We start from the raw sequence: 52,847 nt of genomic DNA on the forward strand, positions 1-52,847 counted from the left end.
TGCTTACCGCTTATAATCTCGTCCGTTTAGAGATGGTGGCGATAGCAAAAGAGGCAGAGGTTGCACCCACTCGAATTAGTTTTACGGCAGCAATAAGTCTGATAGATACCCAATTGAGGTGGCAGGCTCTATCACCTGATGGAAAGTTGCCCGCTAAATTGAAGCAAATGCGTGCCGATATAAAACACTTTATCTTGCCTGATAAAAGAAAGCACCGAACGTATCCACGTTCAGTGCTTTATATACCTAGCCGCTATCCACTTAGGTTTAAACAGTAATGCTTATCCGAACGGCATTATGTCGTTGATGGGGCTTTTTTATCCCAATATTGTTTGTTGCAGACACTGCCATTGCCTGCTTAACAAGGGCAATAAACTCGCTGCGCTCACCTTGGCTATCAGCTCCTTTAGCATCATGGGCGATATTGATTAACTCAGGGTAATCAAAACCATGAACATAATTGTTTTGATTAATTAATTGCCCTAAACCCGCCACCGCTGCTGCAAAGCGAAACTCATCACTGGCTTGTTGAAAAAATTTATCTTGCTGAGCAATTTTAATATCAAGCTGACCAAGTAAAGCGTGTTGGCTTTTTAAGCGCATGTCATACAGTGACAATCTGGCGAGGTTCTCGATGCTAAAGCGCTGCTGAGCACTTGGCGCGTTAGCTTGTTGCGGCGCTATTGGCTTTAAAGGAGCTGCTCCTGAATTACTTGCTTCATAAGAATATGATTCATTAAGGCGCAGCTCATACATGGCGCTATATTGGCCACTTGAGTGAGTTTGCTTTGCTGAAATGCATGGCTTTGGCTTGGCCTGAGTTTGAGTTTGTAATCGAGTATCGCCATTGGACATTTGTTTATTAACGGGCTGCCCATAGTTTCGCTCAAAACCAATCAGTCGGTATTCCGCAATCAATCTTGGATTAAAGCGTAACTTGGCTTGTAAATAAGCTAAGCCTTGCTTTGCAGGCTCAGTGGCCATGTCACTCGGTTTGATATTAATCAACAGCAACAAGGTGTCATTATTATAAGGCGATGGCGCCAGTTCAGTATGTATCTGATAGCTTTCAGATAATGGCTGATATTGACTAAAGTCATATTGAAATGCGTTGAGTAAATTCTGGCTTTGAATGGTATTTTTTTCAGGCCAGATTTGCTGGTTGAGTAAGTGTTTTAACCTATCATAATCGTTGTTATCAGTATTAAAAGTCAGTTGGGATAACGGCGTTTCGCCGCTGACCATATTGCCACCATGACTTACAACAGCCTGTAGCCTTGGCGCACCGCTTATCTGCGGTGCTAAGCTTTGCGGAGCTATGGTTTGAGGAGCTATGGTATCTGACGCTAAAGTTTGCGGAGCTAAGCTTTGTGGTGCTGTTTGTGCAACCCCATTTACACTCACAAGTAGCAAAAGGCTTAGTTTACACGCCTGATAAATTGTACATTGACTCATTTATGACTCCGTAATAAACGCAATACTATTATTAACGTGCTCAGATTAAAAAAGGGTTATTTATTTTTCAGCTTTAATCACCCCTGGCAGGTAAACCGTATAAGCCATTGTTTTAAAACAATAAAAATGTACAATTTGGGTGGCACTAGCAGGCTAGTTTTTACCTTATCAATAACCCCAAACTTGCAGTAATTGATTGCTGCTCGATGTTTCCCTAAAGCCAGTATAAGCATTCGTAATCACAAACTGAGTTTCAGCCCCAAGAAACACTGAAATGCAGCGAAATCTTAACCAACATGATATTATCTAGCCCCTTTTTTATAGGCGCAAAAATGCAGCCTATAATGCCTGTACCCTATGCAGGTATAAGTAAAATTATTCTAATATAATAAGTGTGTTAAGGAGTTATCATGCAAGCCCTTGTTGCCGTAGTTATGGGATCTAAGAGTGATTGGCCGACCATGGAAGCCGCCGCAGAAATTATGGATAAGCTGCAGGTGCCATATCACGTTGAAGTTGTCTCAGCGCATCGTACTCCTGACAAACTCATGGACTTTGCTAGCACTGCTGCTGGTAAAGGCTTTAAAGTCATTATCGGCGGTGCCGGTGGTGCAGCACATTTACCCGGTATGATTGCCTCAAAAACCCGCCTTCCTGTGCTGGGTGTGCCAGTGCAAAGCAAAGCGTTATCTGGCATGGACAGCTTACTGTCTATCGTACAAATGCCTAAGGGCATTGCTGTGGGTACCCTTGCGATTGGCACTGCAGGCGCGTTCAATGCCGGCTTACTTGCTAGCCAAATTCTTGCGGTTGAAGACAGTGAACTTGCTGCGCGTTTGGATGCTTTTCGTGAAGAGCAAACAAATTCAATCCTTGAAAATCCAGATCCGAGGGAAGCTTAATGGCTAAGCAGGACGGTGAGCAAAAAAATCAAACCGCAGCGACTCAGCACAATGTATGGGTTTTAGGTGATGGTCAATTGGGCGCTATGTTGTCCCATGCAGGGCAGCCTTTAGCGATTAACGTTCGTCCGATTGATATTATGACCCCGTCAGATGAGCGTTTACCTCTTAATGATACTGACATCATCACCGCAGAACGAGAGCAGTGGCCTGAATCAAACTTAAGCTTGCAACTTAGCCAGCATAAGCATTTCATTAATGGCCCGGTTTTTGGCCTGCTGGCAGATCGTTTTACCCAAAAAAGCTTATTGGATGAGTTAGCTGTACCAACCTCACCTTGGGAGTTGGTTGACGATAATACTCAAACGGCGCAATTGCATCAGCAATATGGCGAGCGAGTATTATTAAAGCGCCGCACCGGCGGTTATGACGGCAAAGGTCAACACTGGTTAAAACAAGCTGAATCAACCACAATCCCTGCTGATTGGCGTAATGAAGCCATTGCTGAACAAGCAATTAACTTTGATGAAGAAGTGTCGTTAGTGGGCGTACGAACCCAAACTGGCGAATGCTTATTTTATCCATTGGCGTTAAATCTTCACCAAGACGGCATTTTAATGGCATCGATTGCGCCATTATCACGTTTAAGTCACCTACAAGCTCAAGCTGAAGCCATGCTAAGTAAAATTATGCATAAGCTTGAGTATGTTGGGGTGATGGCGATGGAATGTTTCCGCGTTGGTGATGACTTACTGATTAATGAATTAGCCCCAAGAGTGCATAACTCTGGTCACTGGACTCAATCGGGTTGTCATATCAATCAGTTTGAATTGCACCTGCGCGCCCTGTGCGGATTGCCTTTACATACTCCACAAGTAAACCATCAATGTGTGATGGTGAACTTAATTGGTGTTGATAAAGATGACCGCTGGTTAAGCTTACCCAATGCTGAATTATTCTGGTACAACAAAGAAGTTCGCGTTGGCCGTAAAGTGGGCCACTTAAACTTATCGGTTCATAATAGCGCGATGCTAACTGACAGTATTGGTCAGTTACAACAATGGATGCCTGAACAGTATCAAGCGCCATTAGCGTGGATTTTAGATGAGTTCAGCGCTGATTAAGCGCAATTTAACTAAATCAAACCCATAAAAAAGGAGCTAAGGCTCCTTTTTTATGGACTATTGAATTGCAAGTGTTGCTTTAGGGTTTAGATACACACTCGCGTGAGTACTTTTTCAAGATGCTCAGAGCTTGTTTGTTGCCCATAAGCGCGGTCTGAAATCGCTTTTAAGCTCTGCTGCACCTCATGGCTTAAACGGGTAATTTCCAGCGCTCGGCTACTGATACTATTGGTAGAAGATTGCTGCCCTTGAATGCTGTAGGTCATATTACTGGCAACGCTATCAAGCTGCTCAAATGCACCGCCAATATCAGTAAATGCTTGGGTGACCCGCAGGCATTGTTGCACGCTTTCATTGGTCACTCTTTGGCTGTCGCTAATAGCATTAACCGCATTACCCGCTTTGGCTTGCAGCTCTAAAACAATAGTTTGAATTTCTACCGTCGACTCTTGAGTGCGATGAGCTAATGCGCGCACCTCATCAGCCACAACCGCAAAACCGCGGCCTTGCTCACCGGCTCTGGCGGCCTCAATGGCAGCGTTGAGCGCCAATAGGTTAGTTTGCTCGGCAATACTTTTAATCACTTCTAAAACATTACCAATTTTCTGGCTGTCGCTGTTTAATAAATCTAAATCAGATACCAAACTTTCAATGCCATTAGCAAAGGTGGTCATGGCCGTTTGATTACTTAATGCATCATTATTACCGAGCTCAAGTAATTGTTTTACTTCAGTAGAGGTGGATTTAAATTCATCAGCATTGGTTGATAGTTCATCGGCGGTTTTCACTATGTCTGCTAATGAACTTGAAATTAGCTCGGTTTCAGCAGTGCTTTTGGCAACCGATGATTCAGCCGAATTCATTTGCTGCGCCAACTCCTGCGAGCCATGGTGAAAATTATTGGCATCTTGCCTGATGTCATCTAGAACCAATTTTAGTTCTTCAATAAAACTGCTTAGATCATTGGTTATTTTCGCCAGTAAATCATTGCCATTATCTGTTAACGGCTCTTTAGGGGCAGTTTTAGTACTGATGACTAAGCTTAAATACTCAGCAAGTTGACTCAAACGCATGTGTAGAAAACGCTTAAATAAATACATGCCCAATATTGTTTGCGCTACGCCTAGCACAGCGACTAAAAGTAATAGTGTGGATTTATCAATTTGAGAGGGTAAAAATGCAATGATGACCAATGCCACCAGCACCAACGAGATTAACGGATAAAGCAGTGTTGTCTGTAATTTATTATTATTTTGAGGATGCATATACAGTTCCGAAAGTTATTATTATTTTTATCTAGTAACTCGTAATGAGGTTTAAACATTAGTCATGGTCAACATTTAAACAGCAAGGTTCGTAAAGCCTTACTGAGATACAAAATGTCACAACCCATTTAATTACTATCGGATGCTGAAGCAAAAAGTTTAGGGCTTATTGTTAATTTTTATGAACAAAGTTGAATGTATAAACTGATGTAGGGAAGATAATATAAAAAAGCCCCGCGAATGCGAGACTGATGAGAATGACAATAACTAATGCGTATTAACCGAAAAATAACCGCCATAACCAGGAAGAGTCGAGATCTTCTTTACAGGTATGATACTGAGCAGCGTAATTTCTAGCGCGAGCATCAACACGATTCGCTACAGGTACAAGCCATGCTTTAGCTTTATAGCTGCCACGTTTATAGCCGCCCCAACCTTCGTGATAATTCAAATACTGGTTTTTCGCATCCCATTTTGACACCCCATTGATGGCATGGGTTTTATAGATAAACCAGCCCATAAAGTCCATCGCATCATCAAAGTTACTTCGGCTTGACCAGGAATTACCCGTTTCACGTACATAGTCATCCCATGTCATGGTTTTAGCTTGGGCGTAGCCATAAGCATCACTAGCACGACCAGTAGGGATAAACCCCCAGAAGTATTCCATTGGCGGCGCGGCATTATGTTTAAACGAACTTTCTTGGAACATCATCGCTAAAGGCACATGTACTGGTACACCCCATTTTTCACGTGTTTTAACTGCAGACTTATACCAAGAACGGTTCTCTTGAAATATTGAGCATAAATTATCAGGCTCTTTAGGTGGCGGTGTGGCACAACCTGTAAGCTGTAAAAGAAATACTGCGCCCAAAGCACGAAAAAACCACGTCATAAATGCCCTTAAAGTAATAAATATCAGGAGTTAACTAAAGCGATTCGATTTTCACATCAATATAATAAAGATGCAAACCACTGTGTGAAAAAATAGAACTTAATCTGCCGCTAAAATGCGACCATTGGTATTAGTCAAAAAATACTTGAACTCAAGCCTGACAATAGAGGCGGGCTAGAGGGAGGTTCTGCGGCTAAGGTTTTCTGAAAAGACTATCAAGGTAACATTTAATATCGGAATAAATGAGCAACTAAACCATTAAATTATCGCCTAATTGAGGACACTCATCGCGCCCAAGCGGCACATTAATTATCGCGGTTAGCAAACTCACATTCATGAGGCTCTTGCTGCCAAATAACCGGTTGCCAATAGTCACTATTGAGGCCGGTATAAATTTTATCTTGGTTAAATTCAGCAGCTAGATGCAGCCTTAAGTGGGCTTTAACATCGACACTGATGCTTTTGGGCTTACGGGCGGCAAGCTTAACTTTTAACTCGGGGGACTCAATCAGTTCAGCTACAGTAAACTCATGTTTTCCTGCAGTTAATTTATAATAAGGCCTTGAGAGAACGGGCTTGCCATCAAGGTGAGTCACTACCACTCGATAAAGGTTTTGCGATGTCGGTGGGGTTATATAACTCGCCACCGTGCCACAGATAGATTGCTCATCCACTGATGATGCACAGCCTTGTAACAGACCTAGCATCACCACAGATAAAGCTAGCCTTTTCATTAACGACACGCTGCTGCAGGTTTTGATAAATCAGCAAAATAATCTGCTAAAAACTCATCGAAACTTTCGCTTGGCTGCGCTTCAGCAGCATCTTGCTTAGCAATAGAAGCTTTTGCTTCCTCGACATAGCCCGCTTCAACAGCATCCGATAAAGGGTAGTCAGTTAAGTATGAATGGTAATTTTTAGCGAGATTTTTCACCCAACTACTATGATCTTGACCTTGATTAACCACATCTTCCAACACGCGGCCAGATAGGGTTAAACTTGGATCATCGATAGCGGCTTGCCATTGCGATAATGCCTGCTGGTATGCATTACCAGAATCACCATCTAACAACTTAGCAAGGCGAGACAGGGGCTCAAAAATGTCATTAAGCCATTGAGTGCGACTAATTGGCTGACCATTTTTAGTTAGCTCAAGCCCAGGTTTACGACCTTCAACTACCACAGCTTGCAGGTTAGCGGCGATTTCCTGCTCTGCGGCGTTATCACTTTTCTCTGATGAAGACAGCAAGCAGTACAGTAAGAACAAGTCTAAAAATCTTACCTGACTAGCATCGATACCAATTGGGCTATATGGGTTCACATCTAATGCGCGCACTTCAATATACTCAACACCAGCACGAGACAATGCCTCTGAAGGTTTTTCACCCGCTTTGGTGACTCGCTTGGCACGAATTGGCGAGTAAAACTCGTTCTCAATTTGCAGCACATTACTGTTAAGTTGACGGTATTCACCATCCACTTTAACGCCAATTTTCTCAAAACTGGCAGAAGGCATGCGAATGGCTTCACCTACCCCTTGTAAATATTCAGGCAGAGAGTTGTAACTGATGTTTAAGCGCTCTTGCTCTTTGTTGGTGTAACCTAAATCGCTCATACGCAATGAGGTTGCATATGGCAGGTATAAGGTACCCTTACCGGTTTTCTTAAAATCAAACCCAACGGCTTTATCTTTAATAAACGAGCCACACAGCGCAGGAGATGAACCAAAGAAATACGGTAATACCCACACTAAACGGCGATAATTACGGATCATGCCAAAGTAAGACTCTGAGATGAACTCACAGCGCGACACTGACTTATCAGTGCGTTCATATAAGCTATCCCACAATTGTTCAGAGACTGAAAAATTGAAATGCACCCCGGCAATAATTTGCATGAGTGCGCCATATCTATGGGTTAAACCTTTACGGTATAAGGTTTTCATTTGGCCGTTATTAGAACTTCCGTAACGGGCAATAGGGATATCTTTTTCATCGCCGACATAACACGGCATGCTAACAGGCCATAGGGTCTGGCCATTCATGTTTTTTACACTGTAGGCGTGAGTTTGAGTTAACCCTTCAAGTAAGGTGTCAATGTTGGTATTCACCGGGGTAATGAACTCAAGTAAAGACTCACTGTAATCAGTGGTGATACGAGAATGTGTTAAGGCTGAGCCAAGCTTTTGTGGATGACTATCCATCGCGAGGTGGCCAGAGCTTTCGATGCGCAGCGCTTCGCGCTCAATGCCTCGTACCATGCCGAGTAAAGATTCACGCCCTTGGGCATTTGATAGATAATCGACTGTTTCATTGAATGAATTCAATTTGCTGTTCTCTTGTAGTGACTCGCTTATGCGACATTCAAACTGCTAGACCTGATATTTAGCACTAAAATTTCTTTAAACCAATTAAAAGCACTTAATTAAACATATATGAGCTCAAAGTAAAAAGCATTTTCAGCCATTCAACACCCACTATGTTTTACAAATAAAAAACGGTAACAGTTAACCTGTCACCGTTAATCACTAAATTCTAGCATTTTTAAATGGCTATCAAACCCTATATCTGATCTATATGAGGATTTTTTATCCTAAAAACAACTGCGATGCTTATTTTATCTCAACGATTGGATAACCCAAGGCTTGCAATTTAGGCATAATAGCGGCTTTATCACCCACAATTAGCATCACCATTTGTGATAAGTCCAATTGCTTGGCAGCTAACTCATTTAGCTCTGCACGTGAAATCTGTTGAACAATGTTTGCCTGTTGTTCAGTAAAGTCATCCGCTAACTGATAACGTTGGATCATCCGCATAAAGCCGGCTTTTTGATAAGGCGTTTCATAATCTAATGCCTTACCTTGAGAAATAGAGCTACGTAAAAAAGTTAACTCCTCTTCGCTCATGCCTTGCTGCTGATATAGATTAATCTCGTTAATAAACTCAATAAGTGATTCTGCAGTCACGTCAGTGCGGACACTGGCTGAAGCCATAAATCGTCCCACTAAACTATCACCATTAAAACCACTGCGAGCGCCGTAAGTGTAGCCTTTATCTTCCCGTAGGTTGAGGTTTATACGGCTATTAAACGCGCCGCCTAATGGGTAATTCATTAAGTAAGATTTAAAGTAATCGCCCGTTGCATCATAGGTTAACGCCCGCTTACCAATATTAATAACCGACTGCGCCGCATCTGGTTTATCAATAATATAAATGGTGCCACCAGCAAGCTCTGGTAATTGAGGTAATACAAATGGCGAGCTGGCACTGCCTTGCCAAGCTGTAAACGGGCTTAATAGCGGCAGAACTTGCTGTTGACTCAAATCAGACACCAACACCATTTTGGCGTTACCGGCTTTATATTGCTGCTTATAGAACTGTTTAACATCTTCAAGGGTTAATGCGGCAACCGTTGCTAACGTTCCTGAAGCATTAACACTTAATGGACTATTTTCACCATATAATAATGTTGAAAAGCCTTGTCGTGCCAAAAAGTTAGGATCTGATTCTTGATGCTTAAGCCCCTGTAATTGCTGTTGCTTAAGGCGCTGAAAATCCGCCTCGACAAAACCAGGCGTAAACAATCGCTCTTGTAAAATCGCTAAAGTCGGCGCGAGATTTTCAGTCAAACTTGATAGCTGAATATAGCTTTGTGAGCCCGATGCACCAAATGACACACTACTGCCAAGCATTTCTAATGCGCCAGTTAGTTCTTCAGTTGAACGTTTAGCGCTTGATTCATTGAGCATAGATGCCGTTAATGACGCCACGCCCGCTTTACCTTGGGGCGCAACACGGTGACCGCCTTCAAGATAAATCAGTAATTCAACGGTTGGGGTTTCATGGCTTTCAGTACCCATGACTTCAATACCATTGGCCAGTGAAGCATTCCATAACTCAGGCACTTTTAATACTGGTGCATCTCCCACTTTAGGCATAATAGTACGATCAAAGTTTGAGGTGATTTGTCTGACGTTATCGACACCGCTAACCGCTTCTGGCGCTACCGGCATCATGGTTGGGGTAAAGTTATCTTCAGCGGCAATTAATTGTTTTGCCCCTTCAGGTACAACGCTCATGACCACCATAGGTTTGTCTTTGATATACGTATTAAACACCCGCATTACATCATCTTTAGTGACACTGGCATAACGGGCCAAGTCACTGGCTATCATGTCAGGATTATCAAAAAAGGTTTGATTGTAAGCTAGGGTTGAGACTTTACCTTTTACGCTTTGCATGCCGAAAATAGTATCGGCTTCAAACTGCACTTTGACCTTTTGTAAGTCATCATCAGTCACGCCGCGCTGTTCAAACTCCTTAATAGAGTCATTAATTTTCTGCTCAAGTGTCGCAAGCGTTGCCCCCGAAGCGGGATTAGCCAGTGCATACAAGGTTAAGCTACAAGCTAACTCTTGGCATGGATGACCTACTGAGGCTTGTACTGCATAACCATCTTTGACTAAGTTTTTGTATAGCAATGAGGTTTTACCGCCACCGAGAATATTGGCTAACAAATCCAGCGCGGCTTCGTCTTTATGACGGGCGTATACTGTGGGGAAACCCATATATATCAGCGGCAGATGCACTTTATCTTCCATTGAAATATAACGGGTTTTATCTATTGTCACAGGGGTTTTAGGATCTGCTGACACCTCTGGACCACGTTTTAACTCGCCAAAGTACTTATTCACCATGGCCAGTGTTTGCATTTCATCGAAATCACCACCAATGGTTAAGGTGGCGTTATTAGGACCATACCAGCGCTTAAAGAAATTACGCACATCATCAACACTGGCACGTTCTAAATCTTCTGGCCAACCAATAACCGGCCACGAATAAGGATGCCCTGCCGGATACATGGCTTGGTTAAAGCGTTCATTCAAGCGGCCATAGGGTTGATTATCAATTCGCTGAGCGCGTTCGTTTTTAACTGTCTCACGCTGGACTTCAAATTTTTCACTGGTCAAGGCCGGCAATAAAAAGCCCATACGATCTGATTCAAGCCAGAGCATTTTTTCCAGCTGGTTGCTGGGTACTGTCTCAAAATAATTGGTTCTATCGGTGTTGGTGGTGCCGTTTAAGGTGCCGCCAGCTTCTGTTACCACTTTGAAATGCTGCTCATCGCCGACATTTTGTGAGCCCTGAAACATCATGTGCTCAAATAAATGGGCAAAGCCACTGCGACCCGCCACCTCACGGGCTGAGCCCACATGGTATGTCACATCCACATGAACAAGAGGATCTGAGCTATCTTGATGCAAGATAACTGTGAGGCCATTTTCTAGCTGATACTTTTTATAAGGAATGCCCACAGAGTCACTTTGAGCGACGGTTTCAACTAATGTGACCCCTTGGGGTAACGCTGGGGAAATTGTTGCTTCATGTGCGCAGCCACTGATGGCGATAGAGATCGCTGCTGCCAAGATCCATTTCTTCACTTATATACTCCTTGAAAAATAGCCAATGAAATCGGTAAATGTGATGCTATGAGTCTTTTTAGCTCTTGTTGGTTCAATTGGAGATAAAAATATCCTCTCCAATCAAATAACTAACAACACTGATCACAATAGGGTTTTATAAGAACGCCAATACCCCTTGTTTTACCATGCCAACATAAAGGCAGCCACTATTAATGAGTAACGAATCGTTTTACCGATTAACATCATCACACTAGACGGGATAATAGGGAGCTTTAACCACCCAGCGAGTAAACATAGAATATCGCCAATTAATGGCAGCCAAGAAAGCAGCAACGCCCAATAGCCATATTTTTCAATTAATTTTAATCCATGTTGGTATTTCTTGGACGCTAAATCCTCCGGCGTCTTAGCAAAGCGACCTAAATAGCCTAAATAGTAACTGCTTATTGCTCCTAAGGTGTTACCAACACTGGCAGCCACCAGCAACGCAAGCCAGGTTTCTGGTTGATCTGTGAGTAAGGCTACAAGTAAAACTTCTGAACCTCCTGGTAACAAAGTTGCCGCTAAAAAAGCCCCGCTGAACATTAACCACAATGCAGTCATTTACTTTACCTAATGATATCTATAGTGTTTTAGCCATTAAACTCGTAATATAAAAATGAGTTAACAAGCTGTTGAATTTCAATATGTAATTAACAAGTTGAAAAAATGATATAAGTTATATTAAAAACGGTTTGTCCCGACGATATTCGCTGAATACAATTCGAAAAATATTACCTAAAAAGACTCTAATTAGGCTGGCTTAAATTAGCCTGAAGTCAGTGGCTAAACTCAGTTTATACCGCGAACGTAATACATAGCTACAATGACTATTCAATGGCCTTGGGGTGATTGTTTAAGGTTGTTGAGATAATAATCCTCTTGCTGGTAACGACTGGCAAGCATAATAATTAGTTGGAACCTTGATGATTTTTCAAACCTTGAAACGCATTCCTTTTTGGCAAAAAGTGCTCGCAGGCTTTGCCTTAGGTATCCTTGCAGGTGTAGCTTTAGGCGAAAGTGCAGTAATACTAAAACCCTTAGGCGATTTATTTATTAGCGCCATCAAAATGTTGGTTGCACCTTTAGTATTTTGCGCCATCGTTGTCAGTATTACCTCATTAGGCTCACAAGCTAATTTAAAGCGTTTAAGTTTTAAAACCTTAGGCATGTTCATGTTCACTGGCACCATGGCATCGTTTATTGGTTTAGCCATTGGCAGTTCATTTGATATGGGCGGCAGTTTAGAGCTGGCCACTTCAGAAGTACGTGACCGTGATATCCCAGGCTTTGCCCAAGTGTTACTTAATATGATCCCAGTAAACCCTTTTGCATCATTAGCTGAAGGCAAAGTCCTGCAAATTATTGTGTTTGCAGCGCTCGTTGGTATCGCCATTAACGCAGTGGGTGAAAAGGCTGAGCCACTTAAGCGCACCATTGAAGCAGGCTCAGAAGTAATGTTTGAACTTACCCGCATGGTATTAAAGCTTACCCCTATCGGTGTGTTTGGTTTAATGGCTTGGGTTGTGGGTGAATACGGCCTGTCTACATTACTGCCATTAGGTAAGTTTATTGTGGCTATTTATGTGGCGGCGTTAATTCATATTATTTTTGTTTACGGCGGTTTAGTAAAATTTGCTGCTGGCCTAAGCCCAATTCAATTTTTCCGTAAAGCAATGCCTGCTCAACTAGTGGCTTTTAGCACCGCATCAAGTTTTGGCACCTTACCAGCAAGTAGTAAATGTACTGAGTCTATGGGTGTATCAAAGCGCTATAGCGCCTTTGTATTGCCATTAGGCGCTACCATGAATATGGATGGCTGTGGTGGTATTTACCCAGCTATTGCGGCGATATTTATTGCGCAAATTTACGGTATTCCACTGGATATGACCGACTACATGCTCATTGCTGTAACAGCAACTGTGGCGTCAGTAGGTACTGCTGGTGTTCCTGGTAGTGCGATGGTGATGCTAACAGTGACCTTGGGCGTAGTTGGTTTACCCCTTGAAGGCATTGCCTTTATCGCCGCCATTGACCGCGTTATTGATATGATCCGCACCGCAACCAATGTCACTGGTGACATGATGACAGCTGTGGTGGTCGGTAAAAGCGAAGGCCAATTCGATGAGCAACAGTTTTATTCAGATGAAAAAGCGCTAAATCAAGCAGCTTAAATCGAGTCGCTCAGCAGCGAAATTTTATAAAAAACGGCTAACTCACACTGAATTAGCCGTTTTTATTTAAGCGTTAACTTTTAAAAAATCGCCTAGAACTTATTTTCTAGAACTTAGCATTAGCCCATAACCACAGTTTATCAGTATCGACTTTAGCTGCCTCTGTATCGCCTTTTGAATACGCGGCGTATTTAACCCCTAAGGTATAATTTTTTGTCACCGGCACGCTGAATACTGCATTAATTTCAGAGCCTAAATCATCCACTAACGCCGTTGATTCATCCGCTTCAAAATCGTGATATACCAGCGCCCATTTACCACCAATCACCTTACCGCCAATTGAGGCGTAAAGATCAGCTAAGCCTTGTTTAGGGGTTGATAAAAACTGATCTGACCAACCGTTAAAGCCATGCAAGGTTGCTAAAGGGGTTTGGAAACCATAGTCGCCGCTGTCTGAGCCTAAGACTTCATAACCGACTTTAATAGTAATCGCTGAAAAACCGACTCCAGCCTCAACGCTCATGTAATCAGCTGAATAAGACAAGTCTGCACTATCAGAATCTTGAGTGGCATACTCTGCTGAATACAAGACTTTGATATCACCCACATCGGTGTTACCCGCAAAGCGTAAACCATAGGTATCAAGGCCGTTATCAATGGCGCTATCTTCTTCCAGTAAATAGCCATAACCACTTAAGGTACCAAAATCGGTTTTTAGTGAAGCATTTATCAAATTATCTTTTGAATCAATATCTTTTTCCTGTGCAAAGATACGATTACGCTGGCTGATATAGCCGTAGTCAATTTTAAATACATCGTTAAATTTGTACTCTAACATCACCCCATCGAAGGTCTGTCTATCTTGACGCCAGCCCACATGACCCACAAAGCGTTGGTTATCAAAGGTAATGACTTGACGACCCGCTTTAGCAGTAAAGCCTTCATAGTTATATTTTAAAAAGAACTGATCAAACTCAGTTGTTTCGGGATCGGCAATCACTGAATATTGCGGATTTTTACCTAAGGTATTGTTGTAATCATCAACGCCGGCAACCACACGTGAATCTTCGAACTCAAGGGTGGACGAAAAACCATAATAATCAGCTGTGGCATAGGTCAGGCGAGTGCGCAGGGTTAAGGCGTCAGCATCTTTTAAGGCATTATCTTGCTCAACCATTTCATAACGCAGGTTCAAGTTGACCTTTACGCTGCCTTGGGTGACCGCATCAGCAACGGACTGGGTCGTTTCAGCATGAGCTGAGCCCATGGCCAACAAGGTTAATGATAGCGGCGCCGCAAGGCTTACTATCGATTTGGTTAATTTGGCGTTAATCAGTGCAGCGAGTTGCTTCTGTTTCATCATCTTTCCTTATATTTATAGCTAAACTGTTCCATGCGTTGGTGTTAAACCGCTTCAGCCTGTTCATCTGCTGTGGTTAATGACTTACTGATATTAATAGGTTCAACTTTGCGCTGTTTTTCATAAAGAAACTTCAGTACTTCGGCCCGCAAACGGTTGTATTCAGGATCTTCTGCTAGCGCCAGACGATCTCTTGGTCGGGGTAAATCAACTGCCAGAATTTCACCCACGGTTGCTTCTGGGCCATTGGTCATCATCACAATTTTGTCTGACAGCAATACTGCTTCATCCACGTCATGGGTGATCATGATGACGGTATTATTAAGCTCCAGTTGAATTTCCATCAGCGAGTCTTGCATATGGGCTCTGGTCAAAGCATCGAGCGCCCCAAAAGGCTCATCCATCAATAGCACTTCAGGTTCCATCGCCAAGGCTCTGGCAATACCCACTCGCTGTTTCATGCCGCCTGAAATTTCACTGGGCAGTTTGTGCATAGCATGATCCATATGCACTAGGCTCAGGTTGTATTCAATCCACTGCTTCATTTCAGCTTTTGACTTAGTGCCTTTAAACACCTGCTTTACTGCTAATTCGACATTTTGATATGAGGTTAACCAAGGCAATAAAGAGTGGTTTTGAAACACCACCGCTCGCTCAGGCCCGGGCTCTGAAACTTCTGTGCTATTTAAAATAACCCCGCCTTTGGTGGCCTGATATAGCCCTGCCACAATATTAAGCACAGTTGACTTACCACACCCCGAGTGACCAATAAGCGAGACAAACTCGCCTTTATTAATTTTTAAATTAACTTCCTTTAGCGCCTTAAATGGCCCATTTGGGGTTGGGAAGTCCATGTCGATATTACTAATATCTAAAAATACACTCATAATATTTATCCTTACTCCTCAACGAACTCTCAACCAGTTAGTGACTTTTATCCCAAGAGAACCAGCGCTGCAGTGCCAGTACGCCGCGGTCTAACAAAAAGCCAATAAAGCCAATCACAATCACTGCCGCCATAATCCGTGACAGAGATTCAGAACTGCCATTTTGAAACTCATCCCAAACAAATTTTCCAAGCCCTGGGTTTTGCGCCAACATTTCAGCGGCAATTAACACCATCCATGCCACTCCAAGGGATAAACGCATGCCGGTAAAAATCAGTGGTATTGATGCTGGCAATACTATTTTTTGTACATGGGTTAACGGTGATAAGCGCAGCACGCGGCTGACATTGAGTAAGTCAGAATCAATGGATGCCACCCCAATTGAGGTATTGATGACCATAGGCCACAAACTACAGAGGGTGACGGTCAACATGGAGTTGATAAATGATTTAGAGAACATAGGATCTGGTGACACATATAATGCGCTCACCACCATGGTCACCAGCGGCAACCATGCCAGTGGTGACACAGGTTTGAATATCTGCACTATCGGATTTACCGCTGCATTAACGGTTTTACTTAACCCCATCCAGATCCCCATAGGAATAGCGATAATGGCAGCTAAAATAAACCCTGACATGACCGTAATAAGTGAGGTCACGATCTGATCAAAGAAGGTTTCCTTACCTGTGTACTTTCTGGTTTTCGCTTGATAACTAGGGTCCGCTGCTAGCCTTGCATCATTGCGAACTTGTTGGCGCTCATAAAAAGCCGCCGCCTTTTCTCGCTCGGCATTATGCTCTTGGTAAAGCCCATCAAACTGACCTATAACAGCCACAGGACCAGGAAACTTACCTAGGGAGGTATTAATATTATTGGCTGTAACTGACCAAATAACTAAAAACACGGTAATTCCGATGAGCGGTAATAATAATGCTTTGCTCATCGCCGCTGATTTGGCTAACAACAAATTTACAGCCGACTTATCCATAGGGAGTCTCTGCGCTAATCTTGCAATGGTTGTCATAGGTCTATCCTCACTTCGATAGCTCTTACTTGCATAAAACTTGAATCAAACTCGACATAAAGCTCGACAGACAGTACGTAAGCTCAGGCTTACAGCTTGTCGCCTTGCTTTAATCCAATACTGAACTTGTTGATATACGCATTCGGGGCACTACCGTCATACACAATGTCATCAATGAAATGTTGCTGCGGCTTTTTAAAGCCCGTTTCAGTAGCAAAGTCAGGGAAGTGTTTGGCATCAATGCTTTTATCATCAATTAACGATTGCGCCGCTTTGGCATAGATATCAGGACGGTAAACCTTAGCAGCAATCTCTTTGTACCAAGCATCAGGCTTATCATCTGAAATTTGTCCCCAACGACGCATTTGGGTTAAGTACCAGATCGCATCTGAGTAATATGGGTAGGTTGCGTTATAACGAAAGAACACGTTGAAATCAGGCACCGCGCGCTTATCACCTTTTTCATATTCAAAGGTGCCCGTCATGCTATTGGCAATCACATCGTAATCAGCGCCAACATAGTTAGATTGAGATAGGATTTTTACAGCTGCTGGGCGGTTAGCATTGTTGTTCTCGTCTAACCATTTAGCCGCCTTAATTAATGCTCTGGTTAAGCGAATCGTGGTGTTTGGATACTTTTCCGCAAATTCAGCGGTTATGCCAAATACTTTTTCTGGGTTATCTTTCCAAATTTCATAATCAGTAACCACTGGCACCCCGATGCCTTTAAATACCGCTTGTTGGTTCCATGGCTCACCGACGCAATAGCCATAGATGGTGCCTGCTTCAAGGGTTGATGGCATTTGCGGTGGCGGCGTAACAGATAAGTAAGCTTCAGCGTCGAGTTGTCCTGAAGTATCCCCTTTGTGAGGCGCATAAAAACCTGGGTGAATACCACCTGCCGCTAACCAATAACGTAGTTCATAGTTATGGGTAGAGACCGGAAATACCATGCCCATTTTAAAGGGCTTACCTTGCTCGTTATATTTGTCTACCACAGGTTTGAGTGAGTCAGCCTTAATCGGGTGAACCGGTTTACCATCGGCATTTTTGGCGATATTAGGCTTCATTTGCGCCCAAATATCATTGGATACGGTAATGGCATTACCGTTTAAGTCCATAGAAAAAGGGGTAATAATATGAGCTTTGGTACCATAACCAATGGTAGCTGCAATCGGCTGACCGGCTAGCATATGCGCGCCATCTAAACGGCCATCAATCACGCCGTCCAGTAACACCTTCCAGTTCGCTTGGGCTTCGATGGTGACGTATAAGCCTTCTTCTTCGAAATAACCATTTTCATAAGCAATGGCGATAGGCGCCATATCGGTCAGTTTAATAAAACCAAATGTCAGCTCTTCTTTTTCAGCAAAGCCCACTTCTGCAGAGGCGATACTCACCTGCATACTAGCCCCAATACTTAAGCCAACTGCAAGCTGTTTAAAAGACGTTTTCCAGTTCATCGTTTATCCCTTTTAAGTTTAAAATGACTTAAAACAAAAAAGGCGCTTTAATTATCCCTAAGGAATAATTAAAGCGCCTTTGCTTTATCGTTAATGTGTTCCATCTTGTCGCTCTGCATAAATATTCAACAAACTGCAGATTAAACTAATAAATAGTCTCAACGACCAGTGTTGTTACCATAATCTATTCAGTAACCATGCCATAAATGTAAGGCTCTGTTATATATACCTAAATACATTTGCAACTGAAAAAACTATTGCCCCTAAACGTCCGTAACGGTGCAAGGTAAAATACTGTTGCACTTTTTTGGGCAGCATTTAACTATAAACTAGCGCGGGTTACTTGGGGTTTAGTTGCTGACTGTGATTGCGTAAGTGATTGTGATTGTGTAAGTGGCAGAGTTAATGATTTAGCCGATAAATAAGCAAATGAAATTGAGCTAGCGATATAAAAAAGCCACTTAACCTGGTGATTAAGTGGCTTTTATTTAGTAACTAATTTAAGTAACTTAGGCGATTAACTAATGTGAGTAACTAATGTGAGTAACTAATGTGAGTAACTAATCTAAATCACTAACTTAAGCTAATTGAGCTGCATTAGCTGGTTAATTACTGTTATTGAAACAGCTCTGGTTAGCCTAATACCGCAAGTAGTACACCTGCAGCAACAGCACTACCTAATACACCAGCCACGTTTGGCCCCATAGCATGCATCAGCAAGAAGTTTTGGTTATTAGCCTCAAGACCTACCTTGTTAACAACGCGCGCCGCCATCGGCACTGCAGAAACCCCTGCTGCGCCAATCAATGGGTTAACTTTGCCACCAGATAGCTTAGACATTAACTTCGCCATTAATACCCCTGATGCAGTACCAATACTAAATGCCACCGCGCCTAAAATAAGAATGCCCAAAGTTTCAATGCGTAAGAACTGCTCTGCCTGTAATTTAGAGCCTACAGCTAAACCTAAAAAGATAGTCACAATGTTGATAAGCTCGTTTTGGGCGGTAGAAGATAATCTATCAACCACGCCCGACTCACGCATTAAGTTACCTAAACAGAACATGCCCACTAAAGGCGACGCCGCTGGTAGGAACAAAATCGTTAGCCCGACAACCATCAAAGGAAAGATAATTTTCTCTTTCTTACTGACTTCACGTAGCTGCTCCATTTTGATGCTGCGCTCTGACTCATTGGTTAATAGACGCATAATTGGCGGCTGAATTAACGGCACTAATGCCATGTATGAATAAGCAGCAACAGCAATGGCACCTAATAAATCAGGGGCTAATTTTGAGGCTAAGAAAATCGCAGTTGGGCCATCTGCACCACCAATAATCGCAATGGCCGCGGCATCAGTCATGCTGAACTCAAAACCCGGCACCACATTAAGCGCAATTGCACCTAATAAAGTCGCAAAAATCCCGAATTGGGCAGCAGCGCCCAACAATAAGGTTTTTGGGTTAGCGATTAATGCACCAAAATCGGTTAATGCCCCTACGCCCATGAAAATCAGTAATGGAAATATGCCGGTCTCAATGCCCACATGGTAGGCGTACCAAAGTAAGCCGCCTTCTTCAGTGAAACCCGCATTTGGAATATTCGCGAGTATGGCACCAAACCCAATAGGCAATAATAGTAATGGCTCAAAGCCTTTTGCTATTGCGAGATACAGTAATAACCCGCCTATCGCCATCATAAATAATTGATCAAGAGCGAAGTTAGCAATGCCTGTCTCAGACCAAAAGGCCAGTAATCCTTCCATGCTATCTCCTACGCTAATGCTAACAATGGTGAGCCAACCGAAACGGCATCACCTTGCTTAACTGAAATATTTTTAATGAAACCTGTTATTGCTGCGCGCACTTCAGTTTCCATTTTCATTGCTTCAAGGATTAACACCACATCACCTTCATTGACGTGATCGCCATCGTTTACCAATACTTTAAAAATATTACCCGACAGCGGTGCATTCATAGTGGCTTTCACTTCATCGCTCACAGGTGCAGCTGCAACAGTTGGAGCAACAGCGGCAGGTGCTGCTGATGTCGGCACGATTTGGCTGATATCGCCACCTTCGCTGACCTCAACTACAAAGCTTTGTCCTTGCACATTAACAGTGTAGGTTTCAGCGCCTTTTTCAGCTTTAACCGCAGGCACGGCCATATCATCAGCACTTGGCACTGGCTCAAAGGCATCAGGGTTACCGCGATTAGTCAGGAACTTAAGACCAATTTGATTAAATAGGGCATAGGTCATTACATCATCATCGGTTTCTGCTGCTAATGTAATACCGTCTTTCTTAGCGATGTCAGCCAGCTCGCTGCGCAGCTTATCTAATTCAGGTTCAATTAAATCTGCAGGGCGACAAGTAATAGCCTCTGCGCCATTTAATACCCGTGCTTGCAGCTCGGCATTAACCGGAGCCGGCGTTGCACCGTATTCGCCTTTAAGTACACCTTCGGTTTCTTTAGCTAAGGTTTTATAACGCTCGCCCATTAAGACATTAATCACTGACTGGGTGCCGACAATTTGCGAGGTTGGGGTCACCAATGGCAAGAAGCCAAGATCTTCACGCACACGTGGGATCTCTTCTAACACTTCATCCATTTTATCTGCAGCGCCCTGCTCTTTTAGCTGGTTTTCCATGTTAGTTAGCATGCCACCTGGCACTTGCGCACGAAGAATACGTGAATCAATGCCTTTAAGCGCGCCTTCAAAACGGGCATATTTCTTACGCACTTCTCTAAAGTAAGCGGCAATTTCTTCTAATGCTGCCATGTCGTAACCCGTGGCGCGGCCCGAGTCTTCTGCCATAGCAACTAATGTTTCTGTAGCAGAGTGGCCATAGGTTTGGCTCATGGTTGAAATTGCGGTATCGAGAATATCAACACCAGCTTCAATAGCTTTTTGATAGGTTGCAGTACTTAAACCGGTTGTAGCATGACAATGCATAGAAACGGTTAAGTCAGTTTGAGACTTTAAACGGCTGATAAGGTCATAAGCTTGCATTGGCTTAAGTAAGCCAGCCATATCCTTAATACACAGTGAGTCGCAGCCCATGTCTTCAAGGTTTTTAGCCATATCAACCCAAGTGTCTACGTTATGAACTGGGCTGCTAGTAAATGAAATAGTGCCTTGTGCATGACCGCCGACTTGCTTAACTGCTTTAACGGCAGTTTCTAAGTTACGCACATCATTCATGGCATCGAAAATTCTAAAAACATCAACACCATTAGTATGGGCACGCTCAACAAAGCGGGTCACCACATCATCGGCGTAATGACGATAGCCTAATAAATTCTGACCACGCAATAGCATTTGCTGTGGTGTATTTGGCATCGCCTTTTTAAGCTCTCTGATACGATCCCAAGGATCTTCACCTAAATAACGAATACAAGAATCAAACGTAGCACCGCCCCAAGACTCTAAAGACCAAAAACCAATTTTATCCAGTAAAGGAGCAATAGGTAACATATCGTCTAAACGTAAGCGCGTGGCTAAAATAGATTGATGGGCGTCTCGTAATACTACATCTGTTAACGCTAAAGGCTTGCTCATGATAACTCCTAAACGATTTAATCTTTGGCACGATACTGGTGAATAGCAGAAGTGATAGCTGCTATTAACTTAGGATCAATTGATGTCGCGGCTGCGGGTACAGGTGTAGGCGCATTAGCAACAACAGGCTGAATGTCTGACTGACATAATCTAGCAACAAGATTAATGCCGATAATTAATATGCTTAAAAATATAAAAACTAAGCTCATCCCCATTATCATCATGCCCAAGGCATCCAATAATTGCTCGGATATTGATGATGTCATAAACCCTCTCTTGTCATTATGTGCAATTAAAAATTGCCCACAGGATCAGTTCCAATGTTTACACGTCAATAACGTCTGCTGAATAAATCGCACCAAAACGATGCAGTATCAACAAAAGGAATAATTATTCATTCAGCATAAGCTGTTTTTATTCCATTAAAATCCACCAGTTCAGCGATTAAACTACCCTGTGATTTTTTACCGACGAAAAATATAACCAATCTATAACAATTAATCCAACACCTTGTAAATTGGTCAGACCAAAATTAATAAGATTAAGCCCACCTAGGTGATAATTCGATAAAAATAGTTCACATATAATGAAGAATCTTCATTTTTGATTACTTTATCAGGAAAATGATATGGTTATGACAAGATCTATATAAAAAGAGATATCAGAAATAAGAACAGCTATATTCACCAAAATTGTGCAGATGCTCTATTTAGCATAAATATGTAGTGATTTTTGTAATTTATGACTCATCAGCAAGTTGTAATTAGAATAAAAGCATACAAAACTAATCAACCAAGCTAAGTACAATTAATTGACTACAGTGAAAGCATTAACCAGCATGACTGAAGGATTTGACTGGGTGTTACGACAATTAACTTTGACGTTCAAATCTACAGCGGGTTAGCGACATTTGAGTGAGTATTAACTGGGAATATTGGCAGGAAAACTTAGAGTAACTGTAATATGGCTGAGTGGATTTTAGGCATAAAAAAAGCCCTGTAGATAACTACAGGGCTTTCTCTAATACTGGTGCGGATGGGAGGATTCGAACCTCCGACCGCCTGGTTCGTAGCCAGGTACTCTATCCAGCTGAGCTACATCCGCAAAACTTTTACTGTAAATCTTTACTCAGTGCTAATTGAGCTTAGTTGCATATTTAAAATATGCAAATAATGGCGGAGAGGGAGGGATTCGAACCCTCGATGGGAGTTAAAGCCCATACTCCCTTAGCAGGGGAGCGCCTTCGGCCACTCGGCCACCTCTCCGAATTATGGTGCGGATGGGAGGATTCGAACCTCCGACCGCCTGGTTCGTAGCCAGGTACTCTATCCAGCTGAGCTACATCCGCATAATTGGGTACTATTTTATATGGTGCGGATGGGAGGATTCGAACCTCCGACCGCCTGGTTCGTAGCCAGGTACTCTATCCAGCTGAGCTACATCCGCATATATAAAATTTACAGCTTTTAAATTATTTAATGGTGCGGATGGGAGGATTCGAACCTCCGACCGCCTGGTTCGTAGCCAGGTACTCTATCCAGCTGAGCTACATCCGCTCATTAAAAAATTTAAACACAACAATAGAAAATGGTGCGGATGGGAGGATTCGAACCTCCGACCGCCTGGTTCGTAGCCAGGTACTCTATCCAGCTGAGCTACATCCGCATCGTTTACTATCTTAAGAAATGGCGGAGAGGGAGGGATTCGAACCCTCGATGGGAGTTAAAGCCCATACTCCCTTAGCAGGGGAGCGCCTTCGGCCACTCGGCCACCTCTCCGTTTCTTGGCGCACATATTACTGTTTGCCGAAAATAAGTCAAACCTTTTTCAGCATCTTATATTCATTTGAACTGTTTTTGAGCACATTGATGAGTTAAGCCACAATTATCATCAATTCATTTCAAAAAATTTGTATTTTTTTTAGCAAACAATCTTAAATAGTCTAAAAACAATAAAGCCAGCTTTCGCTGGCTTTATTGGTAAGTCGCAAACAATGTCTGATATATCAGAAATTGCCACCATCTTCTGGTGTAACGTTGCCAGATTTTTCAGACTGGATACGTTGATAAATTTCTTCGCGATGAACTGATACTTCTTTAGGTGCATTCACACCGATACGTACTTGGTTACCTTTTACACCTAGTACAGTAACAGTCACTTCATCACCTATCATTAATGTTTCGCCAACACGGCGAGTCAAAATCAGCATTCGATTGCTCCTTTAGTCCAATCAGCATACACCAGCTTCTATCCGTAATATGCGCGTTTAATATAGTTAGCTTAATACAAATCATTAGTGACAACACTAAATCAATAAAACTTTTAAGCTTTTTACCCCAAAAAAAAGAAAAAACGTATTTCTGTGGCCTGATCGTTTCAAGTTGATAACATTTAGAGACCATTTTTTAGACAAAAGCAAAACAGATAATTTAATAAATTGCTGCTTATGCGTACAAAAAAAGCATAAAAGTTGCTTCAATTTAGAATTATAGTACCTTGAGTCAAAAAAGCGTAAAAAATGATACCTAAGAATGCTTTATAAGCTTGCCAAACCACTATCTCAAAGCTCAAGCTAATACTCAAGCCATAAAATGTCGTAAACACCTTATGGCTTAAGTTGTCAGTTAGCCTAAACGTTCGCTCAACCAAGGTTGAACTAAGGCTAATGCTGCATCTAAATTCTCTGGTTGTGTTCCGCCAGCTTGGGCCATATCAGGGCGTCCACCACCTTTACCGCCAACCTGCTGTGCTACCATTGCCACAAGCTCGCCAGCCTTAACCTTACCGACAAGATCTTTGCTCACACCGGCAATCAAGTTAACCTTTGCGTCACCAGCAATACCGAGCACGATAATTGATGACGGTAGCTTTTGCTTCAGCTCATCTTGCAAGCCTCGTAAAGATTTAGGGTCCACACCTTCAAGCTTTTTAACTAATACCTTGATGCCGTTCATCTCAACAGCTTCGCCAGCAATATCGGCACTGGCTGCTGCAGCTAACTTATCTTTTAGCTGCGACATTTCTTTCTCAAGGGATTTTACTTTATCAAGCTGTGCTTTTAGTTTTGCTACAACAGAGGCTGAATCTGACTTAAGCAGACTTGCTGCTTGTTCAAGTTGAGATTGCTGCTCAGCAACATATGCCATTGCTGCTGCGCCAGTTACCGCTTCAATACGGCGAATACCGGCAGCGATACCACCTTCAGAAGTGATTTTGAATAAACCAATATCACCAGTACGGTCAACATGGGTACCACCACAAAGTTCGATAGAGAAGTCACCCATGGTAACCACACGCACTTCGCTGTCATATTTCTCGCCAAACAACGCCATTGCGCCCTGCTCTTTGGCTTCATCAATCCCCATAACCGCAGTTTTTAATTCATGGTTACGACGAATTTGAGTATTAACCATGTCTTCAACTTGCTTGAGTTCAGCAGCGGTAACCGCTTCAAAGTGAGCAAAGTCAAAACGTAAACGCTCAGGGTTAACTAATGACCCTTTTTGATTTACATGGCTACCCAGCACATTGCGCAGTGCTGCATGTAATAAATGGGTCACTGAGTGGTTAAGCTGAGTGCGGTGACGAAGTTTTTTATCCACTTCAGCGCTAACGCTATCACCAACATTTAAAACACCAGCAACTAACTTGCCTTGATGACCGAAAGCTTGACCAAAAATTTGAGTATCGGTTACAGCAAAGTTAGTATCATTAATGGTTAAATGACCTTTATCGCCAACTTGACCGCCAGACTCAGCGTAAAACGGCGTATTATCTAATACAATGACCGCTTCTTGATCTGCCGCTAATGAATCAACCGCATTACCTTCTACATATATAGCTGTTACTTTGCCTTGACCATTTAGCTCGCTATAACCGCAAAACTCGGTTTCACCTTCAATTTTAAGGCCTGCATTATAGTCAGTACCAAAATTGCCTGCCGCTTGAGCTCGGCTACGCTGCTCAGCCATTGCCGCTTCAAAGCCAGCTTCATCAACAGTGATATCACGCTCACGACATACATCCGCGGTTAAGTCGACAGGGAAGCCATAGGTGTCATAAAGTTTAAATGCTGTTTCACCGTCTAAAATATCAGATTCAAGTGCATTAAGCGCTGTATCTAAAATACCTAGGCCACGCTCTAGCGTTCTAGCAAACTGCTCTTCTTCGGCTTTTAAAGACTTTTCAACAATCGCTTTCGCATCAACAAGGCCTTTAGCTGCATCGCCCATCACTTCAATTAATGTTGGCACTAATTTGTAGAAGAAGGTATCTGTCGCGCCAAGCTTGTTACCATGACGCACTGCGCGGCGAATAATACGGCGTAGTACATAGCCGCGACCTTCATTTGACGGCATTACACCGTCAGCAATTAAAAATGCACAAGAGCGAATGTGATCGGCAATAACCCGTAAAGATTTATTTTCTAAATCTTGGACACCAATGATTTCAGCTGTTTTAGCAATAAGCTGTTTGAAAATATCGATTTCATAGTTTGAATGTACGCCTTGCATAATCGCAGCAATACGCTCAATCCCCATACCAGTATCAACAGAAGGTTTTGGTAATGGTTTCATTTCGCCGTCAGCTTGACGGTTGTATTGCATGAATACGATATTCCAGATTTCAATGAAACGATCGCCATCTTCTTCTGGAGTACCAGGGCGGCCGCCCCAGATATGTTCGCCATGATCATAAAAGATTTCAGAACATGGGCCACAAGGACCTGTATCACCCATTTGCCAGAAGTTATCAGACGCATAAGGCGCACCTTTATTATCACCAATGCGGATAATATTTTCAGGGGCGACACCAATTTTTTTGGTCCAGATATCAAACGCTTCATCATCAGTTTCATAGATGGTGACGCATAAACGCTCAGTGGGAAGCTTTAATGTTTCTGTTAAAAAGCGCCATGCATAGCTAATGGCTTCTTCTTTGAAGTAATCACCAAAGCTGAAGTTACCTAACATTTCAAAGAAAGTATGGTGACGAGCGGTGTAACCTACATTATCAAGGTCGTTATGTTTACCACCAGCACGTACACAGCGTTGCGATGTTGTCGCTCGGGTATAGCTGCGCTTTTCTTGACCTAAAAAACAGTCTTTAAACTGATTCATACCGGCATTGGTGAATAGTAAAGTTGGGTCATTGTGAGGTACTAAAGAGCTACTATCGACAACTTGATGTTCGTTGTGACGAAAAAACTCTAGGAAAGCACTTCTTAGTTCTGCGGTAGTTTGAAACATGAAATCGCCCTAAAATGGATAAATCGTATTTATCAGGAAGCTGTTAGTCAGCGCTAAATTGCCAACATTATATACTTAAACAAACTATAGGTGCGACATTCTAGGGCAATAGATTGGCTATTTTAGGCTGGAATTTAACGATTTTGATCATCGAATATTTGATTGATTGTGCAATATCGCCATATTTATGGGTAATCAAAAAATTACCGCAACAAAAACAGCTGACAAAACGGCTAACAAGAGTTGCTATCAAGCTAATTGAAAGGCGCTGTTAAGCTGCAATTAGCGCAACAGCAAAATATAGCCTCTGACAGATTTGAGTGACATACTGATCAAATTGGATAAAAAAAAGCGGCGAGCATATAGCTCACCGCGATTTAATAATTCTAACTAGCTATAACTAGCAAAGGCTTAAAATACTTCACCGGTTTCTAAATCGATGTTTTCATCGGGTTTAGCTGGCGCTGCATCTTTTTCTTTATCTTTACTAAGCAATAACTCACGTAATGCAGTTTCGATCTCTTCAGCCGCTGCAGGGTTTTCAATTAGGTACTTACCGGCATTTGCACGGCCTTGACCAATTTTACCACCTTTGTAGCTATACCAAGCACCTGCTTTTTCAACAAGCTTATGTGCCACACCTAAATCAACTAGCTCACCAGTACGGTTAATACCCTTACCGTACAAGATTTGGAATTCAGCTTGTCTAAATGGCGCTGCAATTTTGTTTTTAACCACTTTAACTCGGGTTTCGTTACCAACCACTTGATCGCCATCTTTGATTGCACCTGTACGGCGAATATCCAAACGAACTGAGGCGTAAAACTTAAGTGCGTTACCACCTGTTGTAGTTTCTGGGTTACCGAACATCACACCAATTTTCATACGAATTTGGTTAATGAAAATCAATAGCGTGTTTGATTGCTTAAGGTTACCTGCAAGTTTACGCATTGCTTGGCTCATCATCCGAGCGGCAAGGCCCATGTGTGAGTCACCAATTTCGCCTTCAATTTCAGCTTTTGGCGTTAATGCGGCCACTGAATCGACAATAATCACATCAACTGCGCCAGAGCGCGTTAAGGCATCACAAATCTCTAGTGCTTGTTCACCCGTATCTGGTTGTGAACAAAGTAGGTTATCAATATCAACACCAAGGTTTTTAGCATAGATAGGGTCAAGAGCATGCTCAGCATCGATAAACGCACAGGTTTTACCTTGGCGCTGCGCTGCTGCAATCACTTCTAGGGTTAAGGTTGTTTTACCTGATGACTCAGGACCGTAGATTTCTACGATACGACCCATAGGTAATCCACCCGCACCTAAGGCAACATCCAATGAAAGTGAGCCAGTAGAAATGGTTTCAACATCCATTGTGCGGTCTGCGCCCAACTTCATGATTGAACCTTTACCAAATTGCTTCTCAATTTGACCTAACACGGCATTCAGTGCTTTCTCTTTATTTGGATCTGCTTTCATTGTGATTATCCCTCTAAGCGAACTCATCTCATTGGCGAGATTGATAACGAATAAATTTGTCTGTTTCTTAATATGAGCTCAGTATACTGTATAATCATACAGTATCAATAGTTACTCAAAAAAAAATTACAAAACCACTAACAACTAAGATTTTTTAAGTTTAATATCAATACTTTATAGTAAAAAATATAATAACAACTTCTACACCACTGTATATAAAGACTACTGTATACAGTGGTTTTAATATGTTAACCATCTGACAAATAAGCCAATAGTTATACTCTTCCAACTCGATAATAGCAGTTCAAATCCGCGCTAAATTAGTAACTCTATTGGGATTCAAATCAATTATTGCTAAGATGAGCGCCGATTAGTATTGGTCTTTTTTCCGATCCCCAAGCCATATTTAGAGCAACAAATTAATGACAGCAATTGAAAATCCAAATTTAGAAAAGCACACTCCGATGATGCGCCAATATTTGACGCTTAAAGCGCAGCATCCCGATATGTTGTTGTTTTATCGTATGGGAGATTTTTATGAATTATTTTATGAAGATGCCAAACTTGCTTCTGAATTTTTAGGAATTTCGTTGACCGCTAGAGGCAAAAGTGGTGGTAATGCCATCCCTATGGCAGGTATTCCCTACCACTCTGTTGAAGGCTATTTAGCTAAATTAGTCCAAATTGGTCAATCGGCAGCTATTTGTGAACAAATTGGCGATCCTGCGACAAGTAAAGGCCCGGTTGAGCGTAAAGTTGTCCGTATTGTAACCCCAGGCACCTTAACTGATGAAGCCTTACTGCAAGAGCGTCAAGACAATCTATTAGCTGCGGTTTATCAAGGTAAAAATGGTTTCGGCTACTCGACTTTAGATGTGTCATCAGGGCGCTTTGTGGTCGTCGAATTAGAAAACGCTGAGACATTAGAAGCTGAATTACAACGTACCAGCCCCGCAGAGCTACTTTACAGCGAAGACTTATTGGATGTGCATTTAATTGAAAACATTAAAGGTATTCGTCGCCGCCCAGAATGGGAATTTGATTACGATACCAGCATACAGCTATTGCTGGAGCAATTTGGCACTAAAGATTTACATGGCTTTGGCATTACAGATGCACGCTTATCACTGCAAGCTGCTGGCTGCTTAATGCAATATGTCAAAGACACCCAAAAGACAGCGTTACCGCACATCAATAGCATTACCCTTTTCAATCAAGCTGATACCATCATTTTAGATGCTGCTACCAGACGTAACCTTGAGCTGACGCTAAACCTATCAGGAAATCGTGACAATACTCTGGCATGGGTGTTAGATAAAACGGCAACCCCAATGGGCAGTAGAATGCTGCAACGCTGGATCCATCAGCCATTAAGAAACCAACAGCATATTCATCAGCGCCAGCAAGCGGTTGCCGAGCTAATTGATAGCGGTTTGTATGCCGACTTACACCAACAACTGAAAGCTTTAGGTGATATCGAGCGCATTATGGCCAGACTTGCCATAAGAAGTGCACGCCCACGGGATTTTGCCCGTTTACGCCAAGCATTAGAATTACTGCCTGAAATCCAGCAAACCTTAAGCCATTGTCAGCAAGATGAACTGCAGACCCTAACGCGAAAACTGGGAGAGTTCCCTGAGCAGCAACAGCTTTTAGCCTCAGCGATTGTTGATAACCCACCCATGCTAATTCGTGATGGTGGAGTTATTAAAACTGGCTATAACGCCGAGCTTGATGAGTGGCGGGGTTTAAGTGAAGGCGCTAATGACTATTTAGTGCAAATGGAGCTGCGAGAAAAAGAGCAAACTGGCATTAATACCCTTAAAGTCGGCTATAACCGAGTGCACGGTTATTATATTGAAGTCAGCCGCCTGCAATCTGATCAAGTGCCGCTCAGCTATCAACGCCGTCAAACCTTAAAAAATACTGAACGTTATATCACCCCAGAACTTAAAGAGTACGAAGAAAAAGTACTTTCAAGTCAGGGCAAGGCGTTGGCGATTGAGAAAAAACTATGGGAAGAGCTGTTTGATTTATTGCTGCCAAAACTACATGAGTTGCAGCTATTTGCTCAGTCCGCATCAGAGTTGGATGTATTAAGTAATTTCGCTGAACGAGCTGAAACCCTTGGCTATAACTGCCCGCAAATTACTCACGATATTGGTATTCATATTGAAGCCGGTCGCCATCCGGTAGTGGAGCTAGTCAGCCAAAGTCCCTTCATTGCTAACCCCGTGCAATTAGCACCTTCAAGAAGAATGCTAGTGGTTACAGGTCCTAATATGGGCGGTAAATCGACTTATATGCGCCAAGTGGCATTAATCACCCTGATGGCACATATCGGCAGTTTTGTTCCGGCACAAAAAGCAGTGATAGGCCCAATAGATCGAATATTTACCCGTATTGGTGCTTCCGATGATTTAGCATCAGGGCGCTCAACCTTTATGGTAGAAATGACCGAAACCGCCAATATTTTACATAACGCAACGGCCAAAAGCTTAGTGTTGATGGATGAAATTGGCCGCGGCACCTCAACCTATGATGGTTTATCTTTGGCCTGGTCCGCGGCAGAATACTTAGCTGAAAAAGTGGCGGCATTAACGCTATTTGCCACCCATTACTTTGAGTTGACTCAATTGCCGGAACAGATCCCATCAGCTGCGAATGTGCATTTAGATGCCATCGAACATGGTGACACTATTGCCTTTATGCATGCAGTGCAAGATGGCGCGGCAAGTAAAAGCTATGGTTTACAGGTGGCGTCTTTAGCGGGTGTTCCAGCCCATGTGATCAAAGCCGCTAAACAAAAGCTGCATATGCTAGAAAGTAGAGATTTGGCCAATAGCCAGCAAATGCCAATTCAAGAAGCATTAAATTTATCTATGCCTGAAGCTGAAGCGAATGCTGCAACTGAAAAACTCAGTCAAATCAATCCTGATGATTACAGCCCTAAACAAGCACTTGATATGCTTTATGAACTTAAAAGGCTATCAAACTTGTAAGTGCTGAGCGCAATTGTGCTCAGTATAAAATCTGAATGGGCTGTTTAAAACGGCTCATTCATTACAATTACAATTAAAATTACAATTACAATTACAATTACAATTACAAGGATTAAACGCGCATAACTAACACTTAAAACCTAGCTTCATTAACGATTATAATGCTCAGGCTCTATAAAAATGAGTAAAAAAAAGCCAACAAAAAAGGACAACCTGTGTCCTCAAAGATAAATAACCCTAAGCGTAAATTAATCGCTTAAAAGGTTGGCGTTAATTTCTAAATAACGCTTCTACTGATAGGCCTTGTGCCCCTAATACATCTTTCAAACGCTTTAACGCTTCGACTTGAATTTGACGCACACGTTCCCGTGTTAATCCAATTTCAGCCCCTACGTTTTCTAACGTTGATGGTTCATAACCTAATAAACCAAAACGCCGTGCTAATACTTCTCTTTGTTTCGTATTTAGCTCATTTAACCAACCAACAATTGAATTGGATAAGTCTTCATCCTGTACTTTATAATCTGGTCCAACTGAATCATCATCTGCAATAACATCTAACAAAGCTTTATCGTTATCCCCGCCTAGTGGGGTATCTACAGAGGTGATTTTTTCGTTTAGTTTAAGCATTCGACTGACATCGCTAGTAGAGACATCTAATTTGTCTGCGATTTCTTCTGCCGTTGGCTCATGATCAAGTTTTTGCGCAAGCTGTCTTGCCGTTCGCAAGTATACATTTAGCTCTTTAACTACATGAATAGGTAAACGAATGGTCCGAGTTTGATTCATGATCGCTCTTTCGATGGTTTGTCTAATCCACCAAGTCGCGTAAGTGGAAAAACGAAAACCTCTTTCCGGATCAAACTTTTCGACTGCGCGAATAAGTCCTAAGTTTCCTTCTTCGATAAGATCCAGTAATGCTAATCCTCGGTTGTTATACCTTCTGGCAATTTTTACAACCAATCTTAGATTACTTTCTATCATGCGGTTACGAGACTTCTCGCAGCCTTTGAGTGCTTTACGTGAAAAGAAGACTTCTTCTTCTGCACTAAGCAAAGGGGAAAAACCGATCTCACCTAGATATAGTTGAGTGGCGTCAAGATTCTTTTGAAGATCATCTTGAACTTGTTGGTCAATGTCGGATTGCTGTCCTGGTTTGGCATTTTTTGCCTCCTTCAGCGCAATCTCTTGTGGTTGTTTAGATAAATCCATAAGCTCTTCTGCTACTGCAGCATTTTGTTTCTGGCTCATATGGTGCTCTCCCAAACCTGATAAAAATTAAGTTGTTTTCGTGCGAGTATCCTCCGTTAGAATGTGAATTAAACAATTAGCGTTTAGGTAAATAATTTAGTGGGTTTACTGACTTACCATGGAGACGAATTTCAAAATGTAACATCACCTGGTTTGTCCCTGTGCTACCCATTTTCGCAACGGTCTGTCCAGCATTTACATATTGCTTTTCTTTGACCAATATTGCATCTGCATGAGCATAAGCACTTAAAAAGTCATCATTGTGTTTAATAATGACCAAATTGCCATAGCCCCGAAGTGCATTACCTGCATAAACAACTCTTCCATCAGCTGCAGCCTTGATAATGTCGCCTCTGGAACCAGCGATTTTTATGCCTTGATTGCCCTGCTGAGTGCTAGAGAAATAACCTACAATCTTACCTTTTGTTGGCCAGTTCCACTGACTCACTTTATCTGGCAAGGTTGAAACAGATTTTTCCGCTATTTGAACCGTTTTCTCTTGGGTAGTTTTTACAGAATACGCAGGCTTAGCTTTGTGATCAAGCTCTTTTTTTGTACTATTTTGATTTGTCGTTGTTACAGGCTTTTTTTGTGCTGAAGTTTGTTTTGTAACCGTTTTATTAGCAGGCTTTGAGTTGGTGTTCGCTACAGCGACCGGTTTTGGTGCAGGCTTGGCTGCAGGCTTAGTGCGCTGTGGCTTGGTGAGTTTTAATGTTTGCCCTGGATAGATAGTATAAGGTGCTTTTAAGCCATTATATTGAGCGATTTTATTAAAATCTTGCCCTGCGCCCCAAGAAATTGAGTAAAGAGTATCACCACGTTTTACCTTATAACTGCCAGAGGTAATAGAGCCTTTATTAAATTTTTGACCAGTATTACTCGAAATACTCGTAACGGGTGCAGGGGTATGGGCTTGAAAGCTACAGCCTGAAATAAACAGCAATAACATTGTAATCCAAGGCCAATTACGACACTTCAACTTTGTCTCCATCATACTTTTGAAATATCGCCCTTGCGTCACTGTTAAGCTAAGTCGCCATTGATTAACGGCACAAACTTAACCGATTCGATAATTTGTGATTGAAACTCATTTTGTTTACGAGTGATTTTTAATAACTGCTGCGAGTCTTCGCCAACGGGGATCACTAGCACGCCGCCTTCAGCCAGTTGCGCCAATAATGCTTCAGGTACCGATGCTGCAGCTGCTGTTACCATAATGGCATCAAATGGGCCTTTATTGGTCCAACCTTTCCAACCGTCACCATATTTAAAAGACACATTATGTAAATCTAAGCGCTTTAAACGTTGTCTCGCTTGAATTTGTAGCGCCTTGATCCGCTCAATAGTACAAAGCTGTGGTACCAATTGCGCTAAAATCGCTGCTTGATAACCTGAACCAGTTCCAATTTCAAGTACTCTGGCGGGGTTATGCTGTAGTAATAACTCCGTCATTCTAGCGACAATATAAGGCTGAGAGATAGTTTGGCCTTGCCCAATTGGTAAAGCGGTATTCTCGTAAGCTTTATGGGCTAATGCCCCATCGAGAAATAACTCCCTTGGGGTATTTGACACCGCCTGCAACACAGTGTGATTGCGGATCCCTGCTTCATGCAGTTTTTTAGCTAAATTAAGGGCAACAGTTGAAGCTACCTGGCTCATAGTTTATTAATCCAGTTTTCTAAGTCAGCAAGCTGATCATACGCAGTTAAGTCGACCGTTAGCGGAGTAATTGAAACATAACCTTGTTCAACTGTACCAAAGTCTGTATCAGCGCTAGCATCTTGTTCTTTGCCCGGAGGCCCAAGCCAGTATATATCTCTTCCAGCAGGATCTTGAGCTTTGATCATGCCTTCAGCTTTATGTCTTGAGCCTAAGCGAGTAATTCTCATGCCTTTGATTTGTTCAAGCGGTAAATCGGGCACATTTACATTTAATATTTGATCGTTATTAATAGGATGCTCAAGTAAACCTTGCACTATTTTAGCGGCATAGATTGCTGCGCTATCGTAATGACGTAATTCTTTGCCCACTAATGATACCGCTATTGCAGGTAGGCCTAAAAAGCGTCCTTCCATTGCGGCGGCGACCGTACCTGAGTAAAGGGTATCATCACCCATATTCGCCCCAGCATTAATGCCTGACACCACAATATCAGGCTCTACTGGACATAATTCTCTAATGGCTAAATGAACACAATCTGACGGTGTGCCATTGACCGCAATAGCGCCATTATCTAAGTTATTAATTCTTAATGGATTAGTCAAGGTTAAAGAATTACTGGCTGCCGAGCAATTCCTATCAGGCGCAACGACTAACACATTAGCCATTTTAGTTAACTCTGCCGCTAGGGCTTTAATTCCTGGAGCTGTTACACCATCATCATTGCTGACTAATATGTTAATCATCACTTAACCTTCTGGAGTGTTTTTAGTGGTGTCATTTGTAACGCTGTTGGCAAATTGCTGCGCTTGCTCTTGCTGCTGCATTGCCACCATTTGTTGTCGCTGCACTTCTTGAACATCTTGATAATCCAGCAGCTCCCGCAATACTGAAGTCGCATAGCTACCTGCTGGTAAAATAAACTCGATGACTAACACATCATCACTTTCAAACCGGTATTTTAGCGCTTGGGGTTTTAATAATAATGGTCGACGTTCTTGCTCTAAACCCGCTTGCTCAAGCCCGGTTAAATCGGTGCTTAACTCAGCTAACGCTGCTTGTTCAACTACTGATGCAAGCCCTTGAGTAGGGAGTTCACCTCTGCCCCACAATGGCGCTGATAACTGAATGTCATCGTCAGCTAAACGCTTCATTGTGGCCTCATCCCATGACTGCGCAACAAAAAAACTTTTACTGCCCGCTAACATGACGCAATCACCATTAATAGGTGCAATACCATTTTTACTCAAACGGTAGGACACTGCAGTATTAAACGCATTAGAACGCACTGCAGATAAGTACATGCTGCGTTTTTTTCTATCTTTAACTTTTTTACCCGCGAGCATTTGCTGACCAAAAATTAAGTTTTTACCTTTATGGCCAAAACGCTGCTCTCCAAAATAGTTAGGCACGCCCATTTCAGCCACTTTTAGAATCCGTTGTTCAAGCGCGGCTTTATCGGATACATTACGTAAAGTCAGCTCAAACCGATTACCCAGCAGTGCGCCAATACGCAGTTTTTTACTGTGGCGTTGGCTTGATAAGATGGTTAAGTGCTCATCAGACAGTGATTGCCAATCAGGGGTTTCTTTCCCTGGAATACGTACCCCAAACCATTGCTCTGTTACAGCATTTCTGTCTTTTTGGCCTGCGTATGTCACTTCTTTTTGATGCACTTTGGCAAACTTAGCTAACATTTCTGCCACTTGCGTGGTATTTAAGCCATCTTTACGAACATGGATCATATGATGCTCGCCTTCGCCAGTTGGGCTAAAAGGCAGCATTTCTTTAACGATAAAGTCACTGTTTACTGTGCGTAGATCAGCAGTGCAATCAGGCTTGCCAAATAAATAAAATAACGGAGTCATGTTTCTTCTCAAATGAGCTAATGATGTAATTGCAGCTCTTGAGTGCAATTAGCTTACGTGACGTTAATAGACGAAATATCGTCAATTATCTGTGTTAATCTCGCACCATAAGCACGACCGACTCAACTGCTATGCCTTCTTTGCGGCCAGTAAAGCCCAGTTTTTCGGTGGTGGTGGCTTTCACATTAATATTATCGATATTGGTACATAGGTCTTCAGCCAAACATTGTCTAATGGCGTCAATGTGTGGCAACATTTTTGGCGCTTGTGCGATAACAGTGACATCAAGGTTACCAATATAAAATTGTTTAGCTTGCGCCAATGCAAAACAATGGCGCAATAATACCCTGCTATCGGCACCTTCAAACTCGGCATCGGTATCAGGGAAATGTTTACCAATATCACCTAATGCCATGGCACCCAGAATGGCATCACTTACTGCATGCAACACCACATCACCATCAGAGTGAGCAATTAAACCTGTTTCGTATGGCACAGTAACACCACCAAGGATCAGCGGTTTATCGCCACCAAATTTATGTACATCAAAACCATGACCAATGCGTATATTCAGCATAATAATAACCGTTATTTTTGAGAATTTATGTGAGATAAAAACAGCGCTGCTAACTGCAAGTCATCAGGGTGAGTGACTTTAATATTGTCTGCGCGGCCTGTTACTAAACCTGGGTTAACACCAGCCCACTCCATGGCGCTGGCTTCATCGGTAATTTGCACGCCTTGTTTAAGTGCATCACTTAAATGTTGCTGCAAGCTTTTGCAGGGAAATAGTTGCGGCGTTAATGCATGCCAAAGATGGTCACGTGATACTGTTTCACTAATTAGATTAGTTGAGTTAGCACTGCGCTTCATGGTGTCTCTAACCGGCATGGCTAAAATCGCCCCTTGTGGACAGTCAACTCTAGCATTAAGTAATTTATCGATATCACTGTGAGTTAAGCAAGGTCTCGCGGCATCGTGGACTAATGCCCAATTAGACTCCGTGGTTTCATTGTCAATCGACACTAAAGCACGCAATACAGAATCTGCACGTTCTTGACCGCCTATAACCGTGTTCACTTTAGGGTGGTTTGCTTGAGATAAAGTCGCAAAAAAGCTGTCTTCAGGGTGCAGCGCTACGATAACTTGCTTGATTTTTTTATGCGTAATCAAGCTATCTAAGGTGTGGGCTAAGATACTTTGCTCACCTAAAGCTAAATATTGTTTGGGAATAGTCGCCCCCATCCTTGCACCAATACCGGCAGCAGGGACAATCGCGATAACAGATTGATTCTCAACGTTCATAGGATGTTATTGACCAAAAGTAGCATTGTTTCGAGGGTTGTTGCCAACGACGCGATAAAAAGTTTCACCTTCTTTTACCATACCTAACTCATTTCGAGCACGTTCTTCGATCGCTTCAGTGCCGCGTTTTAAATCGATGATTTCCGCTTTTAAAATTTGATTTCTAGCGATGAGTTTATCGTTACTGGCTTGTTGGCTGGCAATCTGTTTTTTCAGATTCATATATTGGGTTAAATTATTTTCGCCCAGCCATAATCGATACTGTAATAAACCGACTAAGATCAAAAGTAATAGTAATAGGCTTTTCATAGGGCTAATGTGGCGAAATTAATGATTAATCCCACTATAGTACAACAAAAAAGGCCACCTAGTGGTGGCCTTTTTTTAGCTCAAGGAAAATTAACCTTGGCCTTTGACTTCTTTAAGACCGTTATACGGTGCTTTTGAGCCTAATGCTTCTTCGATACGTAGCAGTTGGTTGTACTTAGCAACGCGATCAGAGCGGCTTAATGAACCGGTTTTGATTTGCCCTGCTGCAGTACCTACAGCAAGATCTGCAATAGTTGCATCTTCAGTTTCACCTGAGCGGTGAGAGATAACCACGGTGAAACCCGCATCTTTAGCCATTTTGATTGCTGCTAACGTTTCAGTTAACGAACCAATTTGGTTAAATTTGATTAGGATTGAGTTAGCAATACCGTTGTCGATACCACGCTTAAGGATCTTAGTGTTAGTTACGAATAAATCGTCACCTACTAATTGAATTTTATCACCTAGAAGCTTAGTTTGGTGTGCGAAACCATCCCAGTCAGACTCGTCAAGACCGTCTTCGATAGATACGATTGGGTACTGTTCAGTCAAATCTTTAAGGAAGTAGTTAAACTCTTCAGAGGTGAATTTCTTGCCTTCACCTTTAAGGTCGTAGATGTTGGCTTCTTTATCAAAGAACTCAGATGCAGCACAATCCATCGCTAAGGTAATGTCTTTACCTAGCTCGTAACCTGCGTTTGCAACAGCCACTTTGATTGCAGCAAGTGCAGCTTCGTTAGACTCAAGGTTTGGCGCGAAACCACCTTCATCACCCACAGCAGTCGAGTGGCCACCTGCTTTAAGAACTTTAGCAAGGCTATGGAATACTTCAGCGCCCATACGTAGGCCTTCACGGAAGTTAGCTGCGCCAACAGGCTGGATCATAAATTCTTGAATGTCTACTGAGTTATCAGCGTGCTCACCACCATTGATGATGTTCATCATTGGAAGAGGCATAGAGTAAACACCAGAAGTACCGTTTAGATCAGCAATGTGAGCGTATAAAGGTACTTTCTTAGAAATAGCAGCCGCTTTAGCAGCAGCAAGAGAAACCGCTAGGATAGCGTTTGCGCCAAACTTAGCTTTGTTTTCTGTGCCATCTAAGTCGATCATGATTTGATCAAGCTCAGCTTGTGCTAGTGCATCTTTACCCTTTAACGCTTCAGCGATTGGGCCATTGACAGCTTCAACAGCTTTAAGAACACCTTTACCTAAGTAACGTGCTTTGTCGCCATCACGTAATTCAAGTGCTTCACGAGAACCTGTTGATGCACCTGATGGTGCTGCAGCCATACCGATAGAACCGTCAGCAAGGTGAACCTCAGCTTCTACCGTTGGGTTACCGCGTGAATCCATGATTTCACGACCAATGACGTTAATAATGTTAGCCATAATTCCCTCAATATATGTAAGTTAAATATTAAAATAGAAAATCAATACCAATAAACACCGACAATTTATTAATAATGGCGTAATTATTGGTATTTCACTTTCAGTTTGGTAATAAAAGGTCAACTGGAGCCATAGCATAGACCGATTATCGTTATGCGGCAACTACCAAGGTCACATCTATTAGATCGCAGATAAAAAATTGACCAGATAAAAAAAAGCCACTGATATGATTATCAGTGGCTTTATTATTAATTACTCAGCATCACCTTTTTGGTGAATTGCTGCAGCCGCAACAAAACCTTCAAATAATGGATGACCATCACGAGGCGTTGAAGTGAACTCTGGGTGGAATTGACCAGCGACAAACCAAGGGTGATTAGGAAGCTCAATCATTTCCACTAATTTGCGATCTGATGATAAACCACTAAATACTAGGCCAGCTTTTTCTAAGCGTTCAACATAGTTGTTGTTCACTTCAAAACGGTGACGATGACGTTCAACACAAGTTGTAGAGTTATATGCAGCAGCGGCTTTAGAACCTTCAGCTAAATGACATAACTGTGCGCCTAAACGCATAGTGCCACCTAAATCAGACGCTTCATGGCGCTGCTCAACATTACCTTCTTCATTGATCCATTCTGTGATCAAACCAATGACTGGATGTTCTGTTTCAGGTTTAAACTCAGTTGAATGAGCCCCTTCAAGCTTAGCAACGTGTCGAGCAAACTCGATCAATGCCACTTGCATACCTAAACAAATACCAAAATATGGAATGTTATTTTCACGGGCATATTGCGCCGCAAAGATTTTACCTTCAACACCACGCTCACCGAAACCACCAGGAACCAAAATACCGTCTAAACCTTCAAGTACTTCAGCGCCTTTAGCTTCTACTGTTTGTGAATCAACATACTGAATATTCACTGTTAAGCGGTTTTTAAGGCCAGCATGCTTAAGTGCTTCATTCACAGACTTATAAGCATCAGGTAGTTCGATGTATTTACCCACCATACCAATGGTAATTTCACCATTTGGGTTAGCTTCTTGATAAATAACATTTTCCCACTCAGACAAATCAGCATCATTACAATCGATACCAAAACGCTTGATCACTAAGTCATCAAGACCTTGTGAGCGTAATAACGCAGGGATCTTATAAATACTGTCGACATCTTTTAATGAGATAACGGCTTTTTCTTCTACGTTACAAAATAGCGAGATTTTCGCTTTTTCATTGGCAGGAATAGCGCGATCGCCACGACAAACTAATACGTCTGGGGCAATACCAATTGAACGCAACTCTTTAACAGAATGTTGTGTTGGCTTGGTTTTAATTTCACCTGCAGCGCCTAAAAACGGCACTAAGGTTAAATGCATGAATAATGTGCGGTCACGTCCTAGCTCAGCACCTAATTGACGAATTGACTCTAAGAAAGGCAAAGATTCGATATCGCCCACTGTGCCGCCAATTTCAACGATACATACATCGTGACCTTCGCCGCCTTCAAGTACTTTTTCTTTAATCGCATTAGTAATGTGCGGGATCACCTGAATGGTGGCACCTAAATAATCACCACGACGCTCTTTACGTAGCACTTGCTCGTAAATACGACCGGTAGTGAAGTTATTACGACGGTTCATCTTGGTTCTAATGAAACGCTCGTAGTGACCTAAGTCTAAATCGGTTTCAGCACCATCTTCAGTAACGAATACTTCACCATGCTGAGTCGGGCTCATGGTGCCTGGATCAACGTTAATGTATGGGTCAAGTTTCATAATGGTTACATTGAGGCCACGCGCCTCTAAAATTGCTGCTAATGAAGCTGCTGCAATGCCTTTACCTAGTGATGAAACAACGCCACCAGTAACGAAGATATACCTTGTAGTCATGCTGAACCTGAGAATGTGAGATTGAAAATAACGTGCTTGTAAGAAAGCACTAGGACGGGGCGACATTCTACCAAAATAGCGCGCTAACAACAAACAATAAACGCATAAAATTGATATTAAGCCAAAGTTAAATCATGGTCATAATTTAACCCTAATTTTCATAGCGTTGAACTCAATATCATCCTAATGCTTGCCAAGTGCGCACATTAATCTTTATTAAGCTGCTGACTTTTTTCTGCCATTTTAACTTGATCCCAATAGCCATCGAGCTCTTCAAGTGAGTGCTGTTCAAACGCCTTGCCACTTTGTGCAGCATACTGCTCTACCCCTTTAAAGCGACGTTCAAACTTTTGATTAGCGAGCCTTAATGCCTGCTCTGGCTCAACCCCTAAGTGCCTTGCCATATTGGCAACGGCAAATAATAGGTCGCCCATTTCATCAACCACCTTGGGGTAATATTCGTCTTTATTGGCTTCTAAGTGCTGCGCCTCTGCCATGACCTCATCGATTTCTTCATGAACCTTTGCCACCACAGGGGCTAAATCAGCCCAATCAAAGCCCACCTTTGCGACCCGCTTTTGAATTTTTATCGCTCGGTTCAGTGCTGGCATTGCAACTGGAATATCATCCAGTATCGAGTGTTGGCTTTTCGCGAGCCTTTCTTGCTGCTTAATTTCATCCCAAGCAAGTTTGACTTGTTCAGCGCTAGTGCCAGGGTTGTCGCCGCTAAACACATGGGGATGTCTTCTGGTTAATTTATCGCAAATTTTATCCACCACTGTGGCAAAATCGAATAAGCCTTGCTCTTTACCAAGCTGACAGTAAAACACCACCTGAAACAACAAATCACCCAGCTCATCTGGCAGTGAGTCTAAATCAGCTTGCTCGATGGCATCGGCAACCTCGTACGCTTCTTCAAGGGTAAAAGGAACAATAGTCTCGAAGCTTTGCTGTTTATCCCAAGGGCAACCCGTTTCAGGATCCCGCAGCTTTTCCATAATCGTTAATAAAGGCTGCATAATATCGCTAGCTTGCTTAAGGGTATTTGCTGACATGGTCTATTTCTCAATGATATGGCCTCAACAGGCTGATAAGTTAAAATAAAGGTGACAAACCTTTCGATTTATCACCTTATCTTTTGACACTATAGTGCGCCGCTGGGGTTTAACACTATAATCGTCTGGCTTCAGTCACACCTTCAACTTGGCCTAATTTTGATAATATCCGTGACAGGCCATCGAGGTTATAAAGTTCAAGCTCTAGCTCAACGGTAGCGGTTTGGTTTTTTTCATCTGAGGTTGAACTCATTGCCATCACATTGGACTTTTCAGCCGCCAGTACCGTAGTGACATCTCGCAGTAAACCACTGCGGTCATGGGCTATCACCCGCACTTTAATCCGATAACCGCCAGAATAGTTTTCTCCCCACACCACTTCGACACTGCGCTCTGGATGGGCGCGCATTAGCTCTTTAACCTGTGAGCAGTCACTGCGGTGCACTGACACGCCGCGGCCCATGGTGATATAACCAAAAATTTCATCACCGGGCACCGGTTTACAGCAGCTGGCAATATGGCTTAATAAATTACCAACGCCATTTACTTCTACCTGACCTTTGCCTTTACGGGCTGGCTTCGGATTCGAGCGTTTGATGAGTTCTTCGACGATCTCTTGTTCAGTCACTTCAGTTTTACGTAAACTGGTTTCAATGTAATTCACCACTTGGTTTAAGCGTAAATCACCGCCACCAATAGCTGCTAACATGTCATCCATGGAATTCATATTAAAGCGCTCAACCGCAACTTTGGCATCTTTTAAATGAAGTGAAACACGGTTAAGTTCAGCCTCAAGTAATTCTTTCCCTGCCACCATGTTTTTATCACGGTCTTGTTGCTTGAACCAATGCTGAATTTTCGAGCGAGAGCGAGACGACTTGATGTAGCCTAAATTTGGATTTAACCAATCGCGCTTTGGATTAGGATGCTTTGAGGTAATGATTTCAATGCGCTCACCGGTTTCAACTTGATATGTAAAGGGCACAATACGGCCATCGACTTTGGCGCCAATACATTTATGGCCCACATGGGAATGAATGTAGTAAGCAAAATCCAGCACGGTTGAGCCTAATGGTAAATCAACCACTTCGCCATTAGGGGTAAACACATAGACTCTGTCTTCAAATACTTGGCTGCGGACTTCATCAACGAGATTACCGGTTTCAGCAACATCCTCTTGCCACAGCAAAATTTTACGTAGCCAATTAATTTTTTCTTCATAGCCACTTTGCTTGCCACCGGCTGAGCCTTCTTTGTACTTCCAATGGGCTGCGACCCCAAGTTCAGAGTCCTGATGCATAGCTTCAGTACGAATTTGAATCTCTACCGTTTTACCTTCAGGGCCAACAACCACGGTATGAATTGATTGGTAACCATTGGGTTTAGGATTGGCCACATAATCATCAAACTCACGGGGAATATGATGCCAAAGGGTGTGCACAACACCTAATGCGCCATAACAATCTTGTAGGCGTTCAGTGACAATACGCACCGCGCGCACATCAAACAGCTCATCAAACTTAAGGTCTTTGCCTTTCATCTTACGCCAGATGCTATAGATGTGTTTCGGGCGGCCATAGACTTTGGCGCGAATTTGGTCGTCATCAAGCCGCTGTTGCAGCTGGGTTACAAACTTATCGATAAACACTTCTCTGTCGACGCGTTTGCCATCTAACTGTTTGGCAATGTCTTTGTAAACTGCCGGGTGCAGGTAACGAAATGAGATATCTTCTAATTCCCACTTTAATTGCCCAATCCCTAAACGATTGGCAAGCGGCCCGTATATATCGACCACTTCTCTTGCCAATAGTACTCGGGTTTCTTCATCGGCATTTTTAACTTCACGAAGTAGCGCTACCCGCTCAGCAAGCTTAATCACCACTGCGCGCACATCTTCGACCATGGCCAATAACATTTTACGGATATTATCGATTTGCGGCTCGGCTGTACGTGAGTCAGGGCTCACTTTTAAGGCGCCAATGGCCTCCATTGTCACCACGCTTGCCACCAGCTTGCTTAAGCTCGAGCCATATTTGTCTTCAATTGTTTCAATGGATAAAATACCAGCATCATGAGCAATAAATAATAATGAAGCTTGTATGGTCTCAATGTCCATATTCAATGGCGCTAGAATTTCCACCATTTCACGAGCACGCTCAAGTAGGGCGCGGTGCACATCTGGGGATGCCGTTGGCAACATATCTAGATACAGGATCAGATCCCGTAACAATAGGGCTTCTTCGGCGTTATCGATATAACGCATAACCCATTCGTCGATATTAAAATCGGCTAGATTAAAATGTGCTTCTCGAACTGAGACCATAATTAACTTCCTTATTGGTACTGACTTTTACGCGTACAAATAACTGAATCTGTATTGATGTGTTATTTACTCTAATGCTTTCATCTTGAGCATTCAGTTATTTATGTCAAATTAATATTAATCAATTTAAAAAATGTCATCTTCAAACAGTATTTCTGTTTGAGTTGGCAGCAAAAACAGTTGATTTAAGTGGTTTGCTACGCCAGCGCAGCAAGTTATTTAATTTCAAACAATGCCATCGCTTCGATATGATGTGTTTGTGGAAACATATCCAACATAGTTAGTTTTTTAAGCTGATAGCCTTGTTCAATTAATACTTGGCTGTCTCTGGCTAAACTTGCTGGATTACATGACACATACACCACTTTTTTAGGCTTCATTTTAGATAACCACTGCAAACTTTCATACGCCCCCGCTCTGGCAGGATCGAGCAACAGTTTATCAATTTTGCCCAGCCAAGAGGCTTGAGATAAATCCGCACTTAAATCAGCGTGAAAAAAACTCAGATTCGTTAACTTGTTATCAGCAGCATTTTGTTTTGCTTGCGTAACCATTTCAGGTACACCTTCTACCCCGATAACATCAGCGGCTTGGGTGGCAAGGGGCAAACTGAAATTACCGACTCCGCAAAATAAATCCAGAATTCGTTCATCTTGTTGTGGATCTAGCCACTCAATGGCTTGTGCGACCATACGCTGGTTAATATCAGCATTGACCTGCACAAAATTACCCGGGCTAAATCGACATTCGACTTGGCCGTTGGCTAACAAATATTTGGGTAATTCAATATCATCGTCACTGACTAGCGAACGCAATTCGCCGTCGTTATCTTGCACTAACAGCTGTATTTGATGTTCCAAAGCAAACGCTTTCAGGCGCTGCTCATCACCGGCTTTCAATGCTTTGGTGATTCTAAGTACAGCAAATAAGCCATTTTCAGCTTCAGTGAGCTCAAGGTGACCGAGCGTCATTTTAGCTTGTAACTGATTAAGCACGTTTGAGAAGGGTTCAATCAATGCCGACAATGCTACAGCCAATACATCGCACTGCTTAATATCAACGATATTATTGCTATTGGCAGCTCGAAAGCCTAATTGTAAATGTTTCGTCTTTTTATCAAACAAAGTGGCTAGGCGCGCTCTGCGGCGATAATGCCATTGCTCACCTGTAACTGATGCTGTCATCACCGAGCTATCAATTTCTACCGCCAATTTGCTCATTAAATTACTCAGCGCTGCTTGCTTATGCTCACGCTGAGCTGCAATGTCCATATGTTGTAAATCGCAGCCACCGCATTGCTGATAATGAGGACACTGCGCCGCCACTCTTTTAGCCGTTGGCGTTTGAATATTAAGCAGTTTTGCTTTGGCGTACTTTTTCTTTTGTTCCGTTAATTGCGCGGTTACCGTCTCACCGGGCAGAGCCCCAGGAATAAATACCACTTTACCGTCATGTTGAGCAATACCTGCACCGAGATGATCAAGTTGTGATACCGTTAAAGTCAACTTGGCCGACAGTTGTTTGGTTTTGTTTGGTTTTGCTTTAAAAAATTGTGCCATTTTGGCCTCAGGTATTGAATAAATGACTAGTCAAGACGGCTCTGTTTCTGGCAGTCTAGTCCTCATCATAGATAAAAAGTCTTTAGGAATAATGTCTTCACGATGAAAAATGCTAACAACATGACCAAATACAGTCTTCGCTCTTGGGTACTGGTACTTGCGTTAGCGCCAACGGTCATGGTGGGTATTCTACTTGGAAGTTACTTCACCATAAACCGTTTTTATGAACTCGAAGAGACCTTAATCAATCAAGGTAGAAGTATTGTCGAGCCTTTGGCCATTGCCAGCGAGTTCGGACTGGTCACTGAAGACAGAGAAGCCAGCAAACGTTTACTGGCGGCATCGCAATTAAACAACTCAGCCCTTATTCACTCAATTGCTATTTTTGATGTTGATAATCAACTATTTGTGACATCTCACTACCATAAAGATTTTGAAAGTATGCGCTACAAAGAAGCGCTCAATTCGTTGATTGCCACTCAGTATGAAACTATAGATGACACCCTAGTGATCCGGGTGCCAATTATGTCTTACACCGGCGTCAATCAACAATCTAACCCGCAAGTGGTGACCATTTCACCCGCCAGCGGCCCAAGAAAAATTATCACCAATGCTGAAGGGCAACAAATATTGGGGTATATCTCAATATTACTCAATAAAGAAAATGCCCTACTTGAGCAACATCGCGCCGCTATTGCCGCATTTGTCATTGTACTAATTGGGGTGCAGCTGAATCTGTTTTTCACCTTCCGTTTGGTTAAACATGTTAACTACCCCATTACTGAAATGGTAAGAGTTGTGGCAAAAATTCGTGAAGGTAAGTTAGACACCCGTCTTGATGGGCAATTAATCGGCGAGCTCGACCTACTTAAGCGCGGCATTAATGCCATGGCCAGTTCATTGTCAGAATATCACGATGAAATGCAGCAAAACATTGACCAAGCGACCTCTGACTTACGGGAAACCCTCGAACAAATTGAAATCCAAAACGTCGAGCTTGATTTAGCCAAAAAGCGCGCCCTTGAAGCCAGCCGCATTAAATCCGAGTTTTTGGCTAATATGTCCCATGAATTAAGAACCCCATTAAACGGTGTGATTGGATTTTCTCGGCAGTTAATTAAAACGCCGCTGCACTCAAGTCAGTTAGATTACATAAAAACCATTGAACGAAGCGCCAGTAACTTACTGGGGATCATTAATGACATTCTGGATTTCTCCAAATTAGAAGCCGGTAAAATGGTCTTAGAGAAAATGCCATTCGCGCTGCGGGAAACCATTTCTGAAACTGTCAGCATTGTGGCCGGCAGCGCCCAAGAAAAAGACATCGAACTGATTATTGATATTGACGATAACGTGCCTGAAAGTGTTAGTGGTGATGCGATGCGGGTTGCACAAATCATGACTAATCTATTGGGCAATGCGATTAAGTTTACCGATCAAGGTAGCGTTATTTTGAAAATTCATCTTGTGGGCCAAAAAGATGAAAATATCACCCTGCGCTGTGAAGTAATTGATACCGGTATTGGTATTGACGAAAGTCAGCAAGAATATCTGTTCCAAGCCTTTGGCCAAGCAGACTCGTCTATCTCACGCCGCTTTGGTGGTACCGGTTTAGGCTTAGTGATCACCAAACGTTTGATTAACCAAATGGGCGGCCAAATTGGCTTTACCTCAATTCCAAATCAAGGCTCAACATTTTGGTTCATGCTGCCATTGGAGTTAAGTCAATTCCATATTGGTGAAGTGCTGCATTTGGACTCTTTACGTAATAAAACCCTGTTGTTATTTGAATCAAGAGAACTAAGCCGCGATATGCTCAATCGCCGCTTTGAAGCATGGGGATTACATTTAACCACCGTTGGCCAAATAAGCCATTTAGAGTCGACACTTTCGTCAAGTAAAGTGCATTACGATTACATCCTGCTTAATTGCCATGGCTTTAGTGATCAAGATCAGTTATTAAGCTGTTTAAGCATGGCGCGGGAAAAGACCTCATGTTTAGTCTTGCTTCATGATTGCATCGAGCAGCAAAAAATATTAAACCAAGCATTAAGGCCTAATAGCGATATTTTACTCAGCACGCCAGTGAGTGACTACGAGCTGGCTAACCACTTAATTCATCCACCCACTCAAACAGCGCTATTAACCGAGTCACTACCCGCAACTGTGTATGAGCGCAAGAATTTAAGCGTACTTGCTGTTGATGACAACCTTGCTAACTTAAAGCTAATCGATACCCTGCTGAAAGAGTTGGTGGTTAATGTCATCTCGGTCAATAACGGTGATGAAGCCGTGAGCTATGCTCAAAAACAAGCCTTCGATGTTATCTTTATGGACATTCAAATGCCCGGCACTGATGGGGTTACAGCAACCAAACTTATCCGCCAAGACTCACTTAACCGCAACACGCCTATTATTGCGGTAACAGCCCACGCCATCGCTGAAGAGCGAGAATTAATTTTAGGCAGCGGCATGGACGGTTACCTGCCAAAACCCATTGATGAAGCGGCATTAAAAGGGGTGATTGATCGCTGGATAAATAAACCTAAATTTACCCACTTTGATATGCATACCCTTAATTGGGATCTGTGCTTAGCACAAACCAATCAAAAACCGGATTTAGCATTAGAGATGCTGCAAATGTTAGTGGACTCGCTGCCTGAAAGTGTCAGCAACATAGAAACGGCATTAAAAAGCAGCAATAGTTCGCTTATGCTGCAAACCGTGCATAAACTTCATGGCGCGAGTTGTTATTGTGGGGTGCCCAACACCCAAAAACTTTGCCAAGAATTAGAGTCTGCGTTAAAGCACAAAACCAACATCGAAGACTTAGAGCCTGAAATACTTGAGTTACTTGACGAGCTAACTAAGGTAGAATCAGCAGCAAATCAAGTGATATCACAGTTATCAGCGGATGTTCCCTATGAGCAATAAACCCGGTTTTTTTAAGCGTTTAAAAGCGCTGTCATTACCTCAAAAGCAACTTTTTGCGACAGCGCTATGTCAGCGCATGCTGCCCAATTATGCCCTTTTCTCAGAAGTGTGTGAGTTTGGTGAGCCTAAAGTATTAAGCACAGTATTGGATTTACTTTGGCAATCTCAATACGATAAAAAGCTTAAGTTTAATTACGATATTCACTTACAGCGTTTAGATGAAAATACCCCTGAGCCTGCAGATTTTGAAGCCTACGGTGTTTATCCTGCAATGGATGCGGCTGTAGCGTTATCGACTTTACTCGGTGGCATACAGGCTAAAATCGAAGAAGATATTACCAACGTCAGTAAATTATCATCAAGTACAGTGGCCAATTATATTGAGGCCATTAGCATTGAAGAACTCGAAGATGTCATGAATGAAGATGTTGTAGAAGAGTTCGTATTTAACCACCCTGTGATGCAAGAAGAAAAGCACTTACAAGGAATGTTATTAGATGTGATTGAAGAAACAACAAAAATCACACCTGAATTCATTAAGGAATTACGCAAAGAAATCATTGATGCTGGCGTGTCTAATATCGGCATCAGTCTGCAGCAATAGCACTCTTTAAGTATCAATAGTATTCTTTAATAAGGGCCTGTCATCATGCCCTTATTAAAGATACCGCTTACAGATAGCTTTATACTCTAATGCCAACCTGATGGGCAAGATTTACATCCTCCTTGTCGTATCAGATCTATGCAGTTTTTCTTATCTTCGTTTAATTTAACAGCTTAACTTATTTGAATACCTTGGTTTCATCTCATACCTTACCTTTATCTAATATCTTATTGGCGCCATTAAAGTAAGATACCCAGCGCCCACGTTATTGATATGTCATTCAAGGCCCTAAAAAGGAATCAAGCTTGCCAAGTATCCTAACCCCACTTATCGCAGTCTTTGGCATTATGGTTATTGGCTTTAGTGTCCAAAAACTTAAATTACTCCCCCAAGATAGTGACTCGGCGCTAAATAAATACGTCTACTATATCGCCTTCCCTGCTATTTTATTTATTGCACTGGCCGAAACTGACATTAACAATATTCTGCAATGGGGATTTATATTCGCCTTTGGCCTCGCTATGGCGGGCACATATTGTATTACAGTACTTATCTCAACCCTTACAGACAATAAACAGCCCGCGCTAGCTGCAATTAGAGGCCTAAACACCAGTTTTGGTAATACCGCCTTTATTGGAATTCCTTTAATGATGAGCTTGTATCCAGATAACAATCAAGCCATTGCCGCCGCAGCCATTGCCAGTCTACTGTCCATTATCATGTTCGCATTTGCACTGGTGAGCATGGAACTTGCGGTAAATAAAACCCAACAACGTCATCCTATTATGATTATGCTAAACGCATTAATCACCAACCCCATCGTTATTGGTTGCGCACTCGGGGTATTGGTATCAGCGCTCAAAATAAGCCTGCCTGACAGTCTCAGCATGATGTTTCGGTTAATCGGCAACACCTCTAGCCCCTGCGCCTTATTTGCCATTGGCATGGTGTTAGCTAAAGCCATGCATCGCGGCGCAAAAGCTGGGCCTAAAAAGCATAATATCGCCCTTGAAATGACCTTACTCAATAGCCTTAAGCTGATTATTCAACCGTTGTTAGCCTATTTTTTATTAAGCTATTTTAAGGTGGAGTCTGAACTAGTTTTTATGGGCGTCATTCTGGCAGCACTGCCGACAGCAGCTAGTGTTTACTTACTGGCACAGCGTTACCAAATCTACGCCTTATCAAGTGCCAAGTGTATATTAATCAGCACTGCAGCCACCTTTATTAGTTTGCCCATTATTGAAAAAATCTTAAGCGCCTTGGTTTAATCCTCGTATAAAAAATCAGCACCATTTTGTTACACAGTACTTTACTGTATATAAAAACAGTGTAGACTGTATGCAGATACAGTGGTTTGATGGTTATTCACACAAGGATTGATTATGCTGTGCCAATTAAGCATTAATAATTTCGCAATTGTACGTTTTCTTGAACTCGATTTTAAAGCCGGCATGACCAGCATTACTGGCGAGACGGGTGCGGGGAAATCCATTGCAATTGATGCCCTAGGCTTATGCCTTGGTAATCGCTCAGATGCCAATAGCGTAAGACCTGGCGCCACCAAAGCCGAAGTGAGTGCCCGCTTTAGCTTAGATGACGTGCCATTTGCTAAGCGCTGGCTAGAGGATAATGACCTTGATGTCGAAGACGAATGTATCTTAAGAAGAACCATTAATGCTGATGGCCGCTCACGTGCCTATATAAATGGCAATCCAGTTCCGTTAGCCCAGCTTAAATCTCTAGGGCAATTATTTGTCGGCATTCACGGTCAACACGCGCATCATGCGATGTTAAAAAGCGAACATCAACTTACCCTTCTTGATAGCTACGCCAACCATAAATTATTGCTTGATGGGGTTAGTAAAAGCTACCAACGCTGTAAGTTAATCGAAAATGAACTGAAACAATTACAACACAATCAACAAGAGCGCATCGCCAGAAAACAGCTAGTGCAATATCAAGTTGAAGAGCTTGATGAGTTTGATCTTAAAGCCGGTGAATTTATTGAGATTGAGCAAGAGCATAAACGCCTTGCTAACGGCACAGAGTTAATTGAAACCTGCCAATCCAGCCTGCAATTACTGTGTGATGACGACGAAGCAAATATTGAATCCTTACTTAACCGAGTCGTGGGCTTAGCTGAAAACCTAACTGAGTTTGACCCACAGCTAAGTAATATTGCTCAAATGCTCAATGAAGCGTTAATTCAAGTGCAGGAAAGCAGCAGCGAAGTTCAGGACTATTTAAGCCGAATAGAACTCGATCCTGAACACTTTGCTTACCTTGAGCAGCGCATTTCAAAGGCGATGCAATTATCAAGAAAACACCATGTGAGCTCTGAGCAACTGTTTGAGCATCACCAAGCTTTAAAAGCTGAACTTAACGAGCTTAATAACGATGCCACAAGGCTTGATGAAATTCAGCTGCAAGTAGATGAAAGCAAAAAAGCTTACGTAGTTAGCGCCCAAAAACTCAGCCATAGCCGTAACCGCTATGCTAAAGAGCTTAATAAGTTAGTCACCCAATCGATTCAAGAGTTAAATATGCCCAAAGGCAAATTCTGCATTGAGGTAAATTTTAACCCAGAACTACAATCAGTTTCTGGTTGTGATCAAGTTGAATTCTTGGTCACCACCAACCCTGGTCAACCAATGCAGCCCATTGCCAAAGTGGCTTCTGGTGGCGAATTGTCACGTATTGGGCTTGGTATTCAGGTTATTACCGCCAAAAAGGTATCAACCCCAACCTTGATATTTGATGAAGTGGATGTGGGAATCTCAGGGCCAACGGCAGCGGTTGTTGGGCGTATGCTTCGCAGCTTAGGTCAATCAACTCAGGTGCTCTGTGTGACGCATTTACCGCAAGTTGCAGGAAATGGACATCAACATATGTTGGTGAACAAGTTCACTAAGGCTGGCGGCACTGAGACGAACATGAAGTCATTAGATAAACAACAGCGAGTCAATGAGCTAGCAAGACTGCTGGCGGGTGATGTGATAACTGAAAATACCTTAGCGAATGCCAGAGAGCTATTGCAATAATCTTGCAGCTTTAAGCAGCATCCATTAAAAATCATCCATTAATAATCGCCCATTAAAATGTATGGTCCGCCTCGTTATTGCAAATGATATTTTCGATAACGAGGTTGGTTTGCGCTAATGTATTCGGAGTCTTCATTAGGTGCTTACCACCCGCTCCACGATGAGTTCCGCGCTAGATTGTCCTCAAAAAGCCAAAAGCATACTGCGTTGCTGTTTTTATTGTCAGGTCTTCAATCTAGTGGTCTGACCGTTCTGTCATCTTCTCTATCATCTGCAAACTCGGGTTAAACTCTAATTTCAAATGCTCGCTTGGTCGATAACACCGACCACGCTATTCGTACCAATTTATTC

General features: G+C 42.5%; 38 protein-coding genes, 7 tRNA genes and 1 pseudogene. 9 read left to right on the top strand and 37 right to left on the bottom strand.

Annotated features, from left to right (window positions below):
* Nucleotides 1-278, top strand: a pseudogene (locus tag BM739_RS17710) (IS4 family transposase); the annotation flags it as partial.
* Here BM739_RS17710 and BM739_RS17715 read toward each other — a convergent pair.
* Nucleotides 268-1,455 (bottom strand): von Willebrand factor type A domain-containing protein, encoded by a 1,188-nt coding sequence (locus BM739_RS17715; RefSeq protein WP_076542980.1) that lies wholly within the window; start codon nt 1,453-1,455, stop codon nt 268-270. The pseudogene BM739_RS17710 and the gene BM739_RS17715 overlap by 11 nt on opposite strands.
* Before the next feature lie 410 nt (nt 1,456-1,865).
* Here BM739_RS17715 and purE point away from each other — a divergent pair, with 410 nt between their 5' ends.
* Nucleotides 1,866-2,357 carry a 5-(carboxyamino)imidazole ribonucleotide mutase gene (gene purE, locus BM739_RS17720; RefSeq protein ID WP_076542981.1) on the top strand — a complete coding sequence of 164 codons (492 nt, stop codon included), beginning with the start codon at nt 1,866-1,868 and terminating at the stop codon, nt 2,355-2,357.
* Entirely contained in the window at nt 2,357-3,481 is a 1,125-nt protein-coding gene (purK, locus tag BM739_RS17725) for a 5-(carboxyamino)imidazole ribonucleotide synthase (RefSeq protein WP_076542982.1), read from the top strand. Before purE ends, purK begins: the two co-directional genes overlap by 1 nt.
* Nucleotides 3,482-3,567: 86 nt before the next feature.
* Here purK and BM739_RS17730 read toward each other — a convergent pair whose 3' ends face one another.
* The 6 genes from BM739_RS17730 to BM739_RS17755 form a co-directional block, all read right to left on the bottom strand.
* Nucleotides 3,568-4,746 carry a methyl-accepting chemotaxis protein gene (locus BM739_RS17730; RefSeq protein WP_076542983.1) on the bottom strand — a complete coding sequence of 393 codons (1,179 nt, stop codon included), beginning with the start codon at nt 4,744-4,746 and terminating at the stop codon, nt 3,568-3,570.
* A gap of 277 nt (nt 4,747-5,023) precedes the next feature.
* Nucleotides 5,024-5,641, bottom strand: coding sequence for a hypothetical protein (locus BM739_RS17735; protein WP_076542984.1), 618 nt, complete (start codon nt 5,639-5,641; stop codon nt 5,024-5,026).
* A 305-nt stretch (nt 5,642-5,946) separates the two neighbouring features.
* Entirely contained in the window at nt 5,947-6,375 is a 429-nt protein-coding gene (locus BM739_RS17740; RefSeq protein WP_076542985.1) for a hypothetical protein, read from the bottom strand.
* Nucleotides 6,375-7,997, bottom strand: coding sequence for a glutamate--cysteine ligase (gene gshA / locus BM739_RS17745; protein ID WP_076542986.1), 1,623 nt, complete (start codon nt 7,995-7,997; stop codon nt 6,375-6,377). Before gshA ends, BM739_RS17740 begins: the two co-directional genes overlap by 1 nt.
* Nucleotides 7,998-8,252: 255 nt before the next feature.
* On the bottom strand, nt 8,253-11,084 hold the full coding sequence (locus BM739_RS17750; protein WP_076542987.1) for a pitrilysin family protein: 2,832 nt from the start codon (nt 11,082-11,084) through the stop codon (nt 8,253-8,255).
* Between the two features lie 162 nt (nt 11,085-11,246).
* Nucleotides 11,247-11,669 carry a YqaA family protein gene (locus BM739_RS17755; RefSeq protein WP_076542988.1) on the bottom strand — a complete coding sequence of 141 codons (423 nt, stop codon included), beginning with the start codon at nt 11,667-11,669 and terminating at the stop codon, nt 11,247-11,249.
* Between the two features lie 362 nt (nt 11,670-12,031).
* Between BM739_RS17755 and BM739_RS17760 the strand changes: the two genes are divergently transcribed.
* Nucleotides 12,032-13,279, top strand: coding sequence for a dicarboxylate/amino acid:cation symporter (locus BM739_RS17760; RefSeq protein WP_076542989.1), 1,248 nt, complete (start codon nt 12,032-12,034; stop codon nt 13,277-13,279).
* 106 nt (nt 13,280-13,385) lie between these two features.
* On the opposite strand, the gene BM739_RS17765 is transcribed toward BM739_RS17760, so the two are convergent.
* From BM739_RS17765 to recA, 17 genes are all read right to left on the bottom strand, one after another.
* On the bottom strand, nt 13,386-14,546 hold the full coding sequence (locus tag BM739_RS17765; protein ID WP_175609547.1) for an alginate export family protein: 1,161 nt from the start codon (nt 14,544-14,546) through the stop codon (nt 13,386-13,388).
* A 137-nt stretch (nt 14,547-14,683) separates the two neighbouring features.
* Nucleotides 14,684-15,526 (bottom strand): ABC transporter ATP-binding protein, encoded by an 843-nt coding sequence (locus BM739_RS17770; protein WP_076542990.1) that lies wholly within the window; start codon nt 15,524-15,526, stop codon nt 14,684-14,686.
* Between the two features lie 37 nt (nt 15,527-15,563).
* On the bottom strand, nt 15,564-16,472 hold the full coding sequence (locus BM739_RS17775; RefSeq protein ID WP_254843581.1) for an ABC transporter permease: 909 nt from the start codon (nt 16,470-16,472) through the stop codon (nt 15,564-15,566).
* Between the two features lie 170 nt (nt 16,473-16,642).
* On the bottom strand, nt 16,643-17,959 hold the full coding sequence (locus tag BM739_RS17780) for a CmpA/NrtA family ABC transporter substrate-binding protein (RefSeq protein WP_254843582.1): 1,317 nt from the start codon (nt 17,957-17,959) through the stop codon (nt 16,643-16,645).
* A 690-nt stretch (nt 17,960-18,649) separates the two neighbouring features.
* A complete protein-coding gene (locus BM739_RS17785) occupies nt 18,650-19,780 on the bottom strand; it encodes a sodium ion-translocating decarboxylase subunit beta (RefSeq protein ID WP_076542993.1) in 1,131 nt (376 codons plus the stop codon).
* A gap of 8 nt (nt 19,781-19,788) precedes the next feature.
* The gene (oadA, locus tag BM739_RS17790; RefSeq protein ID WP_076542994.1) at nt 19,789-21,576 is read right to left on the bottom strand and encodes a sodium-extruding oxaloacetate decarboxylase subunit alpha; all 1,788 of its coding nucleotides are present in this window, start codon (nt 21,574-21,576) and stop codon (nt 19,789-19,791) included.
* Nucleotides 21,577-21,593: 17 nt separating this feature from the next.
* Complete coding sequence (locus BM739_RS17795; protein WP_076542995.1) at nt 21,594-21,842, bottom strand: OadG family protein; 249 nt, start codon at nt 21,840-21,842, stop codon at nt 21,594-21,596.
* Between the two features lie 761 nt (nt 21,843-22,603).
* A tRNA-Arg gene (locus tag BM739_RS17800) sits at nt 22,604-22,680 on the bottom strand.
* 69 nt (nt 22,681-22,749) lie between these two features.
* Nucleotides 22,750-22,841 (bottom strand) — tRNA-Ser (locus BM739_RS17805).
* 6 nt (nt 22,842-22,847) lie between these two features.
* Nucleotides 22,848-22,924 (bottom strand) — tRNA-Arg (locus BM739_RS17810).
* A gap of 21 nt (nt 22,925-22,945) precedes the next feature.
* Nucleotides 22,946-23,022, bottom strand: a tRNA-Arg gene (locus tag BM739_RS17815).
* A 33-nt stretch (nt 23,023-23,055) separates the two neighbouring features.
* Nucleotides 23,056-23,132: transfer RNA gene (locus tag BM739_RS17820), tRNA-Arg, on the bottom strand.
* 32 nt (nt 23,133-23,164) lie between these two features.
* Nucleotides 23,165-23,241 (bottom strand) — tRNA-Arg (locus BM739_RS17825).
* 21 nt (nt 23,242-23,262) lie between these two features.
* Nucleotides 23,263-23,354: transfer RNA gene (locus BM739_RS17830), tRNA-Ser, on the bottom strand.
* A 227-nt stretch (nt 23,355-23,581) separates the two neighbouring features.
* Nucleotides 23,582-23,785, bottom strand: coding sequence for a carbon storage regulator CsrA (csrA, locus tag BM739_RS17835; protein WP_076542996.1), 204 nt, complete (start codon nt 23,783-23,785; stop codon nt 23,582-23,584).
* A 415-nt stretch (nt 23,786-24,200) separates the two neighbouring features.
* Nucleotides 24,201-26,825: an alanine--tRNA ligase gene (alaS, locus tag BM739_RS17840; RefSeq protein ID WP_076542997.1), complete on the bottom strand. Its 2,625-nt coding sequence runs from the start codon at nt 26,823-26,825 to the stop codon at nt 24,201-24,203.
* 411 nt (nt 26,826-27,236) lie between these two features.
* Nucleotides 27,237-28,301, bottom strand: a complete 1,065-nt coding sequence (recA, locus tag BM739_RS17845) for a recombinase RecA (RefSeq protein WP_076542998.1) — start codon at nt 28,299-28,301, stop codon at nt 27,237-27,239.
* 422 nt (nt 28,302-28,723) lie between these two features.
* Between recA and mutS the strand changes: the two genes are divergently transcribed.
* A complete protein-coding gene (mutS, locus tag BM739_RS17850; RefSeq protein ID WP_076542999.1) occupies nt 28,724-31,303 on the top strand; it encodes a DNA mismatch repair protein MutS in 2,580 nt (859 codons plus the stop codon).
* A gap of 270 nt (nt 31,304-31,573) precedes the next feature.
* Here mutS and rpoS read toward each other — a convergent pair whose 3' ends face one another.
* The 13 genes from rpoS to rlmD all read right to left on the bottom strand — a co-directional run bounded on the left by rpoS (nt 31,574) and on the right by rlmD (nt 45,914).
* Nucleotides 31,574-32,554, bottom strand: coding sequence for an RNA polymerase sigma factor RpoS (rpoS, locus tag BM739_RS17855; protein WP_076543000.1), 981 nt, complete (start codon nt 32,552-32,554; stop codon nt 31,574-31,576).
* Nucleotides 32,555-32,630: 76 nt separating this feature from the next.
* Complete coding sequence (locus tag BM739_RS17860) at nt 32,631-33,503, bottom strand: peptidoglycan DD-metalloendopeptidase family protein (RefSeq protein ID WP_076543001.1); 873 nt, start codon at nt 33,501-33,503, stop codon at nt 32,631-32,633.
* A gap of 74 nt (nt 33,504-33,577) precedes the next feature.
* Nucleotides 33,578-34,213 (bottom strand): protein-L-isoaspartate(D-aspartate) O-methyltransferase, encoded by a 636-nt coding sequence (locus BM739_RS17865; protein WP_076543002.1) that lies wholly within the window; start codon nt 34,211-34,213, stop codon nt 33,578-33,580.
* Nucleotides 34,210-34,959, bottom strand: coding sequence for a 5'/3'-nucleotidase SurE (gene surE / locus BM739_RS17870; protein ID WP_076543003.1), 750 nt, complete (start codon nt 34,957-34,959; stop codon nt 34,210-34,212). The genes BM739_RS17865 and surE overlap by 4 nt, the downstream gene beginning before the upstream one ends.
* Before the next feature lie 3 nt (nt 34,960-34,962).
* Nucleotides 34,963-36,081: a tRNA pseudouridine(13) synthase TruD gene (gene truD, locus BM739_RS17875; protein ID WP_076543004.1), complete on the bottom strand. Its 1,119-nt coding sequence runs from the start codon at nt 36,079-36,081 to the stop codon at nt 34,963-34,965.
* Between the two features lie 94 nt (nt 36,082-36,175).
* Nucleotides 36,176-36,655, bottom strand: a complete 480-nt coding sequence (gene ispF / locus BM739_RS17880) for a 2-C-methyl-D-erythritol 2,4-cyclodiphosphate synthase (RefSeq protein WP_076543017.1) — start codon at nt 36,653-36,655, stop codon at nt 36,176-36,178.
* A 14-nt stretch (nt 36,656-36,669) separates the two neighbouring features.
* Nucleotides 36,670-37,386, bottom strand: a complete 717-nt coding sequence (gene ispD, locus BM739_RS17885; RefSeq protein WP_076543005.1) for a 2-C-methyl-D-erythritol 4-phosphate cytidylyltransferase — start codon at nt 37,384-37,386, stop codon at nt 36,670-36,672.
* 6 nt (nt 37,387-37,392) lie between these two features.
* The gene (gene ftsB / locus BM739_RS17890) at nt 37,393-37,695 is read right to left on the bottom strand and encodes a cell division protein FtsB (RefSeq protein ID WP_076543006.1); all 303 of its coding nucleotides are present in this window, start codon (nt 37,693-37,695) and stop codon (nt 37,393-37,395) included.
* A gap of 90 nt (nt 37,696-37,785) precedes the next feature.
* Nucleotides 37,786-39,087, bottom strand: a complete 1,302-nt coding sequence (gene eno / locus BM739_RS17895; RefSeq protein ID WP_076543007.1) for a phosphopyruvate hydratase — start codon at nt 39,085-39,087, stop codon at nt 37,786-37,788.
* Nucleotides 39,088-39,339: 252 nt separating this feature from the next.
* A complete protein-coding gene (locus BM739_RS17900; protein ID WP_076543008.1) occupies nt 39,340-40,977 on the bottom strand; it encodes a CTP synthase in 1,638 nt (545 codons plus the stop codon).
* 206 nt (nt 40,978-41,183) lie between these two features.
* A complete protein-coding gene (mazG, locus tag BM739_RS17905) occupies nt 41,184-42,032 on the bottom strand; it encodes a nucleoside triphosphate pyrophosphohydrolase (RefSeq protein WP_076543009.1) in 849 nt (282 codons plus the stop codon).
* A gap of 115 nt (nt 42,033-42,147) precedes the next feature.
* Complete coding sequence (relA, locus tag BM739_RS17910) at nt 42,148-44,355, bottom strand: GTP diphosphokinase (RefSeq protein WP_076543010.1); 2,208 nt, start codon at nt 44,353-44,355, stop codon at nt 42,148-42,150.
* 215 nt (nt 44,356-44,570) lie between these two features.
* Nucleotides 44,571-45,914, bottom strand: a complete 1,344-nt coding sequence (gene rlmD, locus BM739_RS17915; protein WP_076543011.1) for a 23S rRNA (uracil(1939)-C(5))-methyltransferase RlmD — start codon at nt 45,912-45,914, stop codon at nt 44,571-44,573.
* A 102-nt stretch (nt 45,915-46,016) separates the two neighbouring features.
* Here rlmD and barA point away from each other — a divergent pair, with 102 nt between their 5' ends.
* The 4 genes from barA (at nt 46,017) to recN (ending at nt 52,496) form a co-directional block, all read left to right on the top strand.
* Nucleotides 46,017-48,848, top strand: coding sequence for a two-component sensor histidine kinase BarA (gene barA, locus BM739_RS17920; RefSeq protein ID WP_076543012.1), 2,832 nt, complete (start codon nt 46,017-46,019; stop codon nt 48,846-48,848).
* Nucleotides 48,838-49,452: a YjaG family protein gene (locus tag BM739_RS17925; protein ID WP_076543013.1), complete on the top strand. Its 615-nt coding sequence runs from the start codon at nt 48,838-48,840 to the stop codon at nt 49,450-49,452. The genes barA and BM739_RS17925 overlap by 11 nt, the downstream gene beginning before the upstream one ends.
* A gap of 305 nt (nt 49,453-49,757) precedes the next feature.
* The gene (locus BM739_RS17930; RefSeq protein WP_076543014.1) at nt 49,758-50,723 is read left to right on the top strand and encodes an AEC family transporter; all 966 of its coding nucleotides are present in this window, start codon (nt 49,758-49,760) and stop codon (nt 50,721-50,723) included.
* A 114-nt stretch (nt 50,724-50,837) separates the two neighbouring features.
* Nucleotides 50,838-52,496 carry a DNA repair protein RecN gene (gene recN, locus BM739_RS17935; RefSeq protein ID WP_076543015.1) on the top strand — a complete coding sequence of 553 codons (1,659 nt, stop codon included), beginning with the start codon at nt 50,838-50,840 and terminating at the stop codon, nt 52,494-52,496.
* Nucleotides 52,497-52,847: the final 351 nt, after the last annotated feature.

It is taken from the genome of Shewanella sp. UCD-KL21 (genome assembly GCF_001957135.1).
Classification (GTDB): domain Bacteria; phylum Pseudomonadota; class Gammaproteobacteria; order Enterobacterales; family Shewanellaceae; genus Shewanella.

Bases quoted from the DNA above. Each gene is read 5' to 3' on its own strand.
- BM739_RS17715 (WP_076542980.1), bottom strand. From the start codon at position 1,455: ATGAGTCAATGTACAATTTATCAGGCGTGTAAACTAAGCCTTTTGCTA.
- purE (WP_076542981.1), top strand. From the start codon at position 1,866: ATGCAAGCCCTTGTTGCCGTAGTTATGGGATCTAAGAGTGATTGGCCG.
- eno (WP_076543007.1), bottom strand. From the start codon at position 39,087: ATGGCTAACATTATTAACGTCATTGGTCGTGAAATCATGGATTCACGC.
- csrA (WP_076542996.1), bottom strand. From the start codon at position 23,785: ATGCTGATTTTGACTCGCCGTGTTGGCGAAACATTAATGATAGGTGAT.
- BM739_RS17780 (WP_254843582.1), bottom strand. From the start codon at position 17,959: ATGCAGGTGAGTATCGCCTCTGCAGAAGTGGGCTTTGCTGAAAAAGAA.
- BM739_RS17740 (WP_076542985.1), bottom strand. From the start codon at position 6,375: ATGAAAAGGCTAGCTTTATCTGTGGTGATGCTAGGTCTGTTACAAGGC.
- rlmD (WP_076543011.1), bottom strand. From the start codon at position 45,914: ATGGCACAATTTTTTAAAGCAAAACCAAACAAAACCAAACAACTGTCG.
- BM739_RS17730 (WP_076542983.1), bottom strand. From the start codon at position 4,746: ATGCATCCTCAAAATAATAATAAATTACAGACAACACTGCTTTATCCG.
- BM739_RS17795 (WP_076542995.1), bottom strand. From the start codon at position 21,842: ATGACATCATCAATATCCGAGCAATTATTGGATGCCTTGGGCATGATG.
- BM739_RS17735 (WP_076542984.1), bottom strand. From the start codon at position 5,641: ATGACGTGGTTTTTTCGTGCTTTGGGCGCAGTATTTCTTTTACAGCTT.
- surE (WP_076543003.1), bottom strand. From the start codon at position 34,959: ATGATTAACATATTAGTCAGCAATGATGATGGTGTAACAGCTCCAGGA.
- recA (WP_076542998.1), bottom strand. From the start codon at position 28,301: ATGAAAGCAGATCCAAATAAAGAGAAAGCACTGAATGCCGTGTTAGGT.
- ispD (WP_076543005.1), bottom strand. From the start codon at position 37,386: ATGAACGTTGAGAATCAATCTGTTATCGCGATTGTCCCTGCTGCCGGT.
- BM739_RS17860 (WP_076543001.1), bottom strand. From the start codon at position 33,503: ATGTTATTGCTGTTTATTTCAGGCTGTAGCTTTCAAGCCCATACCCCT.
- mutS (WP_076542999.1), top strand. From the start codon at position 28,724: ATGACAGCAATTGAAAATCCAAATTTAGAAAAGCACACTCCGATGATG.
- BM739_RS17785 (WP_076542993.1), bottom strand. From the start codon at position 19,780: ATGGAAGGATTACTGGCCTTTTGGTCTGAGACAGGCATTGCTAACTTC.
- BM739_RS17775 (WP_254843581.1), bottom strand. From the start codon at position 16,472: ATGAGCAAAGCATTATTATTACCGCTCATCGGAATTACCGTGTTTTTA.
- mazG (WP_076543009.1), bottom strand. From the start codon at position 42,032: ATGTCAGCAAATACCCTTAAGCAAGCTAGCGATATTATGCAGCCTTTA.
- BM739_RS17900 (WP_076543008.1), bottom strand. From the start codon at position 40,977: ATGACTACAAGGTATATCTTCGTTACTGGTGGCGTTGTTTCATCACTA.
- purK (WP_076542982.1), top strand. From the start codon at position 2,357: ATGGCTAAGCAGGACGGTGAGCAAAAAAATCAAACCGCAGCGACTCAG.
- relA (WP_076543010.1), bottom strand. From the start codon at position 44,355: ATGGTCTCAGTTCGAGAAGCACATTTTAATCTAGCCGATTTTAATATC.
- BM739_RS17760 (WP_076542989.1), top strand. From the start codon at position 12,032: ATGATTTTTCAAACCTTGAAACGCATTCCTTTTTGGCAAAAAGTGCTC.
- alaS (WP_076542997.1), bottom strand. From the start codon at position 26,825: ATGTTTCAAACTACCGCAGAACTAAGAAGTGCTTTCCTAGAGTTTTTT.
- BM739_RS17770 (WP_076542990.1), bottom strand. From the start codon at position 15,526: ATGAGTGTATTTTTAGATATTAGTAATATCGACATGGACTTCCCAACC.
- recN (WP_076543015.1), top strand. From the start codon at position 50,838: ATGCTGTGCCAATTAAGCATTAATAATTTCGCAATTGTACGTTTTCTT.
- rpoS (WP_076543000.1), bottom strand. From the start codon at position 32,554: ATGAGCCAGAAACAAAATGCTGCAGTAGCAGAAGAGCTTATGGATTTA.
- oadA (WP_076542994.1), bottom strand. From the start codon at position 21,576: ATGAGCAAGCCTTTAGCGTTAACAGATGTAGTATTACGAGACGCCCAT.
- BM739_RS17925 (WP_076543013.1), top strand. From the start codon at position 48,838: ATGAGCAATAAACCCGGTTTTTTTAAGCGTTTAAAAGCGCTGTCATTA.
- barA (WP_076543012.1), top strand. From the start codon at position 46,017: ATGAAAAATGCTAACAACATGACCAAATACAGTCTTCGCTCTTGGGTA.
- BM739_RS17765 (WP_175609547.1), bottom strand. From the start codon at position 14,546: ATGGGCTCAGCTCATGCTGAAACGACCCAGTCCGTTGCTGATGCGGTC.
- truD (WP_076543004.1), bottom strand. From the start codon at position 36,081: ATGACTCCGTTATTTTATTTATTTGGCAAGCCTGATTGCACTGCTGAT.
- BM739_RS17865 (WP_076543002.1), bottom strand. From the start codon at position 34,213: ATGAGCCAGGTAGCTTCAACTGTTGCCCTTAATTTAGCTAAAAAACTG.
- BM739_RS17755 (WP_076542988.1), bottom strand. From the start codon at position 11,669: ATGACTGCATTGTGGTTAATGTTCAGCGGGGCTTTTTTAGCGGCAACT.
- ftsB (WP_076543006.1), bottom strand. From the start codon at position 37,695: ATGAAAAGCCTATTACTATTACTTTTGATCTTAGTCGGTTTATTACAG.